This is a genomic window from Caldalkalibacillus mannanilyticus JCM 10596, assembly GCF_000615945.1.
Classification (GTDB): domain Bacteria; phylum Bacillota; class Bacilli; order Caldalkalibacillales; family JCM-10596; genus Bacillus_AT; species Bacillus_AT mannanilyticus.
The window spans coordinates 1-57,671 of record NZ_BAMO01000024.1 but is presented as its reverse complement, the minus strand read 5'-3'; the positions used below and the strand labels follow the sequence as shown (position 1 = coordinate 57,671).

Genomic DNA, 57,671 nt, shown 5'->3' with positions numbered 1-57,671 from the left:
GATGCATCAACAGGAAAGCAAGGGAAGCCACATACAACAATGAAACAAGATGTGATCCAGCTTGAAGGCTCTGACGAGGAATTTACATTTATCTTGTACGAAGATAAAGCACTCGGATTTAAAACCTATGTAGTGGAGGACTTTCTTATTGATCAGGCTAGCTCTGGCGAAGGGGATGTTTTCGTGGTGAAAGCTAACTTTGGCGGAAAAGTGAACGAAGATGCAAGGCTCAGTATCTTTTCACCACAGGAAATGAATGTTTCTTCGATAGGTGAGATGACACAATTATCCAAGGAAATTAATGAGATTAACGGCTTTACCATTAAAGAACGGAGTGCAGACGCTAAAAAAATCCTGCCCATTTCAGAAGCTGAATATCATATCGAGAAACGAAAAAAAGATGGTGTGACCATCTTAGGTACCGTGTCCGTGTTCTCCAAGAACAATCGTTATTATATGCTGACTATGCAGTACCCTGAAGAGTACGCTGAAGGATTTGTTCCACGTGTTTTGAAGCTTGTTGAAGACACTGTTTGGAATAAATAAGCTCGGACAAGGTTCCAGCTCTCATAATGTGAATTTGGTGGATTCTTCACATCATGACCATAATATGATATGATGTAGCTCAGACTTTACTATTACCAATAAAGGAGAGCACATTATGTTAGCGTATATCATTCCAATCGTCACTTTAATCCTCGGAATAGCCATTGGTTTTGCAGCAGGAGTTTATTATCTAAAGAACCAAATGACAAAAATGCAAGCCGATCCAGCTATGATCCAAAAAATGGCGAAACAAATGGGCTATAACGTCAATTCAAAGCAAATCAATCAAATGAAAAACATGATGAAAAAAATGAAATAGCCTTGTATCACTCTATAAATCAAGCTTAAATTTATATTTAGGGTGTTTATATATTAACTTAAAATGAGGGTCTTTTGATAGCACCTCTTCTAAATCCTGTGGCGCAAACCATAAGTAGTCATTATGAAACTTATAGTTTGCGCCATAATAGTAACTAAGCCACACTAGCTTCGAGCAATAAATAACCTCCCACGGTTCCTTCAACGAATTGATTTTAAAAAATGAAAAAACAGGTTTATTAATCCCCTTGCTTTTGTTTTCTTTATATTTTTCTAGATACTGTTTTGCCCATTCTGCTGCTTTCTCTCCCATTTCAGCAGATACTGGTCGATAATGGGCATAAAAGGTATGGTCCTGAAAAAATTGTTCGATGGTATCTTGATAAATACTGGGGTCAACCATCACTGATTCGATTATATTTTCTTCATCTATAACAATGGCAGAATGACCCATATACCCTGGAGGAAGACCATTTATATTATCGCTGGCGATTAAAATATCACCTGGCTTAAACGTTTCGACTGAAGGTCTTAAGCTAGAATTGGCGTCCTTCTTTATTTGAATGATATACTTCTCTATGACCTGATAATCTGTACCTGCTGCCCCATAGGCAGCAACAATACTTACTATATGCGAACCTGAAGGTAGTTCTTTTTTATTTAAACGATAGCTCGTATCTCTTAGAGCAAACTTATGAATCTCTATGTTGTCTATAAATAACCGAACACTGAAAAAAAAGATGTGCGACCTTTGTTTTACTACTACAAGCTGATCCGTTTCCGCTACATAAAAATGACTTACCATGACGTCCCTCCCCTTGCTATCTTACACAGAAGATGAGCAAGGGGTTCCTCATCATTTTCGTTTTCTTATCCTCCTCACGTATTTTTTTATTGTAGGCGAAAGGCTTTCATCTGAATGATATCTAAATAACCGATACATAGGTCTTGTATTCACTTCTAATATCCACAAATCCCCTTCTTTATCGACAGCCATGTCAAGTCCAACTTCTCTAATACCCCTATAACGATCTGCTAAGCACTGTGCTGCCATTAAACCTACCTCACTCATTTCTCTTTCCACTTTGGTGCATTCCTTGTGATTAAGATGCAACCCTTTTCTCAGTACATTTCTGACCATAATCGGAGAGCCGCCTTTGCAAAAATTAGTAATGATCTTATTTCTTGCTGCCATTTTCCCCATAGCCCCTATATACTCCCACTCATCTGCTGGACGAAGAAGGACAACACGTAAATCAATAGGCCTTCCTTTTAGCCCCAGAAGCTGGATTCCCTGTTGAATGAGATACTCTTTTGTTCTTATTAATTGCTTGATTCTAGCATACAAGTGGCTCTTTGAGCTAAATATCTTTTTTTGCGTATTGTGTTGCAGCTCAAACCTACCTTTATCTTTGCTAACCTTGATAATTCCTTTTCCACCCGTTCCTCTAACAGGCTTCAAAATAACAAAAGGATGTTTCTCTAAATACCTCCATAAAAGGGTTTCACTAAAGAGATCTGTTTCGGGTAAATATGGCTGTAAACGCTGTTCTTTCTGAAGTACGAGATGCTTTCTCCATTTATTCGCAATTGAGGTGTACATCTTCATGCTCTAGTCCCCTTCAAATTCTATACTTATAGTCTTACAATATGAATCATTTTAAGAGGGGGAACTGTGCATTTATCTATTTTTATTCATTGGAAAAAAATCATAATGTAGGGTATTTTGAGAAAACTAAAGAAAATCAAAATCAGATCAAGGTGGAGACATGGAGCATAGTGCGATAGACGATGTAGCAATAAAACTTTTGACTCTGTTATATACACATCGCCAAAAACCATATTTGCCTATATGGGGCGAGATTTTTTTCGTCTTTAGGGAAGTACAAAAACAAGCGAAAAAAAAGGGGAGGAGCATGACTGTCTATCAAATTAACCCCAGTGGTCAACTTATTTATCATCCTTGCGAGGATGTTTTTATTGCTGTGTTATCGGAGTGTAATATCAAGATCAAGATAGAAGATTTAATTGACATGATACTACAGGAACGCTTCATACCCATTCTTCCGCCGACAAAGAAAGATGAACCTATACAGAAAAATAGCTAGTCCTTCCTAGGATTAGAAAGCTCTTAGAAATGACATAAAAATGAATGAATTGTACAAATTAATGTAATGATAAGCTGACTGAGGTGCTCACAATGGATTACATACGAATTGCTGTAGAACTTTTATGTGGATTTATTGCTTTACTCTTCTTAACAAAGCTGCTTGGAAAAACACAAATTACTCAAATTACCGCCTTCGACTTTATTTCTGCGATTGTTCTTGGGGAATTAGTCGGTAACGCCTTATACGATAAGGAAACAGGAGTCGGTAAAATTTTATTCGCCGTAGGCTTCTGGGGATTACTTATCTATATTACTCAAATCATAACGATTAAGTTTAAGAGAACACGGAGTCTCTTAGAAGGGAAACCTTCTATTGTGATCCACCAAGGAAAACTGATTTACAAGGAATTGAAAAAAAATAAATTAGATATTAATCAACTCATGCATTTGTTAAGGGGAAAGGATGTTTTCTCTTTACGTGAAGTAGAATATGCCATTATTGAAACAGATGGGAAGCTGACCGTGATGAAAAAAGCAGAATATACTCAGCCGACCAAACAAGACCTTCATCTTCCCCAACAGCTTGTTTCATTATCCTATATCCTTATTAGCGACGGAGAGCTCCTGCAAGATAACCTACAGGAAAGCGGAGTAAGTGAAAGCTGGCTCCAAACACAAATTCTAGCCAATGGTTTCAAAGATTACACCGATGTTCTTGTTGCTCAGTGGGAGCCTGGAAAAGATCTGATGATACAAGGGTATTGATGATCATTAAAAGACTCTAGGAGAAAGGAGAAAGCATAGCGATGAATAATCAAGATCATTATCGGATTGTTCCTATTGAATTAAGCATCACTCTGCTCTCTTTTATCATTGGAGTGGGGATTCTCACCATTCCACGATCTCTTGCTCAGGAATTAGAATCTCCTGATGGCTGGATTTCACTAGCCTTAAGCGGAGTCATTGTGATGATATTCTGCTATCTCTATACCCGATTACAGCGGAACTTTGTGGGAATGAATATTCTTGAGTACCTGAAACAAGGCTCCATAGGAAAATGGGGAGCTAAGATTCTTGCCATTCTCTTTATTATTTATTTCATTACGCTTTGTTCTTTTGAAGCCAGAATTCTCACTGTTGTAGTTAAGATGTATCTACTTGATCAAACACCTTCTGAGGTGGTTGCCGGCTGTATCTTGCTCTTAACAACCTATGCTGTTCATAAAGGGGTCCAAGGAGTCATTCACCTTAATCTCATCTTCATGCCAATCATTATGCTAGTTATTATGGGGGTCCTTAGCTTTAACATTCCCGAGTTTGATTATGACGCCCTGCGTCCCGTTTTCTCCGAAGGCGTATCTCCTGTGTTGTTAACATTAAAAAATACACTGCTTTCTTTCTTAGGTATTGAGAGTATCTTCTTTTTTATGGCTTATATGAAAAAATCAGATTTAAGGTCCCTGCCCCTTAATATTAGCCTAGGAATTATCACGATCCTTTATATTCTTGTCACCACTTTTGCCTATTCCATCTTTTCCTTAGATGCAACTAAATTTATCACCTTTCCGACGATCGAGCTGGCGAAAGAAATCGAGGTTCCTGGAGCTTTTTTCGAACGCTTTGAGTCCTTGATGATGACGGTATGGATTATGACCATATTTAACACAATGACAATGTGCCATTTCTTCGCTTATTCTATTTTCAAAAAAGAGTTTCTTCCAGCGAAAAAAAACGAGTTCAAAAAAACCAAAGCATTTCTTCCTAGTATCATTCAGCTTTTGGTGTTTATCATTACGTTTATCCCTAATTCGCTTGTAGAGAGCTTTACCTTCAGTGATTGGATCGGATGGCTTGGAGCCTTACTTTTTGTCAGCAGCATCCTTTTTGGTTACCTGTCACTGTGGATAAGAAAACATAAATCCAAGCGAAAGAAAAGGGGATTGGAGGGTGATAAGAAGAACGAATATGAAGAGGAGAAACGATATATGAAATATCAAAGCAGGTATCAAATAAGCCCTATAGAAATGAGCATGTCGGTCCTTGCTTTTATTGTCGGAGTAGGAATCCTCACCATTCCTAGATCATTGGCTCAGGAATTAAACACCACGGATGGTTGGATTTCGATCAGCCTAAGTGGATGTATTGTCATGATCATTGTTACTCTCTACACTCGATTACAACGTCATTATCCTGGTTTAAACCTACTTCAATTTTTAGGTAAGGACCGCATAGGGACTTGGCTAGCTAAACTATTGGCTATTTTATTTTTTATTTATTTTGTGACCATTGGAGCATTTCTTGCTCGCATCCTATCTGTCGTAGTTAAGATGTATCTCCTAGATCAAACCCCTGCTGAAGTGATTGTCGGTTCGATGCTACTCATAACAACTTACGCAGTCTATCGAGGTGTGCAGGGCTTAGTCCATCTCAATCTTCTTTTCATGCCCCTCATTGTTCTCGTACTAATGGGTATCCTAACTCTTAACATTGGAAATTTCAGTATGGAAGATCTGCGTCCTGTACTGGCAGAAGGGGTTTCTCCCATTTTCATTTCCATTAAAGAAACCATCTTTGCTTTTGTCGGTTTTGAAATTATTTTTTTCTTTATGGCTTATATGAAAAAATCAGATCTGCGTGCTTTACCCCTTAATATAACAATAGGAATTATTACTTTACTTTATATATTGGTCACCATTTTTTCTTATTCTCTCTTTTCCTTGGATGCAACCAAGTTTATCACCTTTCCTACCATTGAGTTAGCGAAGGAGATTGAAGCACCCGGAGAGTTTTTTGCCCGTTTAGAGTCACTCATGATGGCAGTGTGGGTGATGACCATCTTTAATACGATGGCAATGGATCAATACCTTGCCTATTCTGTGTTGAAGGATGAATTTATCACTGGTAAAGGTCCTGTAGCAAAAAAAGTAAAACCTCTCCTCCCATTGATCGTCCAGTTTATCATGTTTATTATTGCCTTCATTCCTAACTCCCTCACAGAAAGCTTCACCTTCTCTGATTGGGTTGGCTGGTTAGGTGGAACGGTCATTATCATGGGTCTATGCTTTGGTTACTTCACTGTCTGGTACAGAAGGCTACAAAAAAGGATGTAAGTATATACAAGGAGATGTCCTATGAACAACCAGAATCATTATCAAATTATCCCCATTGAAATGAGCATTTCCATTATGTCTTTTATTATTGGAGTAGGTATTCTAACGATTCCCAGATCCTTAGCACAAGAATTAGAAACTCCTGATGGATGGATTTCCATTGCTCTGAGCGGAGTTCTTGTCATGATTATAATTAGCTTATATGTCCGTTTGCAGCGCTATTTTCCCGGTCAAACTCTTTTACAGTTCATAGGAAAAGGGTCCATTGGCAAATGGATGGAAAAGCTATTGGCTCTTATTTTTTTCATTTATTTTTTATCCATCGCTGCCTTTTTAGCACGTATTTTATCTGTGGTTGTTAAATTATACCTCTTGGATCAGACTCCTGCTGAAGTCATTGTTGCTACGATGCTGCTTCTAACTACCTATGCAGCCTATCGAGGAGTACAAGGGCTCGTTCATCTTAATTTGATCTTCATGCCCATTATTTTTCTTGTCGTTCTAGTCATCATTACAGCGAATCTAGGCCCATTCAGCTTCGCCCCCTTGCGTCCTGTCCTGTCTGAAGGAATTTCTCCTGTTCTGATTGCAGTAAAAGAAACTTTTTTCGCTTTCACAGGCTTTGAGATTCTCTACTTCCTTATGGCCTATATGAAAAAGTCTGATTTACGTGCCATTCCTCTTAACATCACAATAGGCATCATTACCCTGCTCTATATACTGGTCACGATCTTTTCTTACTCCCTTTTTTCATTAGATGCTACTAAATTCATTACTTTTCCCACCTTGGAGATTGCTAAGGAGATTGAAGTACCTGGTGGATTTGTCGAGCGTTTAGAGTCTCTTATGATGACAGTGTGGATTATGACCATTTTTAATACTATGGCGATGAACCACTTCTTGGCTTCTACTATTTTAAAAGATTATTTTACAAGATCTAAACACATGGTTTTCCAGAAGTTAAAAGCAATAATGCCAATCGTCGTACAGTTTATCATCTTTATTGTTGCGTTTATCCCTAATTCCTTACCAGAGAGTTTTACGTTTTCTGATTGGATTGGCTGGCTTGGAGGAGTTCTTATTATCAGTGGGGTGGTATTTGGTTATCTGACTGTTTGGATTAGAAAAAGGAAGAAAGTACGTTAACCACAATAAGGAAGGACGTGCATGGATGAACACTCAGGGACAGTACCGTATTCTTCCCCTAGAAATAAGTATTACTGTCATATCATTTACCATCGGTGTAGGAATATTATCTCTTCCCAGAGCCTTAGCTCAGGAGCTAGGGACGGCGGATGGCTGGATCTCCATTATTCTTGGCGGTCTTCTCTTTATGGTTCTATATACTCTTTATGTTCGTTTACAGCGTTCTTTTCCTGGACAAACTCTTCTTCAATACCTAGGTCAGGGTCCCATTGGCAAATGGGGAGTTAGAGGTTTGGCTATTCTTTTTATCCTGTATTTTATCACGATCATGTCTATTCTGGTTCGAGTCATGTCTGTGGTGATTAACATGTATTTGCTAGATCAAACTCCCGCAGAAGTAATTGTTGCCTCTATGCTTTTGCTTAGTACCTATGCTGTACACAAGGGACTACAAGGAGTGATTCATCTTAATCTCTTATTTATGCCGATCATTTTATTTGTGGTCTTTTCTATCCTGACTATCAACTTACCAGGCTTTAAGTTGGAGCCACTTAGACCCGTATTGGCTGAAGGGATTGTTCCTGTTTTGCGGGGAATAAAACTTACCTTTTTCGCATTCTTAGGTGTTGAAATATTATTTTTTCTTATGGCTTATATGAAGAAATCAGATCTTCGAGCCTTACCTTTCAACCTTACAGTAGGGCTCATTACTGTAATCTATGTGCTAGTAACTGTTTTTTCGTACTCCATTTTCTCTCTAAATGCCACCTATTTTATTACCTTTCCAATGCTTGAATTAGCCAAAGAAATGGACGTACCAGGGGGATTCATAGAACGCTTAGAAGCCCTTATGATGACCGTCTGGATTATGACCATTTTTAATACCATTTGCATTAGTCATTATCTGATTTATTCCATCATTAAAAATGAACTATTATCCAAAACCTATGCGACATCCACTAAAACAAAGGAACTTCTTCCCTCTGTTATTCTTTTTTTTGCCTTTATCGTTGCCTTCATTCCCAATTCCTTGACTGAAACCTTTACCTTTGGTGATTGGAGCGGCTGGCTTGGAGGCATTAATGTTTTTGCTGGATTGCTCTTCGGTTACCTAACTCTCTGGCTAAGAAAGAAACGTACAAAATTTTGGAATAAATCAATATGAAAGTTGAGAAACTAAAAAAACTAAGATACACCCTTAAAATAATGTTTTAGGTTGTGATGGAATGAATATCGGCGATTTAATGGATCGTGTACTTGGCTTCATGCCTCAAAGATCTGTTTTTTGGTTTGCAGTAGGGACCTTCCTTCTCTCTCTTCTCATTCAATATCTCAATCATTGGTTGAAAAAGGTGACCAAGCTCCCCTGGATGCTGGAAGAAAACCAACGAAAAAGAGAGGAAATTCTCCAAGGAAAAGTAAGCCTGAGCCATGAGCAGCAAGGAGGTAAGAAATGAAAAAGATCATTTTCAGCATTTTTCTCCTTTCCTTGTTGCTTATTCTCTCTAGCTGCTGGGATCGAAATGAAATTGAAGAGATTGGCTTTCTGTTAGCGGTAGGACTGGACCCACTGGAAGAAGAAGAACAAAAAACATATGAAGAAAGATATAGAAAAGAAACAGGGCATGTCCCCTCTCATAAGCATCATGGAGAATTCTATAAATCAACCTTTCAAATTGCTGTTCCAAGCAACATTAAAACGGAGCAAGGCGGCGGGAGCGGGCAAGCCTTTCATAATATGACCTCGATTGGCATGACCAACTTCAAAATTAATAGGAACTTCTCGGCTCGAAGCAGCAGAGTGATTAATTTCGAGCATCTCAAGGTACTAATCATTCATCAAGAACTAGCACGTAGAGGCATTATTGAACACTTGATCGACTTTTTTATTCGTGATCATGAGATGCGCAGAAAAACAAAGGTATTCATTAGTGAAGAAAAAACCACAGATATTCTAAGTGATGAGCATCCCTTGGAAAACATAGTGGCTATTTCCGTTTCAGATATTAGCGACAATCATCCAAGAGTACTCGGGATGGTTGAACCTGCTGATATAGGCAAGCTCTCTCAATATGTCATTGGTCAAACAAGCTATATTCTCCCACGAATTGTGCATCATGGCGAAGGGGGAGTAAAAATTGGAGGAGCTGCCGTCTTTCGTGGCAAAACCAATGAAATGATTGGTTGGTTAGGTGAGGAAGAAGCCAGAGCCTACAATTGGATTACCAATTCAGTCTACATGTCGGCTCTCGAAATTCCCTATGAGAACGATCAAATCTTTGTCTATGAAAATTTATCTGCAGCGACAACGATTGAGTATGAGAAAAAAAATGGGAAGGATCACTTTCAAATTGAGGTCAAAACAGAAGGAGCCTTTGTCGAGAATTGGATTCATGCCATCGAGATCAATGACCAAGCAACTCTGGAAAAGTTGGAAGAAGCAATATCTGCACAAATTGAAAAACAAATCACGAGATTGCTCGAAAAAATGCAAAAGGAATATCATGTGGATATTTTTGAATTATATAAGTATGTAAAACAAAAGGATTATAACTACTGGAAAAAAGCCAAAGGAACTTGGGATGGTGAGAACGGTGGATTTTCAAAAGCGACATTTGATGTGAAAGCTGAGGTTCAAATACGTCACTATATGTTAAATGAAAAATTAGAGGATCAGTGATACAACACCCAAAGTGAGGGAGCGTCCTATGTTAAAAAAAATACTCCGCAAATTGAATCAAGCTTCACGCAAAGACACCAAGGAGCTTAAAAACTACAAAGATGTTGCCCTGTCCTCCCGGCTGAACGAAACGACTTCAACAATCAAAAGCATCGTTGGAGAGAGCGATGATGTCATTCAAAGAGAGATTATGATTGCTCAAAATCGTCCGGCTTCTCTCTTTTATATAAAAGGGTTAAGCAAGCAGGAATTGATCAATAAGGATATCCTGAAGCCGCTTCTCGAAACACAACAAAAAATGGATCACCTCAGGGAGCAAGAATTCTTGCAAACGTTACTTCAAGAAGTGATCACAAATTCTCAATTGAGTGTGCATGATTCATTTGATGATGCGATTACCTACCTCATGAGTGGCGATTCCCTTCTTGTTATTGAAGGGATTCAGAAGCTGATTATCTTAAATACTCGGGGCTTTGATGAACGCTCTGTACAAGAACCTCAGAGTGAGGTCGTCATTCGTGGACCTAGGGATGGCTTTATTGAAAACCTACAGACAAATATAGTTTTAATACGTCGCAGATTATCCAACCCTGACTTAATCATACAAATGGGACGGCTGGGGGAACAGGGGCGTAGCCCTTTCGCTCTTGCTTACATCAAAGGCATTGCCAATGAAGATCTGATTGAAGAAGTACGTTATCGTCTGGCTTGTGTGGAAACGGATGATATTCTCGAAACAGGAGTTATTGAACAATTAATTGAGGATAATGTCCTTTCTCCCTTTCCTCAGCTTCTTCATACGGAAAGACCAGATAAAGCTGTGGGAGCCTTGTTAAATGGGCAAATTATTATTCTTGTTGAAGGGACTCCTTTTGTATTAATTGCTCCTATTACATTTCATCAGCTCTTTAAGTCCTCTGAGGATTACTATGAGCGATGGTATATAGGTACCCTAATTCGTATTCTACGCTATTTTGCTGCTTTCATCTCACTGTTTCTCCCAGCCATTTATATTGCGATGGTTTCTTATCATCAGGGGATGATTCCTACTCCTCTCGCACTCTCAACAGCGGGTGCTAGGGAAGGAGTTCCCTTCCCTGCTTTCGTCGAAGCAATTCTAATGGAGATTACCATTGAATTATTACGTGAAGCTGGAGTACGTCTACCTCGTCCTGTAGGACAAACCATTGGGATCGTTGGTGGATTAGTCATTGGCGATGCTGCTGTTCGAGCAGGCTTTGTTAGCCCAATCATGGTTATTGTCGTTGCCTTAACTGCGGTGTCGTCCTTTGCTATCCCAGCGTATAGTGTGAGCATTACCTTTCGCTTCTTGCGTTTTATGATCATGGTAGCAGCCGCGATTTTTGGATTATACGGGATTATTCTTGTCTTTATTCTGCTGAATGTTCACTTAGTTGGTTTACGAAGCTTTGGCAGTTATTACACTTCTCCTTTTGCTCCTTATCATTTTATAGATTGGTTAGATTCTGTCTTTCGAGCTCCTATGTCGATCCTCCGATATCGAACGGCTGAGCCACGCAAACGGGATAACGCAAAGCAAAAATTAAATGAGGGATAGAGATACAGAATTGAAAATGATGTTAGCCCAAAAGTCACAAATCCCACTTTTTCATAATAAGATACTATAGACGAATGTCTGGTTTTCAAAAAAATTTATGAAAAAGATGGGATTTAGAATGACATTTGAAATTGGGTTGGTTTTAACCGTTGTGTTCATGATGTTATATTGCTTAACGAAAGAAATCAGTCGCCCTGACTTTATCGTTTTTTTTGCGTTGTCTATTTTAGTGATCAGTGGGGTCTTAGCCCCATCTGATGCCCTGAGAGGTTTTTCCAATGAAGGAATGCTAACCGTAGCCTTGTTATTCATTGTAGCAGGAGCGGTTCAACAAAGCGGCTTATTAAATCATTTTCTGACCAAAGCCTTAGGCTCAGGGAAGAAGCCGCGCCAATCTCTACTTAGAATGATGATTCCTATCTCTAGTCTATCGGCTTTTCTGAACAACACCCCAATCGTTGTGATGTTCACACCCATTGTACGAAAATGGTGTAAAGAAAATCAGATTGCTCCTTCTAAATTTCTCATGGCACTCTCCTTTGCAGCCATTTTCGGAGGAACGATTACCTTAATTGGAACCTCGACGAATCTTCTCGTTCACGGCTCATGCTAGAGCATGGCTTAGCTGGATTTTCTATGTTTACCTTAGCCATTGTAAGTATCCCCGCTGGAATCATAGGGATATTATTTATGACAACTCTCGGATACCAGCTGCTCCCTTCCAGAAAAACCTCTGAAGATTCTTTTAATGAGAGCTCAAAGGAATATCTAGGAGAGGTCGTGGTAGAGGTCAACTCTCCCTTGATTGGAAAAACCATTAAAGAAGCTGGATTTAATGAATTGAACGATCTGTATCTTATTGAGATAATCAGAAGCAATGGAGAAAGAATTGCTCCTGTTTCTCCTTATAAAAAAATTCGTGAGAGTGACCGTCTGATTTTCAGCGGCATGATTTCTACCATTGTAGAACTCCAAAACATTAGGGGATTACATGTTGAAACAGGTACTCATTTACGGTTGGAGGATTTAGAAAACGGGAATGCAAGCTTAGTGGAGGCTGTGGTTTCTCATCAATCCTCTCTGATCCATCAAACCATTAAACAGAGCAAGTTTAGAGCGAAATTCGGAGCAGGAGTTGTCGCTGTCCACCGAAATCATGAACGCATCAAGAGCAAAGTGGCTGATATTGTTTTTAAACCGGGCGATACGTTACTCCTCATAGCGAATAATGATTTTCTAAATCGCTGGTCTACTTCGACTGATTTTTATTTAATTTCTCCTATTTCTCGTCCTCATGTTGTCAATACCAATAAATCCTGGATTGCCATCATCGTCTTAGTTGCTATGGTTCTGCTTGCTTCCTTCAACCTCCTTTCTATGTTCAAAGCTGCTATGTTAGCGGTTATTTGCTTGTTTTTAACCCAAACGATTACTTTTGATGGGGTGAAAAAGCATCTCCAATTTAATGTACTTCTGCTTATTGCCTGCTCTATCGGGATAGGAATTGCCATCGAACAAACAGGTACGGCGGCTTATATTGCTAATTATTTTATTTTACTAACAGAAGGAATCGGTGTGATCGGTGCGATTATCGTGGTTTATTTGCTAACAACCTTATTTACTGAAGTCATTACGAATAATGCTGCCGTTGTATTAATGTTTCCTGTTTCATTGGCTATCGCTCAACAGCTCCAGGTGGACCCTATGGCATTCTTCGTCAGTATCGCCATTGCTGCCTCAGCCAGTTTCGCTACCCCCATAGGCTACCAGACCAATTTGATCGTTTATGGTCCTGGAGGCTACCGTTTTTCAGATTACTTAAAAGTAGGGATCCCGTTAAATATTCTCTATTTACTGATTACAGTCACGATTGTTCACTTTACTTGGCTCTAGTGAAATGAGCAAACCAAGAGAGGGGTTCAGCAAGAAGGTTTCGAATCTGTTTGGCACTAGATATCTGAATACCAAAAAGAGCATTGAAAGGAAGTTCATTCGATGCTCTTTTTGGTATATGCTTTGATTTGCTAGGAAGATATCATCCTGAATCTTCTTCCCCCTTTTCAATCATACTGATTTTCCCTCCAGGTTCAAGGTAGGCTTTTTCTACTTCTTCAATGGATTTGACTCCCTTGATTCTTAGCTCCTGAATAAGGTCATTCTTGGTTAACCTAGCCTTACGCAAGCCCTTCATTAGTATTCTTCCCTGATCGATTAGTTGAATGGGCTTGCCCATGATTAGCATTTCCATGAATTTGCTCTTTAACGCTAACCAGCTCGCAATCATCTGAGCTATAACCAGTCCAATAATGGCTACAATTGCTTTCAACGGACTTAACTCATCATCTACTAAGGGAGCACCAATCAAAGCACCAATGGCGATGACAATGATCAAATCAAAGTCGGTTAATCTCCCACGGTCTGGCTGCCCATCACTCTAAAAGCCATTAATCCTACGAGAAACATTCCTAGTGCTTTGAACAAGGGCATGATATGTTCCAAGGCGCTTCCTCCTAACAACACACTTTTGTTGTATTTTCCCCATATTCCTTTCCCTTTATTAATTTTGGAAGTGAACCTAGACTATTTTCTCCTTTAAGGGGTGGTTTTTGTTTCGTTAGGGTGCTCTGCTTATTGTTCATTAGAGGTAGGATAGAGGATAGAAGGAGTGATAAGTTATGAATCAAGTGAAAAAAACCATTTTTTTTAGCGTTTTTATTTCCTATCTAGGTCTGTCCGTTATTTTACCCATACTAGCACCGATTGTGAGAGAGCTTGGTTTAAGTGAGAGTCAGGCTGGCTGGATGGTTTCTATTGGTTCTATTAGTATGGCAATCATGGGACCGTTATGGGGAAGGTGGAGCGACCAAATCGGACGTAAACCGATTATGATGATGGGGATGATCGGGATTTCAATCAGTTATCTTCTATATACTTTGGTTGTATATGTGGGTTTCCAGCGTTGGTTGGAAGTGACCACAATATTTATTTTACTGGTCCTAGCACGAACATTGGTAGGTGCCTTTATTCCTGCCGTCCCTTCCACTGCTCAACCTACATGGCTGACATCACAAGTTCCGGAGAAAGAACGTCTGGTATGGCGATGATCGGGGCAGCCAATGGATTGGGACTCGTTTTTGGTCCTGCCATTGGAGGGGCATTAGCCGTATTAGGCTTGCTCTTTCCCCTCTATCTTAGTATTTTATTGCCGTTTATTGCTTTCTTTATTATTGCGTTCATTGTTCCTCCTCAAAAATCAGTGAGTAGAGAAACAGTGCCACGTTTACATTTGTGGCATAAAAGGGCTCGTCCTTATCTATTGATAGGCTTCATCACGGTTTCTTCTATCATTACTCTACAGGTGAATGCTGGATTCTACCTACAAGACACACTGAAGCTAACAGTTGAAGGGACAGCTCGCATTCTTTCCGTGGCATTAACCTTATCGGGTCTGGCATTAGTGGGCACTCAAGTGTTACAAATGAAAGTGTTGAATTGGCAGCCAAATAAACTAATTCTCTTAGGTATTCCCATATCTATTCTTAGTTTATTATTACTTTTAGTAACCTCCTCCCTCTCGATTTATTATGTTGCCTTCTTTATATTTGGGATTGGAGTCGGGCTGATCATGCCAGGGTTCATGTCTGGTGCATCACTTGCCGTATCAGCGGAGCAGCAAGGAGCAGTAGCGGGGTTAATCGCCGCAGTACAGGGAATAGCGGCGATTATCTCTCCTATTGTAAGTACCATGCTCTACGAAGTGAATCATTCTTCACCATTTTGGTTTCTCATGAGTCTCTTTCTCTTTATTTTCATCCTCTGGGTTCCCTTAACAAGGACAAAGAAACCAGTCTTGCAAAAAGAAATCTCCTAAATTTAGCCCTATCTAACCTTTAGGTGGAGTAAAAACTCCATCTGAAGGACATCTCCTTCATTTATTGCTTCAACTAGACAAGTTCCTCATAAAATTCAGTATCGATAAAAGGCAGACCACTGGAGTGGACTAGCACTGGGAGAGGACTCTCATCTGCAAAACACAAATAGGCATAATTCCCCACATTATCAACTCTCCTTGGGATGAATCATTTCCTCTGGACGTACAAGTGTATCAAACTGCTCCTCTGTAAGGATCTTTGTTTTAAGCGCGGCTTCTTTTAATGTTAACCCTTCTTCATGAGCTAATTTAGCTATAGATGCTGCTTTCTCATAGCCGATATGTGGGTTTAGTGCCGTCACTAGCATTAACGATCTTTCTAAATTTTGTTGAATGGCTTTCTCATTGGCTTCCATGCCCACTATACAATGATCATGAAAAGACACCATCGCATCAGCTAATAATCTAGCAGATTGAAGAAAATTATAGATTATGACTGGCTTAAACACATTTAACTCAAAGTTACCTTGGCTAGCAGCAAATCCAATGCTTGCATCATTTCCAAACACTTGACAAGCCACCATGGTCATAGCCTCGCTTTGAGTTGGATTTACCTTGCCAGGCATGATGGAGCTACCTGGTTCATTTGCTGGAATGGTAATCTCTCCAATCCCACAACGCGGACCGCTCGCTAACCATCTGACATCGTTGGCAATTTTCATTAAATCAGCCGCTAGTGCTTTCAATGCCCCATGGCAATAGACGATTTCATCATGGCTCGTTAAAGCATGAAACTTGTTGAGCGCTGTGACAAATTTTTTTCCTGTTAACACACTGATTTGGTTTGCCATCAACTCTCCGTAATTTGGATGTGCATTGATCCCTGTACCTACAGCCGTTCCTCCAATCGCTAATTCTCTCATTAACTCGAGACTTTCTGTTAACATTTTTTCTGTTTTTTCAAGCATTCTATGCCAGCCACTTATTTCTTGACCTAGAGTTAAAGGAGTTGCATCTTGTAAATGGGTTCGACCAATTTTAATTATAGATTGAAAGGCTTCTATCTTAATAGCCAGCGTTGCTTTTAATTTTTGGAGAGCAGGGATGACTTGATCCTCTACAGCCATAACAGCTGCAATATGCATAGCTGTAGGGAAGGTATCATTTGAGCTTTGAGACTGATTGACGTCATCATTAGGATGAACCTTTGTCGCTCTACCCTGCTCCAACAATAATTGGTTGGCTCGATTCGCAATGACCTCATTCACATTCATATTTGATTGGGTTCCACTTCCCGTCTGCCAAACAACAAGCGGAAAATGCTCTCTGAACTCTCCCTCCAGTAGCTCTTCCGCTACCTTCACAATCACATCCGCTTTCTCAGCATCTAGCTTTCCAAGCTGGTGATTAACCAAGGCTGCACTTTTCTTTAAAATCACAAAGGCTTTAATGACTTCTTCTGGCATTTTCTCTATCCCAATTTTAAAATTTTGACTGCTTCGCTGTGTTTGAGCGCCCCAAAGCTTATCTGAAGGTACATGAACTTCTCCTAATGTATCTTTTTCAATTCTGTATCCCATTTTTTTAACCACCTTATACAGAAATTTTTCAAGCTAACTTTTTATTATTTTAATCGATAATAATTATTATTATCAATTAAAAGGTGGAGAATCAGCTATTAAATGAAAACCACGAGCTGCTATTTAGTCCGATTCCTCCATTCTTTTGGAGAGAGTCCGTACCGTTTCTTGAATGCGCTTGAAAACTTACTAGGGTTTTGATAACCTAAATTTTCAGCTATTTCAGTGACAGTCATTTCCGTCCCCTCCAACAACTGCTTTCCTCGCTGTATTTTTTCTTCTACTATAAAACTAGAGATGGTTGTTTGAAATAACTGTTTAAAGCCCTTTTTCAATTTTGTTGTATTCATACAACAAAGACGCGACAATTCCATCACACTCGGCGGTTCAGCCATTCGCTTTACTAAGATTTCTTTTGCTTGGTGTAGCAGTCGACAATCTTCTGTCGTTAAGGTGATCGCTTGCCCTTGTTGCTGAACCCACTGTAAGCTTTCAGACAAAATCTGAAAAGCCATTCCCTTCCTTTGAAAAAAGTCATTGGGATGGCTGTTCAATTCAGGAGAAGAATAATCCAGTAACCTTTGAAACAACCAATTAATTTTTTGAGGAGCCAGCATCTTTTTATAGAAATGAAGGAGGTTTGCTTCGGGTAAGCTTTCTCTTAAAAAACGGAGTAACTCCTGCTCCGATTCAAACAAAGTCAGATCAATCTTAATATTCACAGTTTCACAATTTTGAGCCCATATTTCAAAAAGAACATTGGGATTTAACTGTAATCGACTAAAGATAAGCTCTCCTTCTTTTCCTTCGTATATCTCTCCACTAGGAAAGGCAATTACTTTATAATAGCCGCTAGTGATTAAAGTTACCTCTAGTGTATCCCTAAAGTAAAAGTCTTTACTTAAGAGCTTTCCTTCGATCGAATCGTATCTAGTGATGCAGAGTTCCATTCCCCTTTCCAATTGCCAGCGATGCATACTCCCGGAGCCAAAACGTTCATGAAAATTATAAAATTGATTGTCTGGTCGTTCTTGAAGAAGACGAATACACTCTCTTTCAATAAAGAGATCATATTCGTCTAATGGTTTCGAGGGCACTATCATCACATCCTTTTCTTTTCGGTATGATGAGAATTAGTTTGTTTTTATTAATAAGTAAATAAAGTAGGGCGCTCCTAAGGCTGAAACGACCAGACCTACTGGGATTTCTGATGGAGAAAGAATGTTACGACCGATCGTGTCAGCTACTAGTAACAATAACGCTCCCATCAAGGCAGCCGTGGGAAGCATAACTTGATGCTTGGGTCCAACAATTCTTCTTGCTAAATGCGGAGCAACAAGACCTAAAAAAGAGATTCCTCCTCCTACAGCCACACAAGCTCCAGCTAAAGCAACAGCCAGCATCAATAAGATTCGTCTTTCTTTTTCAACAGCAGCCCCCAACCCAGTTGCCACATAGTCCCCTAAATGCAATATGTTTAGATAACGCGCTTTATACATCGTATAGGGGAGTAGAATCATAATCCAAGGTAAAATGGTCAAGACAAACTTCCAATTAGAGTTCCAGATGCTACCGGATAACCAAATCGTTGCTTGCATAAAGTCACGTGGGTTCATTTTAAGCTGAAAAATAATCAAAGCCGCCGCAAACGCTGCGTTCACACCAATTCCAACCAAGATCAGCCTGACCGGTGTAACTCCTTTCTTCCAAGCAAGAATATAGATAAGAAATGCCGCAAAGCCTCCACCCACTAGAGCGGCAAAAGGCAAAGCAAACATCGACCATGTTCCAAGTGAGGACGTAGATCCTTGGAAAAAAAAGATGAACAAAACAACCGCTAAGCCTGCTCCGGCATTAATTCCTAATATTCCCGGCTCCGCTAACCCGTTCTGGGATACCCCCTGTAAAATAGCTCCCGAAATAGCTAATCCTGCTCCAATTAATAAGGCAATCACCATACGCGGCAAACGGAACTGGAAAAGAACGAGCTGATCTTTTTCTGTCCCTAAGCCGATTAATGTTTTTAAGACCTCCATGGGTGCCATTCTAATATAGCCCATATTTAAACTGATAAAAAAAGAAAGTAGAATCAAAACAAAAAGTAGGGCCATGATGAGCAATGGTTTTTTTTTCTGTTTTTTTTGCCAACTCCATTACAGTCCTCTCCCTTCACGACGAGCAAGGTAGAGAAAGAAAGGAACTCCGATTAGCGCAGTGATAGCTCCCACAGGTGTTTCAAAAGGGGGATTAATCATGCGTGCTCCTAAGTCAGCTAAGACAAGCAATAATGCACCTAAAATAGCGGCACATGGAATAATCCAACGATAATCGACTCCTACAAGAAAACGAGTGATATGAGGAATCACCAATCCAATAAAACCGACAGAGCCCGCCACCGAAACAGCGGCTCCTGTTAATAAAAGGACGACAATGGTTCCAAGTACTTTTACCAGAACCGTACGTTGTCCCAATCCTTTTGCCACCTCTTCTCCTAAACTAAGCACAGTAATTGAGCGTGCTAGAATAAACGCCAAGCATAAGCCAATAACCGCAACAGGGAGCAAAATCTGAATACTAATCCACTTGGTTCCTGCTACACCCCCTGCGTACCAAAAGCTAATATCCTGTGCAACACGAAAATGAATCGCAATGGCAGAAGAAATGGAGCTTAATAAAGCACTCACGGCTGTTCCAGCAAGAGCAAGCTTGACTGGAGTTAAGCCCCCTTTAGAAAAGCTTCCTATCGCAAAAACAAGGCAAGCCGACATTCCAGCCCCCACAAAGGACCACAGCATCAATCCAATATAAGAAGTCCCTGGAAAAAAAGCGAAAGCAATAGCGATCATAAAAGCTGATCCAGCCGTAATTCCCATAATAGATGGTGAAGCAAGTGGATTTCTTGTCATCCCTTGCATGATTGCCCCAGATACAGCTAAAAAAGCGCCTACTAAGGCAGCTGCTATGGCTCGCGGCATTCTTAGCTCCTGAATAATTTGATGAGCGGTTAGATCTGGGTTAAATTGAAACACTCCTTCCCAGACGGTTCTAAAATCAATGTCAGCTGCGCCTAAAGAAATAGAAGCAGCTATTCCAAAGAAAAGGGCAATCATTCCTGAGAATATGATGAGGGTAGCGACTAGAGGTCGCGAGATAAGCTTTGAGGATTCCTCTTGTACCGTTTGGTATTGTACACGATCTACTTCATTCCTTGCCATAGATGTTCAATCCTTTACTCTTTCTAGTTATTGTGTTAATGATAATCATTATCATTAACACAATAACCTACCTTACTAATTAAATCAAGGGAAATTTTGTATTACACCCTATATTCCAAGAATGATCCTACCAAATTAAGCATGTAAAAGGGCATTATGAAGAAATTTTCCAGCTAGCTGCCTCCTGCTGTAAGGACCACAACCTTTCGTAAAGTCCCTTTTGCTTGAGCAAATCATCATGTCCCCCCTTTTCAATCACTTGTCCCTTTTCAAACACTAGGATCTGATCCGCATAGCGAATGGTTTTCAGACGATGGGCAACCACGAGGACAGTACGTCCTTCTATGAGCTTATTTATGGCTTTCTGAATATAAAACTCATTCTCAGAATCAAGTGAGGCCGTGACCTCATCTAACATTACTATGGGAGCATCTTTTAAAAAAGCACGAGCAAGGCTAATCCGCTGCTTTTCACCTCCAGAAAGTGTGCTTCCTCCTTCGCCCACAAGAGTTTCATACCCCTTTGGCAGCTTCATAATAAAGTCATGACAATTTGCTTGACGGGCAGCTCGTTCCACTTCTTCCTGTGAAGCATCGAGCTTACCAAAGCGAATGTTTCCTGCAATGGTGTCTTGGAACAAATAGACGTCTTGAAAAACAATAGATATATTTTTTAGCAGTTTCTCTGGATCCATTTGCTTCATATCTGTTCCATCCATTAACACTCTTCCTTCTTGCGGATCATAAAAACGAGCAAGTAACCGTAATACCGTACTTTTTCCACTTCCTGATGGACCAACAAGAGCGGTTAACGAGCCCTGTGGGATCTTAAAAGAAAGCCCTTCAATAAAAGGATCTTCTCCGTAACAAAACGAAACGTTTTCCAATGCCAAAGAATACCCTTTTGGAGGCTCATCTTGTCCAGTCATGATCGCTTCATTTTTCAATTCAACAATTTGACTGCCTGCCACCTCAGAATAGCGAAACTCAGCATAATTGGCTAATGCTGATATAAGAGGGTCATAAATACGTGTACCTATTAGCAGAAAGAGAACAAAGGTAATGACATCAAGTTTCCCCCCTATCAATAAAAACGTTCCTAAAATAATCATTATTGTTAAACCCGATCGTATTAAAGCAATACCTAGTAGAATAATCGGGCCAAGGAGAGCTTCAAGACGAATGCTTTTCTGCATTAGCTCTTTAAATGCACCATGAAGACGGGAAAAGCGTTCACCAGCTAGACCGTAAGCTTTAATGACACGTATCCCATTCAGATATTCTTGAAAGCGGTTCATCGCATCTATTTTTGCTTTCATATGGCTCAATCCAAGCTTCTGCTGAAATTTTGTGGATGCTAGTACAACCGAAAAGGCTACAGGCAATACAGCAAACAAAGAAAGAGCAAGCCGCCAATCAATGAAAGCCAGTCCAATAACAGCAATCAAAGGCATTATGATCCCAGCAATCATTTGCGGTACAATATGGGAAATGCTATTTTCCACCGTAAAAAAATTCCCCATCATCAAATTAGCTAAATCGCCTGGATCACGTCGAGTAATGTAACCTAGGGGGAGCTTACGGAGATGCTCAGCAAGCTCTGTCCGTCCCTCTGCAGCTGAATCATAAGCACCACGAAAGCAAGCTGTGTAGGCTGGAATCTCACCGATATAGAGAATCAGCATACTCAAGGCAAGAGCCAGACATACCCACCAAAGCCGAGTCATATCGAGTATCCCCTCAGGTGAAGAATGAAAAATGAAAATAAGCCTCACAGCTTCAATTGCCAGTGCAAATGGAAGAATGCCAATAAGATTAGAGACAGTCGTCCACAAGACTGGCTTGAACAATTTTTTAGGTTTTCCAGCTGTAATATTCTGAAAGATGTTCATACTCGTGCCCCCCTCTTGCTTAATGCCCAACTACTTGTATCAACATACAGATCCCACAACTTACGATACAAGCCATCTTGGTGCATTAAGATCTCATGCGTACCTTGTTCCAACAGTTTGCCTTCATTGATTACGACAATCAGATCAGCTGTCCGAATGGAAGGCATTCGATGTGCAATCACAAGAACTGTCTTTCCTTTCATCAGCTCACTAAGTGCTTGGTGCATAGCATGCTCATTTTCAGGGTCAGCATAGGCTGTTGCTTCATCTAGAATAAGGATTGGTGCATCCTTTAAAATCGCCCGCGCAACTGCCAAACGCTGCTCTTCCCCACCAGACAAATGAATTCCCCCCTCACCAATGAGCGTATCATAGCCATTAGGCAGCTTTTCAATGAAGGTATGGCATTGAGCAGCCTTTGCTGCCATCACTATCTCTTCCTTCGTTGCCTTAGGATTGCCGATCCAAATATTCTCATAAATAGAATCATAAAACAAAACTGTATCCTGAAAAACAAAAGAAACCAAGTTCATTAAATCATCCTGCTGTATATGACGAATATCTACTCCTCCAATTAGAATCCTTCCTGAACTCACATCATAGAAGCGTGGAATGAGCGTTGCTATTGTAGACTTACCTGATCCTGATGGTCCCACTAACGCTGTTATTTGACCCTTTTCTGCTCGAAATGAGACATCTTGTAGAGCAGACTGTTTGTCGCTTCCATATGAAAAGGTAACATTCTCAAATGTAATTTCATAAGAGTTTGGGAGTGTTCTTGCCCTTGCCTCTGGTAGCGGCTTCGTTAATAATATTTCATCAATACGCTTCACTCCCTCAATAATATCAGTTAAGGATCTGCTTAAGCTCAGCAGTTTCGTCATAGGTGTTGCCATAGCTGGAGCCATAAGAAGAAAAAATAGAAGTGTCTGAGCAAATAATAGATTTCCTGAATCTATACTCAGAAAATAGATACCTACTGGCAAGCTAAAGATAATGATTGATGCAAGCATTGTCTTGAAGAGAATAAACCTTGTTTGAAATTGAGCAGTTATATAAAGACAATATTCACGGTAATCCAATAGCGTTTGCTGAAATTGACGGAAGGAATGCACGGTCTGATTAAAAGCTTTAATTGCTGGCATTCCACGTATATACTGAACGGTTGATGCATTCATAGCCTCAAGCGCATCATGATACCTTTTCATGTATCCATTAGTTTTCTGCTTGCTCATAAACGTAAATTGAGCGATAAGTCCAATTATCAGGGGCAAAATACTAGCGATAGCCAACCATACATTTAACGACAACATGACTATAAACATCACTAGTCCTGTTACCATAGCTCCAATTAAATCTGGAAATTGATGAGCTACGAAATTCTCAATTTTCTCCACATTTTGATCCACTGTTTTCTTTACCGCTCCTGTTGATGTTTTTGTTAGAAAACCAAGTGGTAAATGACTAATATGTTCAGCTAGTTTCACACGAAGATCAAACAAGATACGAAACGCTGCAACATGAGAACACATTAAGCTGATATAGAGAGCAATAAGTCCGCTCACGAAACCTCCTAAAGCCATAAAGGACCAACGAAGCATACTAGCTCCATCTGCCTCAAGAGGTGATTTTGCGTGTTGCAGAAGCTCTGCTAATATAAAATAGATGGATAGGTAGGGAACAAGCAGAAACAATGAACTAACAATCGAAGAAATGGCTGCCCATAATAGCAGTTTCTTTTTTTCTCCTGCCAACTGAATCAAGCGCAACAACCCGGTTCTAGAGGGATTCATAGGAGTCTACCCTTCTTTCCCAGACTCAAGAATAAGTGTACTGATTCGATCTAGCAGCATCATCCGTCCCATCGCTGTAAAAGAATAGTTATAATTCTCAACACTTGTTATTTTATAGACATTCCCTTTCTGAACTGCCGTAAGCGTGCTCCATACTGTGCTCTCATCTATTTTATTTTCACTGTTCTCCATTAAAATAATATGGTCGGGATTCAGAAAAGACAGAGATTCAAGATTGATCTCTATTCCCCCCCATGTTTCAGGGCTTGGAATCCCCTCTGTTCGTTCTAAATCTAAATCCTCATAAATAAGCTCAGCCATTCCTGATGAGGAATACACAACAAAACTTTTTGGGTAGGTTTCCACAATAACAAACGTTTCATCCCCAATGACGGGCTTGAGTTTCTCTTTCCAATCTGTCACTTTTCTTTCATACTGAGCGACCCATTCATCATGCTCTTTGTTTTTATCAAAAAGGTTCGCTAAAAATTCCAAACGTTGGGCTGGTTCATAATATACGTAGGGTTGTATGACCGTTGGTGCGATTTGTGACAATTGCTCATATAAGTCTTCATGATAAGTACCCACAATAATTAAGTCAGGCTCAGCTATTAACACTGCTTCAAGATTAATTGGCTGTGCATACCACCCCACATTCACTGTTTCTGCACTCAAGCGATCTCGAATAGTGGGAGAAAACTCTGTTTGATTACCAAAATCAACATTACCAGAAGCAACAGGTTCAATACCAAGTATTAGAAGTTCCTCTGTCGAACCTGAAAGATCAGCGACACGCTGCGGATTTGTAGGAATTCTCACCTCTTCTCCATTAGGATTTTGAACAACTTTTTGTTTCTGTTTTTGCTCCACACTTTCCGCTGAATGAGCGCATGCCACTAATCCCCACATCAAACTCAATATGATCATGATTTTTGTACGATTTGTTCTTTGCAATCTATTCATCCTCCTCGAATCATCCTTATAGTTACTGCTCCATCATACAAATGAATGTCAGCCTCAACTACCTCAAGACGGATTTTTTTACGCTGAGAAGGATTCTTTTCATGTTGCCAGATAGTAAAAAAACAGAAGCGTCAGCCTCTGTTTTTTCAATAATATCGCCTAACTAATGATGGAGATACTCCAAATTTTTCACGAAACCCTTTTGAGAATGCACTCAAATTATTATAGCCTACCTCGGAGGCAACTTGAGTTACATTCCCCTGTTCTTTACGCAATAAATCTAGGGCATACTCAAAGCGCTTTTCCCGCAAAAAACCAAAGACCGTTGTGCCGTATAGCTCCTTAAATCCTCTTTTTAACTTATAATCATTTAATCTAACTAAGTGTGCCAACTCTAATAAGGACGGTGGGTTACTCATTCGTGCCACCATGAGTTCAGCCGCTTGATGCACTTTCATTATGTCATTTCTTGATAAAATTCTTGTAGAGTCATTATGACCTGAATCGAACATCAGTAAACGAATATACCGACTTAGTAATTCTAGCGCTTTAGATTCAATCGTTAAAGAACAGTGATCCGAACCAGATATTTCTTCAATGATACGTTGTACTAAATGTTCGCTCATTGCATCAAGTTTTATATCAAGCTTTCTAAATCTACCTCTTTTCAAAAACGATTGAAAGCTAATTCGATTTTGCCCCGTTTCTTGTTCCAAATAGTACTGAAAGAGCGGAACTGGAATCCCAAGAGCTAAGGTACGCGTCCGATCCAATGCAGAAAATTGAAAAACGGCTTCAAAGTCCTTCATAAAAAGAAAGGAGCTTATCCCCTTCTTCATCTCATAGGTAGATCCAGATACCCAAACCTCACGCTCCCCATCAAAGATAAATTGTAGCTCTACCATCTCTTCATGCGTAGAAAATCTCTTGGTCTGCTTCTGCTTAAAATAAAAATCGGAAAAGACAATCTCAAGCCCTGAAAAAGAGGTCACTCGTTTAAAACCACCTCTTCCGATCGAATCAGGCAACACATACGATTGTTTACTAGTTTGTTCAATTAATAAAGTAGAAAAAAAACGTTGATAAATGGAATCTAGGCTTGGTGTATTCATCAATAAACACCTTCCCTTACTATTTTGCTATCGATTTGAAATCATTTGTTCAACTATAAAATCCAACTGATTGTCTATGGCAATCGGATCTTGAAAGTAGAATGTCTGGACTTGATATTCATGAACATTTCCAGCTTTCACGGCAGGTAGATCCTTCCACACGCTAAGGGATGTTACCTCACCTTTTCTTTCCTGACTACCCTCAGTACCTACAGCAGAGTCTCTTACTCCTAAAAAAATATGATCCGCTTCACCAAGAAATTCTGGAAGTGATTCTAGCGCTATAGAAGCCCAACCCTCCTTAAATGCAACCTCTTCTACCTTAGCTGGTGCACGAAAACCTAAATCATTATAGATAATTTGTCCGCCACGTCCATAGGACTTCCCCATTAAATAGATTTCTTTCTGTGCCAATTCAAGGATGACCACTTTTTCGCTCTGATCTACATGTTTAAATAGCTCTTCTTTTTTTGTTTCTATTTTTTGATCTAGTTTGGCTAACCAAGCCTCGGCTTCGGCTTCCCTATTCAATATTTTAGCAAATTCTCTTAGGCGTTCTCGGTAATCCTGTTGTCCATAAGGCACAACAACCGTCGGCGCAATTTGAACTAGCTGATCATACTGTTCTTCAGAATAAGTAATGATAATATCTGGATTGAGGCTCATGATTTTTTCAACCGAAAACGATGTCTTATCTCCAACACTCTCAACCCCTTTTAATTGTTCTTCATAATAGGGAGTTCGAACACCCAGCCTGCTGCTCCAACAGGAGTCACACCCAAAGCGAGTATATCTCCCACGTAATCTTGAACGGCTACAACAACTCGTTCTGGGTGTAGCGGAAGTTCGATGTTACCTAGTGTACTCTCATAGACTCTTGTTTCAGATCCTTCACTCGCTTGCTCTTCCTTTTGTTCTCCTATAGCATCGGAGTTGTTCAAGTCAGTAACGGTACTTGTACTGCAAGCACTTAATATAAAGACCACGAAGAATACTAAACATAATAGATAGCTTTTTTTATTTTTCATTATGTATCTCTCCTATTTTTAAAATGTATAGCTTAACTCTTATTTTTGCTGATTCAGCTACTCTATCTCTTATTGATTAATTAATTGTTTAATCAACTCACGATTTCGGTTCTTAAATATCTCGTTATGTGAGGAAACCATGCCATCTCTATTGGCTTCTGGTTCAATAAAGAGTTTCGCTTGATTGACAGCATTAGCGGCATCTTGAAATGCTCCAGCTATTAAATGTACTTTGCCTTCATGCTTAAGAATATCTCCAGCAGCATAGATTCCTTCTATTGAAGAGGCGCTCACAGCATTACCGGCAATAAAATATTCATCGATCAAATCTATCTTTACTTCACTATTCTCTAGCAAAGCCTTATCACGTTCATAGCCATGACTAATAATCACTTCATCAACGGATAAATCCGTTATATCCCCTGATTGATGATTGGTTAACTCCACACGTTCGATCATTTCTTGATTCTCGCTTGCGATAAGTTTCGTAATGGATGTATGAAAGATGCATGTGGCAGAGCTGTTCATCAGTTGAGTAATCTGTGCTTCGTGTCCTGATAAGGCTTCTTTGCGATAAATAACATATACTTTCTTGGCAATCGGCTCTAATTCATTCGCCCAATCAATAGCGGAGTTGCCTCCTCCGGAAATGACTACCGTCTTGTTTCTAAAGCGCATCAAAGATTTCACAGTATAATGCAAATTAGTAACCTCAAATCTTTCGGCTCCCTCTACATCTATTTTTTGAGGGTTTAATATCCCTCCTCCAACCGCAATAATGACAGTCTTGGTATAATGCTTGTTTCCCGAAGCTGCATGGAGGGCAAAGATCCCTGTTTCATCTCTAGCAATGGACTCTACTTTTTCATTTAAGAAAACGGTTGGTTGAAACGTTAGACCTTGCTCCACAAGCTGTTCAATTAATTTCTCTCCTAGAATAGGTGGCTGTCCCCCAACATCCCAAATCATTTTTTCCGGGTAAACATGCACTTTTCCTCCCAGCATAGGCTGATACTCAATGATTTTTGTCTTCATTTCCCTAAGACCACTGTAAAAAGCGGAGAATAATCCAGCTGGTCCTCCTCCAATAATCGTTACATCGAACACTTCTTTTTCCACGTTTTCCACTCCTTTATGACTATCACTTTAAATGATATTGATTATTATTATCAATTGATTATACAATAAGATCTATATAATGCAAAGTTGTAAGCATACAGATAATCACCCTAAAATTTGTGAAAGAATCATTTCTACATAGTGAAGGAGTAAATTCCAATGGATCATAGTGCAATTCAGACTTTCCATCATTCTCTGTTCGAATTACTGACGATTGAACTTTCAACAATTGAAGATAACTGTGAAACTCATATCGTTTCATCTCACATCCTTCTCTTCGTCAGGCAAGGTAACGGAAAACTAACCATAGATGGCATCATGTACTCTCTAGCACAAAACAAATGCTTCATATTACATCCTGGCATGCTAATTGAGATCAAAAAAACAAGTAAAGAACCCATTCAGCTTTATAGAACCGAATTTATCTTGATAAATCAAAACGAACTGAAACAAACCGATGTGGAGCATAGGAAACATAAGAACAAAACTTTATTTTTAAAAGGAGCGCTTCACATTTCTCCTATATCTAAACTAAAAAGACTGATCGATCAACTCTATCAATCCGAACAAGAAGAATCAGATTACCTACTAAGGAAGCTCAAACAGCAAATGTATTTTTATGAACTTCTCTATTTCCTACATAAAGAAAAGCTGTTTTCCACTGAAGAAAAAGATACAAAAGGGCGAATTCAATTAAGTATTGAGTATATCCACTCCCATTTTCACGAAGAAATTACGCGAGAAAAATTAGCTTATATCGCTGACTTAAGCCAAGGCTATTTCTCACATGCCTTCAAAAAAGAAATGGGTTTAAGTCCAATTGACTACTTGAATGACGTAAGAATCAAGAAAGCGAAAGAGCTCCTTATTACGACCCACGATACGTTAAGAGAAGTTGCCCACAATGTCGGCTACAAGGATGAGTTTTATTTTAGCCGTGTGTTCAAAAAAACTATAGGAATCGCACCAAGAGTTTATGTTAATAAGAACAGGAGCAAGATAGCGAACTTTGTTTGTGCTTTTAATGGTCATTTTCACGTTTTGGAGTCAGAGCTCTACGCTTCAATAAACTACACCGAAAAAAGGGGCTATCAATTTCAAATAGATGGAACATATTTGCCTTTCTATTCTTATCAAGGAACTTCTTCTATTATTAAAGCTACTATGCAACTGTTCAATAATAGTAAGCCTGATGTCATTATTTGTGCAGATGAGAATGAAGAAGAGGCAATGTTATTAAATAAACTAGCCCCAACGGTTACCATTCCTTGGATGGGTAACGATTGGAGGCAGCACCTTCTACATATTGCCGATATTGTTGGAAAAACCAAAGAAGCCAACAGGTGGCTTGCCCAATATGAAGAGAAAGTAGCTCAGACAGCTCAAAAAATAAAAGGAAATGTTCATTCCTATGAAAAGATTATGATTGTGAGAATTTACGCTGGACACTATCGTTTATATGGAACTCGTAATATCGGCAATGTCCTGTACAATGACTTGAAATTAACCCCTGTTGATGCGGTATACCGTATTCCTCCTGAAAAAAATCAGGTATTGATCACTTCTTCTCAAATAGCTGCTTGTGAAGCGGATCACTTATTTATCATGACAGCTGTTGATCAGCAATCGCAGAAGATGCTGTATGCTCTAACCAATAATCCAGACTGGAGTAAGATACCGGCAGTAAAGAAAAGACAAGTACATCCTATAAATCAAGACCTTTGGTTAGAATATTCTTCCTTTTCTCATGAAATATTACTTGAGAAGGTAGTAGATCTTCTTTGCAAAAATAATAATAGTGCAAAATAGAAAAGACAATTGTCCATGGACGAGCTATTCTTTGCCCATTATAATGTAACCAGCATTGATAATCATTTTCATTAAGGAGAGGCAACTATTATGAAGGTAAAGCACTTATTATTTAACATGTTGATTGTAGCTCTACTCTTTTTTCTCGTAGGCTGTGGAAACGAGGAAACGGATTCAAAGCAAGTAGAAAATACTGATCATCTCAAGGAGGCTCTCGCTACAAGGACATTTATCGATGTGACTGGAAGAGAAATCGAGATTCCAGTGGAACCGAAACGAATAGTAACTACTCAATATTTAGATGCATTGCTTGCTCTTGGGGTTAAACCAGTGGGTGTCCCTTCTCACGTATTAGATAACAAATATTTAGGGACATTACAAGAAAATGTAGCTGATCTTGGTCATCCATTCAGTCTGGAGAAAATCATAGAATTAGAACCTGATTTAATCATTGCCGCTAATCAAGAAGAAGTTGAACAACTAAGTAAGGTAGCCCCGACTGTTGTTGTTCCTTGGATGCATGGTGATGTTTTTACCCAATTATTTGAGATTGCACGTGTCATTGACAAAGAAAAAGAAGCAAAAGAATGGATCGCAACTCAGGATGCTAAAGCCAGTGAAGGAAGAGAAAAAATACGAGGAAAAATCGGAGAAGACGAAGTGGTTTCGATTTTCATGGTCTGGGGAAAAGATACCCTTAGAATATACGGTGGTCGCAACATTGGGCATATGTTTTATCGAGCATTACAATTAACTCCTCCCCCATTTATACAAGAACGCTTGAATAATGACCCCGATTTCAAGGAGTTTGTTTTTGAAAATATCTCAATGGAGATGCTACCAGAATTTGCAGGGGACCGAATAATCATGTTAGTCTACGGTCAAGAAGCACGAGATGAGGGTGGAATGCTCTATCAGCTGGAGCATAGCTCTCTATGGAAAAACCTTGATGCTGTGAAAAATAATAAGGTCTATTACGTAGAAGAAGATCCTTGGTTCATCTATTCTCCCATTGCAATAGACAAATCCTTAGATGAGGCAATCAAGTTATTTGCCCAGTGAATGTATTCACGGTCTGAGTAAAGCTCTCCAAGTTTGGCTGGAACAAATTATGGTCGGAATCCTCAAAACAGATAGTTTTCACATTGGTAAGTGATTCTTTGTACTTTTGGCACAGCTCATCAGATAGAATGGCTCCTTGTTTTCCACCTCGTATTACTAGAACAGGACATTCTAAGGTAGAGAGTTCGTGCCAAAACTCTTTTTCACTTGATTCTTTTTGGATTCTCTCAATGGCATATCTTTTCATTCTTTTTAGCGCCGTTTTTCCTTTCCAAGGAGGGAGATTAATAAACCACTCTACCCACTGATCCGCTAATTTTGTGTGAACAGCTGGATAATCTCCTAGTATCAACCCTCGAACTTTACTTGAGTTCTTTAAAGCAAATCCCAATGCATAGGACACTCCCCTAGAGAATCCAAAGATAATAAACTCCTCTAGTTTCTCTTGGCGTACAACACTTCCAATATCCTGGATATGATGCTCCAATGTATATCCTGCTAGAGGAGCATCACTCTTTCACCCTACTCATGTCCTAAATCTTGTTTTAGTTCTTTCAGACGTTTCTCTCCCCATTCGTACATCATTTCAACGATAGGTAGTAAGGTCATACCAAGTTCCGTCATGGAGTATTCAACTTTCGGAGGTACTTCAGGGAACACTTCTCTACGAACAATTCCATCTTCCATCAGTTCGCGTAGCTGATTGGTTAAAATCTTGTGAGAAATTTTTGGAAAAAGCCTTTGGAGTTCGCTAAAGCGATGAGGACCTTCTACACCGAGATGCCATAGAATCACGACCTTCCACTTCCCGCTAATAATGGATAGAGTTAATTCTTTGGCACAGTGATAGTCCCCATTATTAATCTTATTTTTGATTTCTTCTCTTAACTTATCGGACATTGATTTATCTCCTTCTGCTCTTCTTTAGTTACTTTTCTGTAACCAACGCACAAAAAAGTGCATTCTTCCAAGGAACCATTTGCACCATTATAATAGGCTTTGTTGAAGTAGCCAACTTTTTCAAGTGATAAGGAGAGTGTTTTATGTTGAAAAAAAGAGCATTATTTATTTTACCACCTGATCGGTTTAATGAAGAGGAACTCTTTAAGCCGCAAAAAGAATTAGAAAACACCGGAGTAGAAGTAACTGTAGCAAGTACCAAAACAGGTGAAATCATAGGTGATTATAAAGGAAAGGTACAAGCAGAGGTCGTCTTCTCTGAAGTTGCAGCTACGAATTATGATCTTGTCGTTGTGATTGGAGGATCTGGGACTATTGATCACCTCTGGAGAAACGAAGACATATCAAACTATTTAGTTCAAGCTCATGAGCAGAAGATTCTTATCGCTGGAATCTGTGCAGGGGCTGTTTCAATCGTAAAAACAGGTTTACTGGTTGGTAGAAAAGCAACCTGCTATCCAGTCGATGTGATGATTAACGAATTGAAAGCTCATAACGTTGAATATTTGGTTCAAAATGTTGTTGCTTACGAAGACATTATAACAAGTGATGGTCCAGATGGAGCGACAGCATTTGGACAGAGCTTAGCAAAGGCATTAAGTTAATATGGATTAGGTTTTAAGGGCAACGTCTCCAAAATGTAGCTTTGGAGACGTTGCTGATGCTTTATATTTCTTTTTCTCTAGTAATCTAATCCTATTCTATTTGATAAACGGCGGCTGTTTCCCTGATAACAGATCTATGAATTCAATTTTTTGTGGTGGGTAGATATTTTCGGGCAGATCATCTACTGAAAAGAATTCTAGTTTCAGAGATTCCTCATTCTCTTTGTCCAATGTTCCATGATAGTCTTGGCAGGTAAAGATGATTTTCACAAGAGCCACTTGATCACCATTGGCTAATGTGCTTTCATAATTTGGACCCGAATATATACCGAAAAAATCTAATTTTCCCAGAGTTAATCCCGTTTCTTCATACACCTCTCTTCGGGCTGTTTCTTCAATGGTTTCACCCATCTCCATAAATCCTCCGGGACGTCCCCATTTTCCGTTATCACTACGAAGTTGTAAGAGAACTCGATTCTCTTTTTCTAAAATTAAGACACCAGCTGCGACCATAATAACCTTATTGTTGCCCACAAGATTTCGTAAGTAATGAATATAATCTGACATATTTCACCTGCTTTTTTGTATTTATCTTTTTTGCATGTTGTCATAGTTTCGAACTAATCTCAATAGTTTTATCATATTATTTCTCTCCTAGCAGTGAAAAACCAACCAAACAAAAATAGAAAACCGATAACAATACAAGTCAATAGAGTGCTAAAGATAAGGGATGGGTTGAAAAATAGAAAACCAAGTACTTGAAAAACGCTATCCCTCAACGTACTAATGGACATACTCATTGAAACAAAGGCAACTAGTATAATATAAAGCGGTATGGCCAATTTATCTCTAACTCCAGAAAAAAGCAAGTTGAATAGGGCCACAACAAACAAATAGGCAAAAAATTGATAGAAAAACATCTCCAAAATTCCATAACGGTCCCAACCAAAGGCCTCGATAATATTGATATATCTTTTAAATTCAAAAATATGTTTTTCTAGCAAAAACCAAATGATATTAAAGACTGAAAAAATAGCAACCCAGAATACATAAGCAATCATTGTACCATAATAATAATCTTTTCGTGATGCTCCTAGATTCATGATTCTCTTAAAAAAATATAGTGGTAGAACCCCAGCCATAAAAAGCAGAAATATTGTGGCAATGTTAGAGGAAGAAATTTCAGGATGCGCGCTTATACCTGTGATACCAAGTATAAAATTAGTCAAAAACACAACTCCGACTAATCCTGTGATTATAAACAAGTACATTTTTAGTGCTGCATAACTCCCTATGAAAACCTTCTTTACTCTACTCACTTTCATTCCTCCCAGTAACTACATAAGTAAAAAGCTTTTGGAGTGACATCCCTTCAATGGAAAGCTCTAAACGAGCCGCTTCCATCTTCCCCTTTGGATCTATTTTTTCAAAAATAGCAGCAATGGCCATGTTATGATAAACATCTAGGTGGATAACGTTTCTATCTTTTATAAACATCTTAACCTTCTCGGTCATTCCAGAAATCACATAAGATTGATTTCTAATGCTATCCATATCACCTTCTAGAATCATTCTTCCTGCATCAATCATGTACACTTTCTCGATAATCTTGGAGATTTCATTGATTAAGTGCGTTGAGATTAGGATGGTACGAGGGTGAGTAGCATAATCTTCGAGGAGAACAGTATAGAACTTCTCTCTCATAATCACGTCTAATCCGAGTACAGGCTCATCAAAAATCGTTAATGGAGCTCGACTTGCAAGCCCAATAATGATACCAACAAGTGATTCCATCCCTCTGGACAACTGCTTATATTTCTTTTCTGGATTTAACCTAAAAATCTTCAACAACTCATGAGCAAATTTCCAATCCCAATTCTTATGAAACACAGAAGCAATTTCTAGCAGCTCGCGCACCCTAGCTTCTCTAAAAAAGAAACTCTTCTCCTTTACATAACAAAGTTCTTCGGATTTAATAGTGGATTTGATTTCTTTTCCAAAAATTTTTACATCCCCATAATCGGAAAATAAGTTCCCTGTAATCATATTCAGTAACGTCGTTTTTCCAGCACCATTCTGACCAAGTAATCCATAGATTGTCTCTTCCTCAAGAACAAGATCAATATGGTTAACAGCTTGAACCTTCCCATAACTTTTCGATAGATTGCTACATTCCAAAATGGTATTCAAATCCCTCAGCCTTCTTTCCTCTTAATCATGTTTAAAATATCTTCTTCTGTTAGATGAATCTTCTTCGCTTCTTCTAATAACGTTTCCACATATTTTCGATAAAAATCCTGTCTTCTTCTCTTCAATATGTTTTCTTTTGCTCCAGAAGATACAAACATCCCTATCCCGCTTTTTTTATATAGAATCCCTTGTTTGACAAGAAGGTTAATTCCCTTCACTACCGTAGCTGGGTTGATCTGTAGCATTTTTGTAAGCTGTGTGGTTGATAAGATCTGCTCATCTGTTCTATACATGTCATTGATTATTTGATCTTCTATGATATCAGCTATTTGTTTGAAGATGGGCTGATTTTCATCAATTGAAATTTTCAAAGATACCCTCCTTTATGGTTAGTTACTATAGCAATTAACCATAAAGGTAAAATATAAATTTGTCAAGTAATTTTTGGAAAAAATGACTTATTAAATTTTACAGCTCTTAGTAATTTTCTATGTGAATTGCACATTTCTGCCTTTTCATAAGCTAGTCTTCTCCCTTCTTTACTTAACTACCAATCAAATGGTACCACGTAAGGACCAAGCAGTTTGGGCTTAAAGCTTACGCTGCATCACCTAAAATGTGAGGAAGTGAAAAAGCATCTTCATAGTTGAGCTAATGATATAAATCATAACACCATTCCTTAAGATAGTAGGCATACGATGATGATGGTAATAGTTGCATCAGGGAACCTTGAACGACATGCTTTGAAAAAGGGCTTCCACATATCGATAACCTCTACGGATGGCGTTTTTCTTTGACTTTTGGGAACCATTTGATGAGCCATACCTGTCTAGATATCTGTAACCACACTTTCATAGCTATGACCTTTTCTTACAGCTACTTCATCAATTTTATGTCATAATAAAATCTCTCATGCGTTTTACAATTTACCCCCAATTAACGGCTAACGTAACTAATCGTTGTTCCAAAATACATATTAAACGCTTTCTTACGAAACCGATAGTCCTGGTGTTTACCAGTTGGAACTGATATAAATTGGTTCAGAAAATACTTCATTCCACTTATGACAACGCCAGCGTTTGATTTTGTTTTAAAATCATAAACTTTGGCAATCCTATGTAAACAAATATTTGTTGTCACTCACTATTCCTCCTATTTTTGTATTCACCTACAAAAAGAATTGCCTGGAAATTAGACTAACCTAAATTATTGAGACACTATAAAACACCTTCGAAATGGTACACTTAAACAAAATACTAATTCGGAGGTATTTTTTGCATGGGCAAAAACGTATATTCAAATGAGGTTAAGTGGGCAGTCGTGAAAGATAAGATGAGTGGGCAGTTTACGAACCGTAGATCATGAACAAATATGGGATTAAAAATGTGTCTCAAATTAAAACGTGGATGAAATGGTATCGTGAAAATCAGGTTCATCGGTTCGATCAACCAATAGGGAAATAATATTCATATGGTCATGGGCCTGATAGTTCAAGTGATGAAGAGAAAAAAACGTCAAATAAATCACTTAAAGCAGGAAAATAAAATCTTAAAAGAGTATTTGGAGATCGAAAAAGAGTTGAGAAAGAAATCGTCCTCCAACTAGTCCAAACTTCACGAAAAAAATATACAGTATCAGCTATTTTATCAGCTTTATTCCCATCTTAAAATCAAGGAGCTATTAAAACGGGACTATCAGATCAAATTAAACCGCAATACTGTTTAACGGATCATGCAGAAATACCACCTTCAATGTAGAGTAAAGCAAAAAAGAAGGTGGAAATCTCAAGGGGAATCTGTCGTTGTCGCGCCAAACCTATTACAGCGAGAGTTTCACGCAAGCAAACCTAACCAAAAATGTGTAACGGATATTACCTACATTCAATATGGTCCAGACACGTTATATTTATCAACGATTATAGACTTGTTTAATAATCAAATAGTTGCTTATAAGCTTTATACTCATCAACAAATCCCTTTGGTGATTGATATGATACCTTGGATAAAGCACTAGAAAAGCGAGGAAACCCTAAAGGAGTCATCATCCATTCAGATCAAGGAAGTGTCTATTCTTCTTATGCTTATCAAAATCGGATTAAAGAAAAGAATTTAGTCAGTAGTATGTCACGCCGGGGAACCTGTTGGGACAACGCAGTCATTGAGTCTTTTCATTCGAAACTGAAATCAGAAGAATTTCAGTATGTTAAATTCAATTCGTTGTCTTTAGAATAAGTAAAGGAACGTGTAGATCAATATATGAGGTATTATAACGATGAGCGTATCCAAGAAAAATTAGGCTACCATACACCAATAGAGTTTGGTGATATGGCAGCCTAGGAAGGTGTTGTATTACTGTCTCATATGACTAGGTCAGTCTAAATAGAAAGTTTTTTCTTTTTTACAAACAATTTACGATAAATCACTATTGTTTTCTATGTCTACTATTATCTACTTAAATGATCAGTTCACTCTGTAGATTTTTCATATAGTTTAATAGAACCACCACTTACTCCATAGGCTTCTCCAATGTGAGTCCAGCCATACCTTTCGTAGTAGCCATCCAGATCAGTAGTTAAGTATAGTTTTTTATAGCCTTTCACCTTTGCTTGAAATATTGCATGCTGTAATAGTTTAGAGCCAATTTCTTGTCCTCTGTACTGTGGATCAACGTATACGCAAGCAACCCAGGGGTATAAGTCTTGACGACTATTCAGATCGTTCCGTATTAAAGCATATGTACCGATCAATGTTTGATCAAACAAGGCAATATAGAACCTTGGAATCTCATCCGTTGTTGTACAAGAATGAAGCATGCAATCTCGGTAAAACTCGTAATTGTGTTCATTTCCCCATTGCTTCCAAAACAATGTAACAGCTTCTTCAAATAATTCTGGTTTCTGATTCAATTCATATATTTCAAACATGCTTCTTCCTTCTTTCTCCCCTTGGTTGTTTTTGGTTTTTATAACCTTTTAAAATAACTGACTTGTCATAATACTCATGATAGATAAGAAATCTAATAATTAACCTTACAGACTATATCTAGCTTTGTCAAGAAACATTTGGTATAAAAACCAAAAATTAATAATAGCTTCCAACACCCATTGTCCAGCTGATTAAAATCAGCAGGTATGGAAAGTACAAGCAAAATTTTTCTAGTAATAGGGAAATTTGTTTTATTTTTTGAAAATTACACCTAAGGCACTATTTGAAATTTATCGAATTATCGGATAATTTGTCGTTAAATCAGGATGCTAGACCCATTTAAGTAAGCGCTTACAATATATATAATGGAACAGCGTAATACTATATTCATAGATTTCATAAAAGGGAGATGAGGTAATGAAAGAAAGATTTTTTTCTAAAATTTTCATATTTTTGCTAACATTCGCACTTGTATTTTCTTCTTTTGGAATGGGTGTATTTGCTTCAAATGAAAGTCAAAATACAGGTGATCTCGCACAACTGTTTGGTGATTACGATCTTTCCTCTACTCAATCAGAAAAAGTGATTGTTGAATTGCACACAGAATCTATTATTCAAGCAAAGCATAATGGAAAGAATAAAAGCTCTGCATCTCTTACAAAAGAGCGTAGCCAAGTCATTCACCAAATAAATAAGAATGTTGATCATGCTAAAGTGGGAAAGGAATATGAGTATCTTTTCTCTGGCTTTGCGTTAGAGCTGCCAAGCAATCAAATTCCAGCTTTATTAGCGGTGCCAGGAGTAAAAGCAGTCTATCCTAATGTTAGCTATACGGTAACTTCAACAGACAATTATATTGATGGTGAAGTATTCACACCTCATATGGCAGAGAGTGCTCCATTTATAGGAGCTGATCATGCTTGGGCGAATGGAATTACGGGAGAAGGGATTGTCGTCGCTATTCTAGATACAGGGGTCGATTATACTCATCCAGATTTAGTACATGCCTTTGGCGAGTACAAAGGATGGGACTTTATCGACCATGACAATGACCCTCAGGAAACTCCTCCTGGTGATCCACGTGGAGGTTCAACCACACATGGATCACACGTTGCCGGAACAGTAGCTGCCAATGGAGTGATTAAAGGAGTTGCTCCAGATGCGACTTTACTCGCCTATCGTGTCTTAGGACCTGGTGGAACAGGTTCGACTGAGGGAGTCGTGGCGGGGATTGAAAGAGCCGTACAAGATGGTGCTCATGTCATGAATCTATCATTGGGTAATACCTTAAATACTCCAGATTGGGCGACAAGTATTGCCTTAGACTGGGCAATGGCTGAAGGAGTTGTTGCTGTAACTTCCAATGGGAATGCAGGACCAAATAACTGGACAGTAGGCTCCCCTGGAACCTCTCGTCAAGCCATATCTGTAGGTGCTACTCAATTGCCTTATAATGAGTTTAAAGCTTCCATTTCCACTTCGGAAGGTGTAGCTTATCCAAGTGCTGAAGTTATGGGACATCCTTCTGAAGAAGAGCTGTTATCCTTAAATGAAGGAACATATGAGTTTGTTCACGTTGGTTTAGGCTATAAAGAGGATTTTGTAGGAAAAGACGTAGAAGGAAAAATTGCTTTAGTGAGTCGTGGGGAATTTGCTTTTATTGATAAAGCGAAAAATGCCAAAGAAGCAGGAGCAATAGGAGTGGTGATGTACAATCAGCTTTCTGGTCCCATCCCAGTTAATGTACCTGGCTTAGCTGTCCCAACGATCAAGCTAAGTGATACGGATGGTCAAAAGATGATCAATGAACTTGCAGCCGGTAATAACGAAGTATCATTTAACATCCAGTTTGATCGTGCTGTTGGCGAAACAGTTGCAGCATTCTCATCTCGTGGTCCTGTAGTAGGGACATGGATGATTAAGCCTGATGTGGCTGCTCCAGGTGTCAACATCACCAGTACGGTTCCGACTCATAACCCTGAAAATCCTCATGGTTATTCAGCATCACAAGGAACGAGCATGTCTTCTCCTCACGTAGCGGGGGCTGCTGCATTATTGTTACAAGCAAATCCAAGCTGGGGAGTCTATGATGTTAAGTCTGCCCTAATGAATACCTCTGAGAGACTTATTGATCCCGCAACAGGTCAGGAATATCCTCATAATACCCAAGGGGCTGGAAGCATTCGTATACCAGCAGCACTTGACGTATCTACTTTAGTGGATCCAGGGAGTCATTCCTTCGGGGTTTTCGATAAAAAACGTGGAAAAGAAGTTAAAAATACGAAACTAACGATCAAAAATTTATCTGATACTAGAAAGAGATATTCAGTACAAGTTGAGTTTAAGGGTAATCCTGTAGGAATTCATGTGTCTACAAGTAATAACCTGCAAGTGAAAGGAAAATCATCTACTCAATTGAATCTAAAAGTTCAAGTAGATGCTTCTCGATTAGAGGCTGGCTACTATGAAGGAAGTGTTGTGGTGAGCGATGGAGAAGAAACAATCCATGTACCTACCATCCTATTTGTACAAGAACCAGATTACAGTCGTGTTACTCATTTTAGCTTTACTGAGAATGCTGCTGGTGAATTAAATCTGAGTGCCTTTTTCCCTAATGGAGCGGAGAATGCAGGATTATGGATTTACACTGCTGATGGGACGACTCTTGTAGGGGATGTGCATTTAGGAACTAATCTTCCTCCTCGATACAATAACTTCACATGGAACAAAACAATAGAAGGTGAAGCATTAGCTCCAGGTGAATATCGACTTTATGTCCATGCCTCGAAAGCAGGACAAACCAATTATGTTTATGGAGGAACTTTTAAAGTAACTGAGTAAGCATGATAGATAAAGTAGACGAAAGAGAAAACGGTTAGGCTATTGCCCTAACCGTTTTTTCGTTGCTTTATCGTATATTCTAATTCATTGGAAAGCAAGCTTTCTAGTGTGAGAGATTTGACATACAATTTCACATAATACCCCTTCGATTTCCTTGGAACAATCATGTCTATTTCTATCGTTTCTCTTTCTTTTCCCTCTATTTGTACTTCCATGCTTTGCTCGGTATGCAGTGTGCCATCAGGAGCATAAAGTTCAGCAATAAGAGAAGCATGTACTTCCATATGACCCCTATTTTCAATATCTAGCATTCCACGCATCAGACCTAATCTTGAATCTGCCCTAGCATCTTTTCCCCTATAATCATGAAATGAAACATTAGAAAGCAAGAGAGGCGGTTCGATAGCTTGCACTTTCTCAAGAAGTAAGGCTGGTCTTCTTCCTGCATTGCTTTCTTCCTTAGAGTAAAGATTAATATTTCCGTTTTGCCCAAGCCTATCTATGACCATTAAAGTAACATAACCATTCGTCTGTTGCTGAACAAAGTCTGTAATATCCACTTGATAAGGGGTTTCTGTGGGATGTTCTACAGTGAATGTACCAAGGAAAAAAGCCGTTTCCCCAATTCCCGTTACATCCACTGAATCGGGCAGATGATTCATCGATTGGTTCCAAGTGATCGTATTCTCATCCCAGTCATCATGGGTCAGTCCATAGACTTCTAACTCTACTCTCTGAGTATTGCTACCAAGCTTTCCTGTCAACTCGAAAACCGCTCGTTGCAGTCCGGATATTTGTTCAACGGGAAACTTATAGTAGGCAATCCTTCCTTTGCTTCCAATAGCATTTCTCTTGATATTAAAAAATTTATAATAGTTTTGATCTGGTGCTCCCGAATCAATTAACTCCTGATTAAGTGATCCATAATTTGCATTTGGCTTTTCAATATCTATTAGAGCATCATCTGTAGGAGAAAGGGTTTCTATGATTACTGGAGTCTCTGGGTCTGGGTCTTCTGTTTCCTCTATTAAATTGATATAATCCTCTTCTATATTTCCACTTATTTCATTCTGCTCCACTCTAATTCTTTTTCCAGCTTCGATCAAGATCCCGTTCGTATTGCCTTGAATTCGATTCCCTGTTATGAGAATATCTTCGGGAAGACCAGCTCCATTGTTGTGATTGTTTCGATCACCCAAATCCTCGGCAAGATGAATGCCCCAGAATCCTTGAGCTGTATTATTCTGAATCACATTCTCTCGAACCACTGTTCTTGGAGCATTCAGCAGATAGATTCCTTTAGAATGAGCAGGAGTCATTGTATTCACAATGGTATTTTTTTCAATCACGGTGTCTGGTGAGCCCATGATGACCGTAATTCCATCCCTTGTGTTGGTTAATGTATTTAGATGAATATAATTTCCTGCCCCTGACGCAGAATGATTGTGAGGAGGAGTCCCTCCTGTATTCCCTACCCCAATGCCACCTCTTGTGATGTTTTCCAATGTGTTTCCTGTGATCTCGTTGAGGTACTCTCTTTGACCATGTAAATCAATCGCGTCATGAATGACTCTTCGAAATGTATTATTGGCAATTAAATTATTGTGGGAATAGTACTGAACAAGAACCCCATGACGTAAATAAGGACCTTCAAATCTATTATTTTGTACTACGTTAAAATGAGAGTCATTCGCATGCCCCAGCCGATTGATTCCTACAACCCCTTGGATAGCGACTCCATACCCTGCACCACCTCCACCTACATCTGTCGCCTTCTGAAATGTGGAATTCTGAACTACAATATCATGACTGCGATCGATACGAACTCCCATTCGTTGAAACTTCTCGATCGTCACATGTTCCATCGTAATATGATGAGAGGGTGATCCTGCCATATCGGACAAATAAATCACATAAGCAGGTCCACCACGGTCTGGGTTATTCTGGTCAGGATTACTTGAAAAATCCCCTTCATAAGTAGAAGTGATCGTTATGTTAGAGATAACAATATGATGCCTCGCATATCCTGTAAGAACCTTGCTATTTGGGGCATCCTGAGCATCAAAATAGGATTTAAGTATGGTTCCTGTCTGGCTTTCTCCGCGTAAGTTCACCCCGGATTTTAAGTGGAGATGGGAGGTTCCATCGGTTGGCATTTGACTGATTAGGTTGTAGACTCCATTAGGAAAATATACTTCATCGCCAAATCTCGCCTCTTCTAATGCTGCGGCAATCGCAGGTAAATCGTCTGTATTATTGTCAGCAGGATTGGCTCCAAAATCAAGGACATTTAACGTTCTCCCTGTTACTTGATTAGGTTCATGAATGGGATGTGGAGAACCATCAGGATTATAAAGCCCTGGTTTGGTAAAAGGTTCAGCACCTGGAACAGGTCCGGGATCGATCGCTTCGAGATGAGCAACAATCGGTCCATCAGGATTGGGTGGGTAGATATGAACCGCGGTTATACTGTTCCACGTATTCACTGAGTTTCCATAACCAATAATCTTCACGTAACGAGCAGTAATATCATTAAAATCATAGGGCTCTAAATTAAACGTTGAACCGCTATTGGTTGCATGGTCCACTACTTTTATCCATTCCACTCCGTCCGCAGATACTTCAATATCCACAGTCGTCAAGCGCAGCGTCCCATTATGAAAAGCAATCCCTAGATACCCCACTTGCTGGAGCGAGCCTAGATCATATTGAATCCATTCCCCTACTCCTTGCGCTGACCAACGAGTATTTAGATCATTATCTAATGTATTTTCCGGGAAATTCCCATCATGATTACTGGCATGTACTCCAATGACAGGTAGGTTTTCTGGCGCTTGCTGCGCATGAATCACCATGCCTGCGGATTTAGAGAACGGCGTTACAATAAACATCAGACAAATGATCAAAATGATGCTACGCATCCATCGTTTCGACATCTCATACCCTCCCATTCATTTCATTAATCACTTCCATTAACCACTTGCACTAATCACTTGCATTAATCACTTGCATTAATCACTTGCATTAATAAGCTTTGCTCACCTCCACTCGAAATGTCTGACCGTTTTCCGTAAAGTATAAACTGATCCCATGATCTTGGTCATCCATAAAATAAGAAACATATTTATGATTGTTTTTCTTTGCTGGTACTAATAAAGTAACAAGACGATGACTCTTGGCTTTCGGCGTTTTGGCTTCGAGTCGCCAATGATGGGGGAGCCCTTCGATTTCTGCGATATCAACCCCAGGATAATCATTTTTCTGAATCAAGGATAGATCACCGGCAGAAGAATAGAGGAACCGCCCTTCAAGATCGGCTTTCTCTCCTTGCACCCTAAATGTTTGCCCTTTCACTTTCATTTCATTTAGGGTATGGAATAACCAGTCTACCTCCGCAGGTTGATCCAAATCAACATAATCAATCAAGACAAAATAGGAATGATGGACAAAATACGTTTCTCTCATGTACCTTCTTAAATAAGGAACCTCGTGCTGATAGGCTTGAGTCGCATCGGCACAGACAAAACTATGTGAAGCCGTTGTTTCGATTCTTTCAATCTTTCCTTTGGCTGCTATTCCAAGTACCTTATCCTTTCCAGCATACTGCCCTTTCCCGTCGATCAGGATTCCATTTTTGGAAATGGTCTGTCTTCGCCAATTCATATGCATTGTGCTATTAAAGGCAACATAATACCCACTGTGTATTGCTAGAGGCTCACCAAAGGCATGTAAGACAAAGCAATTTTGATCCCCATGACTATGACTTATTGATCCATAGGGGCTGCTTTTCGTTAAAAACATGATATGTTCCTCGGGATCATCCATTCGATGATGCATAGCTACCCAGCCAACGTCTTGGAACCATTTCACTTCTTCTATCTCTCTTGGGGCTTGTGCTTCAACTTGTGGATAATCATGGAGATACATGAGCTGATCGAAATTAAAATCCCACCAGCCTTTGTTATAAAATTTATCATCTGCATCAATATCCCATTTTCTCGTTTGCTCGTAATACCATTGATAATAAGGATTTCCGGTCACACCTGCATATTGTCTACTATTAAATCCCACTTTTAGCCCCGGACGCTCCCCTAGATTAGCATGATCCCCAAAACTGGCTCTTCGGGTATCTGGACTATAGACATAAAGGGGAAAATCACCTGTTTTTTGAAAGAACGGACGCTGGTAATAATCGATTCCAGTAAATTTCTTTACTAGATTCATAGCATCAATAACATAAGCCATCCCTGTCATCCAATAATGAGGCCCTTCAGCCCAGCCTCCATCTGCTCCACCCCATGGGGTGTACAGAGTAGCATAATATTCTAACGTGTAATCTAACCACTCCTTGACTTGTGGCTCTTCCTCTAGTAAGGCAATACAACAAGGAACTAAGACCGAGGATAAGGAACGAACTGCATGACTATCGTAAGGAACATGATGAATTTTGGAGCGCTCGATCACATGCTGAGCCACTTGCTCTGTTCGCCGAAACAAGGCTTTTCGTACACACTCTTTCTCTACAGCCGAGAGTTCCTGATGGAGCCAGTCATATCCCCAAGCCAAAGCACCTGCCACACGAAATGCCGCTTCATCATTGTAATCTCTTGAGGTTGTGCCTTCTGTATCCCATGCAGTAATATGGAGTAACCATTCCTTCGCCCTTGCTAGAAGCTGCCTGTCTTCCAGAATAACACCCGCTACACTAAGATGCCTTACCGCATGTAACACCTCTTGACAGTCCATATACATCTTTCTCCACAAAGGCGCTACTCTTTGATGATTAGGGTACGGCAACGGCTCGGCAACGAGGGGGTGATTCAGCCAAGGAAGAACTGATTTATGATAAAAATTCTCCCATTCACAAGTATTATTGTCATCTTGAAGCCGTTCTCGAAACGTCCTAACTTCCTGCTCATTTAACCATAATCTTGGGTGAGAGAGTAACGTGTCTTGATAGCGATGTTGGCGGCTTGTGAGAGGCGTTTCTGGTAGGTTCTCTGCTATCGTAAAGGAGCGGACCTGACTCCATTCCGATTCTCTAACAGAAGCATCTTCTTCATTAAGTAAGGCATACCTCCAAAAGTACACTCCCGCAGGTAAAGAAGTATCAGGCGTATACATATTATAATAAATAGGGTGGCTGGTTCTTGTTTCCTCAGGAGTAAATTCAGGTGATGCGGATATTTGGAGTATGTACTGATCGTCCTCCAGCTTAGCCGGCATCCAAGTAAACCGAGGCGGATTTTCTAAGATTTCTGTCTGTTCATCTGGTTGGTACTGTACATTTAGTTCTCCTGCCACTGGTTGATACAGTGTTTTTAGTGTGTCTGGCATTAACCTATCTCCTCCATCTATACATCTATAATCTAAACGATACATCTACTCTAAGTACTTTTGTTTGGCTCCATTTGAGCATTATGCTCGCTTCCCACTATGCCACTGTTATTTCATGAATAAACCCCCATTGATTTCCGTTGTTTCACCAGTAACATACTCTCCTAAGGCGGACACAAAATAGAGAACGGCTCCACATACATCTCTTGGCTTTCCTTCTCTTCCTAATGGAATTCCCTTCACTGTACTTAAGCGACCTTCTTTCGTGGAAAAGGTATCATGGAAAGGGGTATCTCCTATTAAGCCTGGTGAAACTGCATTGACAGTGATGTTATAAGGGGCTAATTCCTTAGCGAGTCCCTTCGTAAAGGTAAGGACAGCTCCCTTAGAAGCAGCATAAGCAGCCGCCCCTGGTCCTCCTCCGTTATGAGCCGCCAAAGAAGTCATATTCACGATTCTCCCGCCTGTTTCTTTCATCAATGGGATGGCAGCTTGTGAAACCAGAAAAGTACTTGTCACATTGACATCCATAATGTGATGCCAGAGCTCTTCACTCATTTCTTCTACAGATGAACGTTGAACCAAATGTCCCGCATTATTCACTAGAATATCTAGCCTACCGTTAAAAAATTGCTTTGTTTCCTGTACTAGAGCCATAATTTGCTCTTTCTTCATCACATCTGCCTGTACAGACAGCGCTTTTCTTCCCATGTTTTGAATCTCTTTCACCACTTCTTCTGCTCCTTGAGCGTTACTCCCATAATGAACCACTACATTGGCTCCTGCTTCTGCTAACCCTAGCGCGATTCCACGTCCAATTCCTGTTCCGCCTCCTGTGACCAGTGCATTCTTACCATCTAAATGAATCATATAACACCCTACCTTTCTATTGTGATCTCTCGATTTTTATAAGCTTGATATTCAGCCAAGGTGGGTAATCCTTGATAATCTCCTTGATGCTCCACCACTTTTGCTCCCACCCAGTTTCCCAGACGCAAACACTCTTGAAAGCATAATCCTTCTAGCTCTCCGAATAAGTATCCGGCATTAAATCCATCTCCTGCTCCTACGGTATCGATTACTTCAATTCCTTTGACAGCTGATTGATAGACTTGTTGTTCTCTTCGAATTCCTAAAACCCCTTTGTCCCCCTGCTTAATGACAACCGTACTGCTCTCGTCTAACCCACACTGTTTATAGTAATCTAGTGCTTTGTCAATCGTTGGTTCTCCTGAGCATAAGATCGCCTCTTCTTCACTCATAAAAAGGGTTTCAATATAGGGATAGATCTTCTGATACTCCTGCTTCGCCTCCTCAATCGACCAGAGCTTCTGTCTTAGATTAAGGTCAAAGCTAGCAGGGATATTGTACTCTTTACTTACTTGTAAAATCTTATGGACTGCCAGCCTAGGACCCTCCCCCAAAGCTAACGTAATCCCTGTTAGATGAACTCTTCTGGCTTGTATAAGAGCTTCGATATCGATATCGGCTTCAGTGAGAGCGGAAGCGGCTGAGTTCTGTCGATAGTAATAGACATGAATCTTATTAGGAGCTCTCACCTCCTTGATCATGAGCCTGTGCGATTAGTTTGATCCATAGTAACCTTAGAAACATCGACCCCTTCACCACGAATGGTTTTGATAATCTGGTGACCAAAGGGATCATCCCCTAGCTTACTGGACCAAGCTACTTTTTTTCCTAGGCGAGCTAAACCAATGGCTGTATTAGATTCCGCTCCACCTATCGACTTGCTTAACGTACTCACATACTCTAAGCTCCCTGTTTCTGAAGCTGAAATACAAACCATCGTTTCTCCTAACGTAAATAAATCCACTAGGCAAGCTCCTCTCTAGCTTGTTGGATTCTGGTTACATATTGCTTGGCTTTCTCTTGTATCGATGAATAATCTTCCTTTTCGATTGCCTGATGACTGAGTAAGTTGCTGCCAATACCAACGCCAACCACTCCCGCTTTAATAAAATCTGCCACGTTATCTAAATTGATTCCACCTGTTGGAAGGATCGGAATATGAGCAAGAGGTCCTCTCACATCTTTGATAAATTGCACCCCTAACCCCGTTGCCGGAAAGAGCTTCACAAGATCCGCCCCACCCTCATAGGCTCGAAGCATTTCTGTCGGGGTCATCACTCCTGGAGCTGCAATCTTTCCATACCGTAAAACCGTTTGAACCACTCTCGGTGAATAGGTAGGACTAAAAACAAACTCTGCTCCTCGTTGAATCGCCATTTTCGCTGTTTCACTATCAAGCACGGTTCCAGCTCCAATCATAGCTTGATCCCCCACTCGTATCGCCAACCGTTCCAGTGCTTGAAACGCAGATGGCTCTTCAACGGTTATTTCAATCGCTGTGATTCCCCCCCTTATTAAGCATTCTGCAACTGGCTCTATCTTTTCTAAAGGAACCCTACGAAGAACAGCAATAACACCACTTTCCAATAGTTTAGAAAGCATTCCTATTTTGGAACCGATGGCTGTCACAATGTTCACCCCGTTTCTTAAGCGCTTACATGAAAGGGTATAGCCTTTCTCCTTCGCTATTTTCACCCATTCTAGCATCTGCCTCCCTGCTACTCTACGGACATTTTTTGTATTGACCTTTGTTTTTTTTAGATACAAAAAAAGAGAGGATACCTTGCAGCTTATCAGCCGGATAAGGTTCCTACCCCTTTAGTTTGAGCCATTGACAATATGGCGTTCTCCCAGCAGATTTCTTCTGGGCATTTTCATTGTAATGATTGTTCCTTCTTTCACCTCACTCTGAAGCTCTAACCCATACTCATCTCCGAAAATAAGCTGAATGCGACGATGGACATTACACACTCCTATTCCCATATCTGCTTTTAACTCTTTTGTCGTCCCTGTCTTTAAACGTTGTTTAATCTGGTCAAGTCTTTCTGGTGTCATTCCAAAACCATTATCTGTAAGACGAACAATCAAATGCCCTTCTTCAACGATAGCCTCTAAAGAAATGCTTCCCTCACAGGAACATTTTCTAAATCCATGCTGAATCGCATTTTCAATCAGCGGTTGAAGAGTCAGCTTCACCATCTCTTCCGCTAAAAGTTCAGGAGCTACTCTTACTTCAAAAGCGATCTTTTTTTGGAAGCGGTGTTCCTGAACAATGAGATAGCTCTGCACATGCTGAAGCTCATCTGCCATGGTCACCACTTCAAAATTCCTCACGGAGTACCTAAACATTGTAGACAACGCCTCCGCCATATCCGATATCTCATCCGCCTCATTGAGAATCGCATAGGCATTCATCGTTTCAAGGGTATTGTGTAAAAAATGAGGGTTAATTTGCGATTGGAGGGCTTGCAGCTCTATTTTTTGCTTTTCAATCTGGACTTGCTTTGTTTCCAGCTCTGATTTATTGACAATACTTCTGGTGAAGAGAAATGCTAGAAGAAAAGCTAGAGATAAAGCAAGAGTCCCTACCGCTATCACCGTTCTTTTAATCCCAGAAATCGGCTCGAAGGCTTCCGCTTTTGGCGTCATTGCAATAATCTTCCACCCTGAATAATCGGAGGTTGTAAAACGATAAAGCATGGCTTCCCCATTCCATTCGCTGATAAATGTACCTTGTTTCACGCTCATTAAGCTTTCTTCTAAATTCTTTTCTATTTTTTGCCCGAGCATTTCTTTGTTAGGATGATACACAACCTTTCCCTCTTCATCCATGATCCAAAAATATGTATTGTTACTTAAATTAGCGAGCTTCCACAGCTCTTCTAAAGAGGAGGCTCGTACATCAATGCCCAATACTCCTTTAGGCTGAAAACTAGATAAGCCTCGCACCCTACGCGTAATAGTAATGACGTATTGATTCGCGTTATAGAGGCTAGTATCAGCATGCAGAACCATTTCCCCATTTTCCGGCGTCCTCTGAGAAAGTTTCTGGTAAACCTTGACCGTAGGAAAATGATCCTCAGGGCGATAATACCGATCTTCCGATAGAATATACTGCCCTTCATCCCCAATGATATAAATTAATTCAATCTCGTCATACTGAATTGAAATCTGATTCATCAGTTTTTTTATTTCTCGATAATGCGTATACTTCTCAAATTCTTGCCCCTTATTTAATTCAAGAAATTGCTTTACCTTGCTATCCCCAATAAGGGAAAGGGAAGCGAGCTCGTAATCTCGAATAAAGCGCTCCGTCTGATAATTGGTGTTCTTGACAATATGATCTAAATAGCTTTCGACCTGATCTAAAATCTGATTAGCAGCTTGATCATAGACGATCCAAGCAACTAAAGCTAAAGGAAGCACAATGACTACTGTAAAATAGAACAACAATCTCTGAAACAAATTAAGTTGTTTCCACTTTTTCCCCATTACTCTACTCCCATTTTTGCCCGATATTCCGAGGGGGAGCAGCCCGTGTACTTTTTAAAGGTTTTGGTAAAATGGGGATGATCATTAGACCCGATTCGACTGGGAATATCAATGATACGAATATCGCTTTGTAATAATAATTCCTTTGCTCTTTCCATTCTCGCTCTCATTCTAAAGCGCACGAATGTTTCGCTTGTTTCTTGTTTAAATAATTGGCTAAAATAAGACGGATTCAAGCCTAATTTCTTAGCTACTTTTTCTAAGCTCACATCACTTTCAAGATTCTCTAAGATGAATTTTTTTGCCACTTCTATAGGGTCTTTTTCATTACCCTTTCGTTTATTTTCAATAATTTTTATGAGCTCTACACAGTTGGAGAGAAAAGCAGAATTGGGATCATTAACCCCATGGATATCCATTCGTTTCAGTGGCCACTCAGAGAGCTGACTTCCCTTTTCATTTAATCGATGAAGAAGCATATCAAGCATGTGATTTAATAGATTGCAGTAATATTTTAAATCCAGATTTCGCTCTGCAATATCATGGAACCATTGATTTAAAAATCGTTGAACCGCCTCTCTATCAATCAGCCAAACTCTTTCCTCTAGACCTTGTAGCACCTTCTCTACCTCATCGGCTCCAATAAATTGATTCTTCTTTTGACTGGCTAGAAGACGGATCATTGTTTCTTCCATCTTTTTTTTGGTCACTGGTTTCAATAAATATTCTTTCACTCCAAATGAAATGGCTCGTTGGGCATAATGAAACTCATCATAGCCTGAAATAATGACCCAATTTGTATAAGGACTATGGTTCACCCAGCGTTCAATTAACGCTAAGCCATCCAAATCAGGCATTTCTATATCTGTGAATACAAGATCAAAAATATGATGCTTCAGAAGTTCTTCTGCTTCCCTGCCATTTTGTGCCTCTAGTATTTCTTTTTCTTCTTCCCCCTCCAGCTCTATTTTTTGAAGTAACGCACATAACCCCCGACGAATCATAGGTTCATCTTCAACAAGTAAAATTTTCAAGCTTATTCCCCCTCTTCCTCATTCGAGTAAGCGCTTACAATATATATTTTTAGAAAATTTACTATTTTTTTATCACTTATTATATATGATACCACTATTTCTTTACATCCTCTTTTTCTCGAATCTAAAAAAAACACAATGAGTACAGAACTAATTCTATTGCTGTAAGCCCTTACAGCGTTTACGATAAACCTACTAATTTTAAGAAGGAAATGGAGGAAAGAAGGAATGCGAATGAACTCTCTACTAGGTTCCTTGTGGAAGTATAAGACCCTTTATCTTATTTCTCTGCCGGGAATCTTATATTTTCTAGTTTTTAAGTATGTACCTCTTTTAGGATCGGTTATTGCTTTTCAAAATTACAATATTTTTCTGGGGATTACGGGAAGCCCTTGGGTAGGGTTGGACCACTTTCGCAAGATGTTTTCTTATCCTGAGTTTACTCGAATCCTGACAAATACGTTATTGATCAATCTGTATGATCTTCTCTTTGCTTTTACAGCTCCTATCGTTCTGGCACTCATGCTTAATGAAGTCCGCAAAATATTGGCGAAACGGCTGATTCAGACCGTTATTTATATGCCACACTTTTTGTCCTGGGTAATTATTAGCGGAATTTTTATTGGGATATTGTCACCTTCAACAGGAATTATCAATTACGTTGTTCAGCTACTCGGCTATGATCCAATCTATTTCTTGGGGGATGAAAGCTATATTCGAGCCATTATTGTAGGTTCTGGCATGTGGCGTGATACGGGATGGGGAACGATTATTTATTTGGCAGCCTTAGCAGGAATAAGCCCTAGTCTATACGAAGCGGCTGAAGTCGATGGAGCCAATCGCTGGCAACAAACATTCCATATTACACTCCCAGCTCTATTGCCAACGATCACTATTTTGTTTTTGCTTCAAATCGGGAACTTCTTAGATTTTGGGTTTGAACGAGTCTATGTTTTTCTAAATCCTATGAACCGTATGAATGGGGAGATTTTTGATACCTATATTTATCAAGTGGGGCTTCTTCAAGCACAATTTAGCTATACCACAGCTATCGGTATCTTTAAATCAGTGGTTGGACTGGTTTTATTAGTCGGAGCCAATACGCTCAGTAAAAGAGCTACTGGAAATAGTTTATACTAGAAAGGAGAAGGAGTTGTATGTCTAAACGAATAAGTAAATCACGCAAGTTTTTTTTGATCATCAACCTTACTCTATTAATCATCATTTGTCTTGTGATGATTCTACCATTTCTTCATGTTCTCGCCCAATCTTTTAGTAGTTCTGGTGCTATTGATCGAGGAGAGGTCATCCTCTGGCCCGTTGAATTTACTCTAGATCATTATCAATATGTCTTCCAGGATATTACGATTTGGCGTGCCTTCATGGTAACAATATTTATCACCGTAGTGGGAACTATATTTAACCTGATTGCAACAGCATCCTTAGCCTATCCACTTTCTCGCCGAGAATTTATCGGCAGAAAAATCATTCTCTTTCTAGTTTTGTTTACCATGATCTTCTCTGCCCCCTTGATTCCAACGTATCTTTTGGTTCAAAAGCTGGGGATGTTAAACACACTATGGGCTCTGATTATTCCGACTGCGATTAGTGCCTTTAATTTTTTTGTGATGAGGTCCTTCTTCCTACAGATCCCCTCAGAGCTGATAGACTCAAGTCGAATTGATGGCTGTGGGGAGTTGCGTATTCTCTTTCAGATCGTACTCCCTCTTTCTAAGCCAGCCTTAGCTACACTGGCTATCTTTTATGCCGTCTTTCATTGGAATACTTACTTTAACGCTCTTATGTATATCGAGGATCGCAAGCTGTATCCCCTACAGGTTAAGCTTCGAGAGTTAATTGTGGATGAAAATATAACGGCTGATCCTGCATCAGCGGTATTCAGTTCGATGCTTGCCAGCTCTCCAGAGGGAATGAAGATGGCTGTTATTATTGTTGCTACCGTCCCTATTCTGCTGATCTACCCCTTTCTACAGCGTTTCTTCGTTAAGGGGTTACTCTTAGGCGGCATTAAAGAATAAGAGCCTAAAATTAGCACAACAAGACATAAAATCAGCACATTTAATAAATCCATTTTCCTTGTTACTTTATACATGTAAGGGCTTACTAAAAAATATGTAGAAAAGAGGGTGTCGTTATTGAATAAAAAGTGGATGATTCTAGCACTTGTCTTCGTTCTTATTTCTGCCTTATTTGTTGGCTGTACAAGTAGTTCACCACAATCGGCTGATCCGATTCCAAATGCTGAAGACGCAGCAGGAGAGGCTTCACAAGCTCCGCTAACCTTTTCCATCTCCATGCGCACGCTAGGGACTCCTTATGTTGAGAGTCACCCAGATATTAACGAGGATAAATGGGTCAAAGAACTAGAAAGCTTAACCAATACAGACATCGATATTAGATTGGTGCCTCATAAAGAGTACGTGGAGAAAATGACACTGATGCTTGCCTCAGGAGATATTCCAGATGTCGTTCAAGCCTCTGGAGGAGTATGGGGACCTGAATTGGCTGGTTCCGTACAAGCAGGTGTTTTTCTGCCTCTTGATGATTTACTACAAGAACATGGGCAAAATCTATTACGAGTCATTCCACAAGAAGCATGGGATCAAGTGACGCACGATGGAAAAATCTATGCCATTCCAGATTACTTATCCAATCGCTCTAGACGAGGAACCTGGATACGCCTCGACCTTCTAGAACAAACAGGGCTGGATATTCCTAGAACCACAGATGAATACTTGGAAGTGTTACGCGCTTTCAAAAAATTAGGTGTGGAAAATCCCTACCAAGGACGTGAAAACTTCAAATACGCTGATACCTTTTTTGCTGCCTTTGACGCTCTTCCTTTCAGTGGGAGTATTACAATGGGCAGGTAGTTCCGAAATTTATGGCTGGAGACAAGATAAAAGATGCTCTATCCTTTTACCGAACCATGTATCAAGAAGGATTGATTCATCCTGAGTTTCTAACCACTCCACAACCACAATTTAGAAGCAATATTATTTCAGGTCAGGCTGGAATGTGGTCGATGAATGCAGAGGAAATCCTTTCTTGGGAGCAAGAACTACAACAAAATGTACCTGAAGCAAGAATTGCCGTGATCCCCTCTCCTATAGGTCCTGATGGCAAGGGAGGGCATTACCTTTACGATAGTGTGGTTCGTGCTTTCATGATTCATAGCAAAACAAAGGTAGATCCTGCTCGCTTGATTCAATTCTTCGATTGGCAGGTTTCCGATGAAGCAGAAAGGTTCTTCACTTACGGAATTGAGGGGCAAACCTATACACTTGAAAATGGACAAATTAACTATGAGATTCCAACAGATGCAGCTAAACTTAATGAACAGCGTTACCGTACAAATTGGCTGTGGCTCATTAAGGATGCTACTTTCACCAGAGGAATCCTTGAATTATCTGAAGAAGGACAGCAATTAATCAGAATCTTTGATGACATTCTAGCTCAGGAAGGGAGAGATACGATTAAGTTCGACCCGCCACTTGAATCTCTCTTAAGCAATCCAGATGTCCGCCCTGGTACAGATACTCCTCCCGATGTCTGGATGACAGGAGCTATTCGGATTATCCTTGGACGGGAGCCTCTCGAATACCATGATCAAATCATTGAAGAATGGTTAGCGAAGGGTGGCAAACAAGCCATTGAAGAAGCTACAAAGCACTATCTTGATTGATCATATCCAGATACCTAAATAGAGAGTAGACTTCCATAAAGTATAAATTTTGGTTAAAAATTATACAAAAATTTATACTTTCTTATTCAGTAAGAAAAAAACCTCTCTTCTGTGATTAGGGCATTTCACCCCAAGCACGGAGAGAGGCTTTTCTCGATTTATGTTAGATAAATTCTCCTTGAAGTTCTAGAATGTTATTGATTTTAGCAGATAGGAGCTCTACTCCTACGATGATGTCACTCTTTTCTTGATATGGCTGAAGCATATCCTAATGGAATGGTTGGCTTCTTCGCCCGTTAAACCAATCGTTGTCAGTACATATGAAGGCTCTAGACTAGCTGAGTTGCATGCCGAACCCGAGGCAATAGCTAATCGACCTAATCCAGAAACTAAGGCTTCAGAGCTTACCCCATTGATTCTGAGATTTAAGATATGAGGAACGCTTACGGCAGGATCATTATTGACTTGTATCGCAGGCACTTTCATGCGCATCTCCTGTAAAAAAAGATCTCTTAATTCCTGCACCTTTGCATAATGTTCATTGATATTTTCTTGGGCTAAATAACAGGCATGCCCCAATCCTACTATTTGGGCTGTTGGTAGGGTACCACTCCTAAGACTATTCTGCCCACCTCCAAACGTTAACGGTCTAACGATGTGTCGTATCTTTTTGTTCACATATAAAGCCCCAATTCCCTTAGGACCATAAATCTTGTGTCCAGACAAAGATAAGGAAGCTATATTCATTGCTCTACAATTGATGTCTATTTTTCCTATAGATTGAACAGCGTCAACATGTAGAAGAATCCCACGATTGGAACAAAGAATGGATAACGCTTCTATATCTTGAATGACTCCAAGCTCTGAGTTAATATGAGCACAGCTAATCAGCTTCGTGTTATGATCGATCATTCTCTCTAAATCTGGGATATGGATACGTCCTTGATGATTAACCTTAGCATATCTGACCTCTATTCCTCTTCTGGCTAATTCGTTCCCCACTTCAAGGGTTGACTTATGGTCAATAGGGCTCAGGATGATATTGCCGCTCGTTTCTTTTAACCATTCGTAGAGTCCTAGTAGAAATAAGTTATTGCTTTCTGTCGCCCCAGAGGTAAATATAATTTCCTCGGGTTCAGCATGAATAAGCTCAGCCACTTGCTTCGTTGCTTGGTTAATGGCATGGAGGGCTCTTTTTCCTAAAATATGTTGAGAGGAAGGATTCCCAAATTCTAAGGAATGGTATTTACTCATCAGCTGTATTACTTCCTCATGACAGGGGGTGGTGGCACAATGGTCGAGATAGATCACCTTCATATCATTTCATCCTTTGTCTGAGGCTAGCTTTGGAATACAGAAAAGTTAACCATCTTGGAATATATTTCGTCTATACTCATTTCCCCACTTCCACCTGGATCAGCAATGATGATCTTCATCCCCGTTAAGCTGTATAAATCAAGGGCAATTTCCACTCCTGTCTTTACAGGCTGATAACACTCGCCCGGAGCAAACATCAGCAATAATCGTTTTCCGCTTTTATAGACCTCTGAGATCATTTCTGTGATTTCCCCAGCACAGCCGGTTACACCACAGCTAATTAAGGTTTTATAATTACCATCCTGGTCTAAGAAGCTTACTTCTGTTTCATTGGTTTGTTCATTAAGTACTTTCTTTTCTAATTTGTTTTCTTTTACTAATTTTGTCGCGCTTTTTTGGAATCTGTACTTAAGCCACGTTTCAGGAAAGGCTAACTCCTGCTTTCTACTAGATAAAATATGACTCTCATCAAAAATACCAGACTCTTTTAAAACCTTTAAATAGGATTTGGGAAAGGTAAAGTGGTCATAGTATTGTTGTCTTAGTTCAGAAGCTGATACGTTCGAGGTTGGGACATATTGCCAATCATTAATTAATAGTAAGAAATGTGTGTGATCAAATTTCACATGAAATTCCTCTGCGATTTTTACACCTTGGGTCCAGGTATAATGAGGAAAAATTCCTACCCTTTGTTTTATTCTGTTTTTAATGATTTCATTCTCTTGTTCTTCCATAACTCCTGGCGTAAGGCTGCCATTTACTTCATCCATAAATAACATATAATGACCAGCCATAATGACAACTTCCTTGTGATCACAATTCTCTAGTTCTTGGCGAATAAGATTTAGTAATACTTCTTCGGAGTCTAATAACTGGTGAGAGGATTTCATATTGGATTGCTTCGCAATATGCATGAAAGTTCCAACCTTTCTATTTGTTATTTATTGATGGAGGCGGTGCTAGGATTTGAACCTAGAATAAGAGATTTGCCGTCTCTTGCCTTCCCGTTTGGCTACACCGCCCTATATAATATGTAAACTTCTATTAGAGGGAAGTTTTACTCCACCTGTATTGATTCTACTAATACTCAAAATAATAGGTTTCCATGAATAAGGAGTGTATTTATAGGTAAAAAATGGAAGTGAGGGGTAAAAAAAACAAGATAGTGACTTGTAAAGTAAGCATCTTCTTGTAGAATAAGTATCTTTAAGTTGGAAAGGAAGCTCTATGTAGGACGAGAGTAATATTATACTTTTTTTCTTTATTTTGTAAGAATTTTAACTACTACAATTTTACACTCGCCCTTTTTTTATGTCAATACTTTTTCAAAAAAATGGAGAAAAAACAGAGCTAAAAACCCAAATTTCTTAATTTTTTTTATTTTCCTTAAAACCGTACGGTTCCATTATCCCTTCTATAATAAGAAAAAATAAAGCGATTAGACAAGCCTGTAATATGTTATC

The 57,671-nt window shown here is 39.5% G+C and carries 52 protein-coding genes, 1 tRNA gene and 2 pseudogenes (1 of these 55 running past the window's edge); 22 read left to right on the top strand and 33 right to left on the bottom strand.

Annotation, left to right across the window (positions count from 1 at the left end):
• Together JCM10596_RS13635 and JCM10596_RS13630 are read left to right on the top strand one after the other, a co-directional pair.
• Positions 1 to 546: the 3' portion of a hypothetical protein gene (locus tag JCM10596_RS13635; protein WP_148302604.1), read on the top strand. 60 nt of this gene lie to the left of the window's left edge; 546 of the gene's 606 nt are visible here — the last part of the coding sequence; its start codon lies beyond the left edge, outside the window; the stop codon is at positions 544 to 546.
• Between the two features lie 115 nt (positions 547 to 661).
• On the top strand, positions 662 to 865 hold the full coding sequence (locus JCM10596_RS13630) for a YneF family protein (RefSeq protein WP_025027604.1): 204 nt from the start codon (positions 662 to 664) through the stop codon (positions 863 to 865).
• 12 nt (positions 866 to 877) lie between these two features.
• Here JCM10596_RS13630 and JCM10596_RS27985 read toward each other — a convergent pair whose 3' ends face one another.
• The gene (locus JCM10596_RS27985) at positions 878 to 1,669 is read right to left on the bottom strand and encodes a C40 family peptidase (RefSeq protein WP_025027603.1); all 792 of its coding nucleotides are present in this window, start codon (positions 1,667 to 1,669) and stop codon (positions 878 to 880) included.
• A gap of 51 nt (positions 1,670 to 1,720) precedes the next feature.
• Positions 1,721 to 2,473 (bottom strand): YheC/YheD family protein, encoded by a 753-nt coding sequence (locus JCM10596_RS13620; protein ID WP_025027602.1) that lies wholly within the window; start codon positions 2,471 to 2,473, stop codon positions 1,721 to 1,723.
• 307 nt (positions 2,474 to 2,780) lie between these two features.
• On the opposite strand from JCM10596_RS13620, the gene JCM10596_RS29225 reads away from it, so the two are divergent.
• The 10 genes from JCM10596_RS29225 to JCM10596_RS25550 all read left to right on the top strand — a co-directional run bounded on the left by JCM10596_RS29225 (position 2,781) and on the right by JCM10596_RS25550 (position 13,382).
• Positions 2,781 to 2,972: a hypothetical protein gene (locus tag JCM10596_RS29225; RefSeq protein WP_148302603.1), complete on the top strand. Its 192-nt coding sequence runs from the start codon at positions 2,781 to 2,783 to the stop codon at positions 2,970 to 2,972.
• 92 nt (positions 2,973 to 3,064) lie between these two features.
• A complete protein-coding gene (locus JCM10596_RS13610) occupies positions 3,065 to 3,739 on the top strand; it encodes a DUF421 domain-containing protein (RefSeq protein WP_025027600.1) in 675 nt (224 codons plus the stop codon).
• 41 nt (positions 3,740 to 3,780) lie between these two features.
• Complete coding sequence (locus JCM10596_RS27980; RefSeq protein ID WP_025027599.1) at positions 3,781 to 6,084, top strand: GerAB/ArcD/ProY family transporter; 2,304 nt, start codon at positions 3,781 to 3,783, stop codon at positions 6,082 to 6,084.
• 21 nt (positions 6,085 to 6,105) lie between these two features.
• On the top strand, positions 6,106 to 7,230 hold the full coding sequence (locus JCM10596_RS13600) for a GerAB/ArcD/ProY family transporter (RefSeq protein WP_025027598.1): 1,125 nt from the start codon (positions 6,106 to 6,108) through the stop codon (positions 7,228 to 7,230).
• Between the two features lie 25 nt (positions 7,231 to 7,255).
• A complete protein-coding gene (locus tag JCM10596_RS13595; RefSeq protein WP_025027597.1) occupies positions 7,256 to 8,395 on the top strand; it encodes a GerAB/ArcD/ProY family transporter in 1,140 nt (379 codons plus the stop codon).
• A 61-nt stretch (positions 8,396 to 8,456) separates the two neighbouring features.
• On the top strand, positions 8,457 to 8,687 hold the full coding sequence (locus JCM10596_RS13590; RefSeq protein ID WP_025027596.1) for a hypothetical protein: 231 nt from the start codon (positions 8,457 to 8,459) through the stop codon (positions 8,685 to 8,687).
• On the top strand, positions 8,684 to 9,910 hold the full coding sequence (locus JCM10596_RS13585) for a Ger(x)C family spore germination protein (RefSeq protein WP_025027595.1): 1,227 nt from the start codon (positions 8,684 to 8,686) through the stop codon (positions 9,908 to 9,910). Before JCM10596_RS13590 ends, JCM10596_RS13585 begins: the two co-directional genes overlap by 4 nt.
• Positions 9,911 to 9,938: 28 nt before the next feature.
• Complete coding sequence (locus JCM10596_RS13580) at positions 9,939 to 11,489, top strand: spore germination protein (protein ID WP_034681337.1); 1,551 nt, start codon at positions 9,939 to 9,941, stop codon at positions 11,487 to 11,489.
• A gap of 118 nt (positions 11,490 to 11,607) precedes the next feature.
• Positions 11,608 to 12,102: a sodium:proton antiporter gene (locus tag JCM10596_RS31395; RefSeq protein ID WP_369345639.1), complete on the top strand. Its 495-nt coding sequence runs from the start codon at positions 11,608 to 11,610 to the stop codon at positions 12,100 to 12,102.
• 23 nt (positions 12,103 to 12,125) lie between these two features.
• On the top strand, positions 12,126 to 13,382 hold the full coding sequence (locus JCM10596_RS25550) for an SLC13 family permease (protein ID WP_369345638.1): 1,257 nt from the start codon (positions 12,126 to 12,128) through the stop codon (positions 13,380 to 13,382).
• A 142-nt stretch (positions 13,383 to 13,524) separates the two neighbouring features.
• Here JCM10596_RS25550 and JCM10596_RS13570 read toward each other — a convergent pair whose 3' ends face one another.
• Positions 13,525 to 13,881 carry a DUF421 domain-containing protein gene (locus tag JCM10596_RS13570; RefSeq protein ID WP_025027593.1) on the bottom strand — a complete coding sequence of 119 codons (357 nt, stop codon included), beginning with the start codon at positions 13,879 to 13,881 and terminating at the stop codon, positions 13,525 to 13,527.
• A gap of 283 nt (positions 13,882 to 14,164) precedes the next feature.
• On the opposite strand from JCM10596_RS13570, the pseudogene JCM10596_RS31390 reads away from it, so the two are divergent.
• Positions 14,165 to 15,360 (top strand): annotated as a pseudogene (locus tag JCM10596_RS31390) (MFS transporter).
• A 188-nt stretch (positions 15,361 to 15,548) separates the two neighbouring features.
• On the opposite strand, the gene fumC reads toward JCM10596_RS31390, so the two are convergent.
• From fumC to JCM10596_RS13500, 11 genes are all read right to left on the bottom strand, one after another.
• Complete coding sequence (fumC, locus tag JCM10596_RS13550) at positions 15,549 to 16,940, bottom strand: class II fumarate hydratase (protein ID WP_025027592.1); 1,392 nt, start codon at positions 16,938 to 16,940, stop codon at positions 15,549 to 15,551.
• Positions 16,941 to 17,059: 119 nt separating this feature from the next.
• Positions 17,060 to 18,037, bottom strand: coding sequence for a helix-turn-helix transcriptional regulator (locus JCM10596_RS27975; RefSeq protein WP_025027591.1), 978 nt, complete (start codon positions 18,035 to 18,037; stop codon positions 17,060 to 17,062).
• Positions 18,038 to 18,073: 36 nt separating this feature from the next.
• Entirely contained in the window at positions 18,074 to 19,051 is a 978-nt protein-coding gene (locus tag JCM10596_RS13540) for a FecCD family ABC transporter permease (RefSeq protein ID WP_034681350.1), read from the bottom strand.
• A 42-nt stretch (positions 19,052 to 19,093) separates the two neighbouring features.
• Entirely contained in the window at positions 19,094 to 20,050 is a 957-nt protein-coding gene (locus JCM10596_RS13530; protein ID WP_439644841.1) for a FecCD family ABC transporter permease, read from the bottom strand.
• Between the two features lie 259 nt (positions 20,051 to 20,309).
• Positions 20,310 to 22,046, bottom strand: a complete 1,737-nt coding sequence (locus tag JCM10596_RS13525) for an ABC transporter ATP-binding protein (RefSeq protein WP_025027588.1) — start codon at positions 22,044 to 22,046, stop codon at positions 20,310 to 20,312.
• Positions 22,043 to 23,839 carry an ABC transporter ATP-binding protein gene (locus tag JCM10596_RS13520; RefSeq protein WP_025027587.1) on the bottom strand — a complete coding sequence of 599 codons (1,797 nt, stop codon included), beginning with the start codon at positions 23,837 to 23,839 and terminating at the stop codon, positions 22,043 to 22,045. The genes JCM10596_RS13525 and JCM10596_RS13520 overlap by 4 nt, the downstream gene beginning before the upstream one ends.
• 6 nt (positions 23,840 to 23,845) lie before the next feature.
• Positions 23,846 to 24,793, bottom strand: coding sequence for an ABC transporter substrate-binding protein (locus JCM10596_RS13515; protein WP_025027586.1), 948 nt, complete (start codon positions 24,791 to 24,793; stop codon positions 23,846 to 23,848).
• A gap of 155 nt (positions 24,794 to 24,948) precedes the next feature.
• On the bottom strand, positions 24,949 to 25,914 hold the full coding sequence (locus JCM10596_RS13510) for a helix-turn-helix transcriptional regulator (protein WP_025027585.1): 966 nt from the start codon (positions 25,912 to 25,914) through the stop codon (positions 24,949 to 24,951).
• A gap of 27 nt (positions 25,915 to 25,941) precedes the next feature.
• A complete protein-coding gene (locus tag JCM10596_RS28775) occupies positions 25,942 to 26,667 on the bottom strand; it encodes an ABC transporter substrate-binding protein (RefSeq protein ID WP_234410513.1) in 726 nt (241 codons plus the stop codon).
• Positions 26,631 to 26,942: an ABC transporter substrate-binding protein gene (locus JCM10596_RS30305; protein ID WP_051541317.1), complete on the bottom strand. Its 312-nt coding sequence runs from the start codon at positions 26,940 to 26,942 to the stop codon at positions 26,631 to 26,633. Before JCM10596_RS30305 ends, JCM10596_RS28775 begins: the two co-directional genes overlap by 37 nt.
• Before the next feature lie 69 nt (positions 26,943 to 27,011).
• On the bottom strand, positions 27,012 to 28,061 hold the full coding sequence (locus JCM10596_RS13500) for an NAD(P)/FAD-dependent oxidoreductase (protein ID WP_034681335.1): 1,050 nt from the start codon (positions 28,059 to 28,061) through the stop codon (positions 27,012 to 27,014).
• A gap of 159 nt (positions 28,062 to 28,220) precedes the next feature.
• On the opposite strand from JCM10596_RS13500, the gene JCM10596_RS13495 reads away from it, so the two are divergent.
• Positions 28,221 to 29,870 carry a helix-turn-helix domain-containing protein gene (locus JCM10596_RS13495; RefSeq protein ID WP_025027583.1) on the top strand — a complete coding sequence of 550 codons (1,650 nt, stop codon included), beginning with the start codon at positions 28,221 to 28,223 and terminating at the stop codon, positions 29,868 to 29,870.
• Positions 29,871 to 29,960: 90 nt separating this feature from the next.
• Positions 29,961 to 30,932 (top strand): ABC transporter substrate-binding protein, encoded by a 972-nt coding sequence (locus tag JCM10596_RS13490; protein WP_025027582.1) that lies wholly within the window; start codon positions 29,961 to 29,963, stop codon positions 30,930 to 30,932.
• Here the strand turns inward: JCM10596_RS13490 and JCM10596_RS13485 are convergent.
• Together JCM10596_RS13485 and JCM10596_RS13480 are read right to left on the bottom strand one after the other, a co-directional pair.
• A complete protein-coding gene (locus JCM10596_RS13485) occupies positions 30,913 to 31,419 on the bottom strand; it encodes an alpha/beta fold hydrolase (protein ID WP_025027581.1) in 507 nt (168 codons plus the stop codon). The two genes, JCM10596_RS13490 and JCM10596_RS13485, sit on opposite strands and share 20 nt — an antisense overlap.
• A 35-nt stretch (positions 31,420 to 31,454) precedes the next feature.
• The gene (locus JCM10596_RS13480) at positions 31,455 to 31,832 is read right to left on the bottom strand and encodes a winged helix-turn-helix transcriptional regulator (RefSeq protein WP_025027580.1); all 378 of its coding nucleotides are present in this window, start codon (positions 31,830 to 31,832) and stop codon (positions 31,455 to 31,457) included.
• 146 nt (positions 31,833 to 31,978) lie between these two features.
• Between JCM10596_RS13480 and JCM10596_RS13475 the strand changes: the two genes are divergently transcribed.
• On the top strand, positions 31,979 to 32,497 hold the full coding sequence (locus tag JCM10596_RS13475; protein ID WP_025027579.1) for a DJ-1/PfpI family protein: 519 nt from the start codon (positions 31,979 to 31,981) through the stop codon (positions 32,495 to 32,497).
• Between the two features lie 96 nt (positions 32,498 to 32,593).
• On the opposite strand, the gene JCM10596_RS13470 is transcribed toward JCM10596_RS13475, so the two are convergent.
• From JCM10596_RS13470 to JCM10596_RS13450, 5 genes are all read right to left on the bottom strand, one after another.
• Positions 32,594 to 33,064 carry an NUDIX hydrolase gene (locus tag JCM10596_RS13470; protein ID WP_025027578.1) on the bottom strand — a complete coding sequence of 157 codons (471 nt, stop codon included), beginning with the start codon at positions 33,062 to 33,064 and terminating at the stop codon, positions 32,594 to 32,596.
• A 71-nt stretch (positions 33,065 to 33,135) separates the two neighbouring features.
• The gene (locus tag JCM10596_RS13465; protein ID WP_025027577.1) at positions 33,136 to 33,816 is read right to left on the bottom strand and encodes a hypothetical protein; all 681 of its coding nucleotides are present in this window, start codon (positions 33,814 to 33,816) and stop codon (positions 33,136 to 33,138) included.
• Positions 33,809 to 34,687 carry an ABC transporter ATP-binding protein gene (locus JCM10596_RS13460; protein WP_025027576.1) on the bottom strand — a complete coding sequence of 293 codons (879 nt, stop codon included), beginning with the start codon at positions 34,685 to 34,687 and terminating at the stop codon, positions 33,809 to 33,811. Before JCM10596_RS13460 ends, JCM10596_RS13465 begins: the two co-directional genes overlap by 8 nt.
• Positions 34,688 to 34,692: 5 nt before the next feature.
• Positions 34,693 to 35,058, bottom strand: coding sequence for a GntR family transcriptional regulator (locus tag JCM10596_RS13455; RefSeq protein ID WP_025027575.1), 366 nt, complete (start codon positions 35,056 to 35,058; stop codon positions 34,693 to 34,695).
• Positions 35,059 to 35,623: 565 nt separating this feature from the next.
• Positions 35,624 to 35,827 (bottom strand): hypothetical protein, encoded by a 204-nt coding sequence (locus JCM10596_RS13450; RefSeq protein ID WP_025027574.1) that lies wholly within the window; start codon positions 35,825 to 35,827, stop codon positions 35,624 to 35,626.
• A gap of 138 nt (positions 35,828 to 35,965) precedes the next feature.
• Between JCM10596_RS13450 and JCM10596_RS25525 the strand changes: the two are divergent.
• A pseudogene (locus JCM10596_RS25525) lies at positions 35,966 to 37,023 on the top strand (IS3 family transposase).
• 128 nt (positions 37,024 to 37,151) lie between these two features.
• Here the strand turns inward: JCM10596_RS25525 and JCM10596_RS13435 are convergent.
• The gene (locus JCM10596_RS13435) at positions 37,152 to 37,610 is read right to left on the bottom strand and encodes a GNAT family N-acetyltransferase (protein WP_025027573.1); all 459 of its coding nucleotides are present in this window, start codon (positions 37,608 to 37,610) and stop codon (positions 37,152 to 37,154) included.
• 418 nt (positions 37,611 to 38,028) lie between these two features.
• Here JCM10596_RS13435 and JCM10596_RS13430 point away from each other — a divergent pair, with 418 nt between their 5' ends.
• Complete coding sequence (locus JCM10596_RS13430; RefSeq protein ID WP_025027572.1) at positions 38,029 to 40,452, top strand: S8 family serine peptidase; 2,424 nt, start codon at positions 38,029 to 38,031, stop codon at positions 40,450 to 40,452.
• A 47-nt stretch (positions 40,453 to 40,499) separates the two neighbouring features.
• Here the strand turns inward: JCM10596_RS13430 and JCM10596_RS27960 are convergent, their stop codons facing one another.
• The 8 genes from JCM10596_RS27960 to JCM10596_RS13395 form a co-directional block, all read right to left on the bottom strand.
• Positions 40,500 to 43,388 carry a DNRLRE domain-containing protein gene (locus tag JCM10596_RS27960; RefSeq protein ID WP_025027571.1) on the bottom strand — a complete coding sequence of 963 codons (2,889 nt, stop codon included), beginning with the start codon at positions 43,386 to 43,388 and terminating at the stop codon, positions 40,500 to 40,502.
• 88 nt (positions 43,389 to 43,476) lie between these two features.
• Positions 43,477 to 45,789: a DUF4962 domain-containing protein gene (locus JCM10596_RS13420; RefSeq protein ID WP_025027570.1), complete on the bottom strand. Its 2,313-nt coding sequence runs from the start codon at positions 45,787 to 45,789 to the stop codon at positions 43,477 to 43,479.
• A 108-nt stretch (positions 45,790 to 45,897) separates the two neighbouring features.
• Positions 45,898 to 46,659: an SDR family NAD(P)-dependent oxidoreductase gene (locus JCM10596_RS13415; protein WP_025027569.1), complete on the bottom strand. Its 762-nt coding sequence runs from the start codon at positions 46,657 to 46,659 to the stop codon at positions 45,898 to 45,900.
• 8 nt (positions 46,660 to 46,667) lie between these two features.
• Complete coding sequence (locus JCM10596_RS25515; protein WP_159102359.1) at positions 46,668 to 47,348, bottom strand: sugar kinase; 681 nt, start codon at positions 47,346 to 47,348, stop codon at positions 46,668 to 46,670.
• Between the two features lie 8 nt (positions 47,349 to 47,356).
• Positions 47,357 to 47,623 carry a PfkB family carbohydrate kinase gene (locus JCM10596_RS30875; protein ID WP_051541315.1) on the bottom strand — a complete coding sequence of 89 codons (267 nt, stop codon included), beginning with the start codon at positions 47,621 to 47,623 and terminating at the stop codon, positions 47,357 to 47,359.
• A complete protein-coding gene (locus JCM10596_RS13405) occupies positions 47,623 to 48,366 on the bottom strand; it encodes a bifunctional 4-hydroxy-2-oxoglutarate aldolase/2-dehydro-3-deoxy-phosphogluconate aldolase (protein ID WP_234410508.1) in 744 nt (247 codons plus the stop codon). Before JCM10596_RS13405 ends, JCM10596_RS30875 begins: the two co-directional genes overlap by 1 nt.
• A 111-nt stretch (positions 48,367 to 48,477) precedes the next feature.
• Positions 48,478 to 50,151 carry a sensor histidine kinase gene (locus tag JCM10596_RS27950; protein WP_025027567.1) on the bottom strand — a complete coding sequence of 558 codons (1,674 nt, stop codon included), beginning with the start codon at positions 50,149 to 50,151 and terminating at the stop codon, positions 48,478 to 48,480.
• Positions 50,151 to 51,185 (bottom strand): response regulator transcription factor, encoded by a 1,035-nt coding sequence (locus tag JCM10596_RS13395; RefSeq protein WP_025027566.1) that lies wholly within the window; start codon positions 51,183 to 51,185, stop codon positions 50,151 to 50,153. The genes JCM10596_RS27950 and JCM10596_RS13395 overlap by 1 nt, the downstream gene beginning before the upstream one ends.
• A 228-nt stretch (positions 51,186 to 51,413) precedes the next feature.
• On the opposite strand from JCM10596_RS13395, the gene JCM10596_RS13390 reads away from it, so the two are divergent.
• From JCM10596_RS13390 to JCM10596_RS29210, 4 genes are all read left to right on the top strand, one after another.
• Complete coding sequence (locus JCM10596_RS13390; protein WP_025027565.1) at positions 51,414 to 52,325, top strand: ABC transporter permease; 912 nt, start codon at positions 51,414 to 51,416, stop codon at positions 52,323 to 52,325.
• Positions 52,326 to 52,342: 17 nt separating this feature from the next.
• Complete coding sequence (locus tag JCM10596_RS13385; protein ID WP_025027564.1) at positions 52,343 to 53,224, top strand: carbohydrate ABC transporter permease; 882 nt, start codon at positions 52,343 to 52,345, stop codon at positions 53,222 to 53,224.
• A 117-nt stretch (positions 53,225 to 53,341) separates the two neighbouring features.
• Positions 53,342 to 54,079, top strand: coding sequence for an extracellular solute-binding protein (locus tag JCM10596_RS29215; protein ID WP_148302600.1), 738 nt, complete (start codon positions 53,342 to 53,344; stop codon positions 54,077 to 54,079).
• Positions 54,080 to 54,090: 11 nt separating this feature from the next.
• Positions 54,091 to 54,891: a type 2 periplasmic-binding domain-containing protein gene (locus JCM10596_RS29210; protein ID WP_148302599.1), complete on the top strand. Its 801-nt coding sequence runs from the start codon at positions 54,091 to 54,093 to the stop codon at positions 54,889 to 54,891.
• Between the two features lie 225 nt (positions 54,892 to 55,116).
• On the opposite strand, the gene JCM10596_RS25500 is transcribed toward JCM10596_RS29210, so the two are convergent.
• The 3 genes from JCM10596_RS25500 to JCM10596_RS13365 form a co-directional block, all read right to left on the bottom strand.
• The gene (locus JCM10596_RS25500; RefSeq protein WP_234410507.1) at positions 55,117 to 56,208 is read right to left on the bottom strand and encodes a cysteine desulfurase family protein; all 1,092 of its coding nucleotides are present in this window, start codon (positions 56,206 to 56,208) and stop codon (positions 55,117 to 55,119) included.
• 23 nt (positions 56,209 to 56,231) lie between these two features.
• The gene (locus JCM10596_RS13370) at positions 56,232 to 57,122 is read right to left on the bottom strand and encodes an LPD16 domain-containing protein (RefSeq protein WP_025027563.1); all 891 of its coding nucleotides are present in this window, start codon (positions 57,120 to 57,122) and stop codon (positions 56,232 to 56,234) included.
• A gap of 34 nt (positions 57,123 to 57,156) precedes the next feature.
• Positions 57,157 to 57,230: transfer RNA gene (locus tag JCM10596_RS13365), tRNA-Cys, on the bottom strand.
• Positions 57,231 to 57,671: the final 441 nt, after the last annotated feature.

What these genes read in the sequence shown, in the direction of transcription:
- JCM10596_RS13630 (WP_025027604.1), top strand. Translation starts at nt 662, where the DNA reads ATGTTAGCGTATATCATTCCAATCGTCACTTTAATCCTCGGAATAGCC.
- JCM10596_RS27985 (WP_025027603.1), bottom strand. Translation starts at nt 1,669, where the DNA reads ATGGTAAGTCATTTTTATGTAGCGGAAACGGATCAGCTTGTAGTAGTA.
- JCM10596_RS13620 (WP_025027602.1), bottom strand. Translation starts at nt 2,473, where the DNA reads ATGAAGATGTACACCTCAATTGCGAATAAATGGAGAAAGCATCTCGTA.
- JCM10596_RS29225 (WP_148302603.1), top strand. Translation starts at nt 2,781, where the DNA reads ATGACTGTCTATCAAATTAACCCCAGTGGTCAACTTATTTATCATCCT.
- JCM10596_RS13610 (WP_025027600.1), top strand. Translation starts at nt 3,065, where the DNA reads ATGGATTACATACGAATTGCTGTAGAACTTTTATGTGGATTTATTGCT.
- JCM10596_RS27980 (WP_025027599.1), top strand. Translation starts at nt 3,781, where the DNA reads ATGAATAATCAAGATCATTATCGGATTGTTCCTATTGAATTAAGCATC.
- JCM10596_RS13600 (WP_025027598.1), top strand. Translation starts at nt 6,106, where the DNA reads ATGAACAACCAGAATCATTATCAAATTATCCCCATTGAAATGAGCATT.
- JCM10596_RS13595 (WP_025027597.1), top strand. Translation starts at nt 7,256, where the DNA reads ATGAACACTCAGGGACAGTACCGTATTCTTCCCCTAGAAATAAGTATT.
- JCM10596_RS13590 (WP_025027596.1), top strand. Translation starts at nt 8,457, where the DNA reads ATGAATATCGGCGATTTAATGGATCGTGTACTTGGCTTCATGCCTCAA.
- JCM10596_RS13585 (WP_025027595.1), top strand. Translation starts at nt 8,684, where the DNA reads ATGAAAAAGATCATTTTCAGCATTTTTCTCCTTTCCTTGTTGCTTATT.
- JCM10596_RS13580 (WP_034681337.1), top strand. Translation starts at nt 9,939, where the DNA reads ATGTTAAAAAAAATACTCCGCAAATTGAATCAAGCTTCACGCAAAGAC.
- JCM10596_RS31395 (WP_369345639.1), top strand. Translation starts at nt 11,608, where the DNA reads ATGACATTTGAAATTGGGTTGGTTTTAACCGTTGTGTTCATGATGTTA.
- JCM10596_RS25550 (WP_369345638.1), top strand. Translation starts at nt 12,126, where the DNA reads ATGTTTACCTTAGCCATTGTAAGTATCCCCGCTGGAATCATAGGGATA.
- fumC (WP_025027592.1), bottom strand. Translation starts at nt 16,940, where the DNA reads ATGGGATACAGAATTGAAAAAGATACATTAGGAGAAGTTCATGTACCT.
- JCM10596_RS13540 (WP_034681350.1), bottom strand. Translation starts at nt 19,051, where the DNA reads ATGGCCCTACTTTTTGTTTTGATTCTACTTTCTTTTTTTATCAGTTTA.
- JCM10596_RS13530 (WP_439644841.1), bottom strand. Translation starts at nt 20,050, where the DNA reads ATGATTGCCCTTTTCTTTGGAATAGCTGCTTCTATTTCTTTAGGCGCA.
- JCM10596_RS13525 (WP_025027588.1), bottom strand. Translation starts at nt 22,046, where the DNA reads ATGAACATCTTTCAGAATATTACAGCTGGAAAACCTAAAAAATTGTTC.
- JCM10596_RS13520 (WP_025027587.1), bottom strand. Translation starts at nt 23,839, where the DNA reads ATGAATCCCTCTAGAACCGGGTTGTTGCGCTTGATTCAGTTGGCAGGA.
- JCM10596_RS13510 (WP_025027585.1), bottom strand. Translation starts at nt 25,914, where the DNA reads ATGAATACACCAAGCCTAGATTCCATTTATCAACGTTTTTTTTCTACT.
- JCM10596_RS30305 (WP_051541317.1), bottom strand. Translation starts at nt 26,942, where the DNA reads ATGAAAAATAAAAAAAGCTATCTATTATGTTTAGTATTCTTCGTGGTC.
- JCM10596_RS13495 (WP_025027583.1), top strand. Translation starts at nt 28,221, where the DNA reads ATGGATCATAGTGCAATTCAGACTTTCCATCATTCTCTGTTCGAATTA.
- JCM10596_RS13490 (WP_025027582.1), top strand. Translation starts at nt 29,961, where the DNA reads ATGAAGGTAAAGCACTTATTATTTAACATGTTGATTGTAGCTCTACTC.
- JCM10596_RS13480 (WP_025027580.1), bottom strand. Translation starts at nt 31,832, where the DNA reads ATGTCCGATAAGTTAAGAGAAGAAATCAAAAATAAGATTAATAATGGG.
- JCM10596_RS13470 (WP_025027578.1), bottom strand. Translation starts at nt 33,064, where the DNA reads ATGTCAGATTATATTCATTACTTACGAAATCTTGTGGGCAACAATAAG.
- JCM10596_RS13435 (WP_025027573.1), bottom strand. Translation starts at nt 37,610, where the DNA reads ATGTTTGAAATATATGAATTGAATCAGAAACCAGAATTATTTGAAGAA.
- JCM10596_RS13430 (WP_025027572.1), top strand. Translation starts at nt 38,029, where the DNA reads ATGAAAGAAAGATTTTTTTCTAAAATTTTCATATTTTTGCTAACATTC.
- JCM10596_RS27960 (WP_025027571.1), bottom strand. Translation starts at nt 43,388, where the DNA reads ATGTCGAAACGATGGATGCGTAGCATCATTTTGATCATTTGTCTGATG.
- JCM10596_RS13420 (WP_025027570.1), bottom strand. Translation starts at nt 45,789, where the DNA reads ATGCCAGACACACTAAAAACACTGTATCAACCAGTGGCAGGAGAACTA.
- JCM10596_RS13415 (WP_025027569.1), bottom strand. Translation starts at nt 46,659, where the DNA reads ATGATTCATTTAGATGGTAAGAATGCACTGGTCACAGGAGGCGGAACA.
- JCM10596_RS13405 (WP_234410508.1), bottom strand. Translation starts at nt 48,366, where the DNA reads ATGCTAGAATGGGTGAAAATAGCGAAGGAGAAAGGCTATACCCTTTCA.
- JCM10596_RS27950 (WP_025027567.1), bottom strand. Translation starts at nt 50,151, where the DNA reads ATGGGGAAAAAGTGGAAACAACTTAATTTGTTTCAGAGATTGTTGTTC.
- JCM10596_RS13390 (WP_025027565.1), top strand. Translation starts at nt 51,414, where the DNA reads ATGCGAATGAACTCTCTACTAGGTTCCTTGTGGAAGTATAAGACCCTT.
- JCM10596_RS13385 (WP_025027564.1), top strand. Translation starts at nt 52,343, where the DNA reads ATGTCTAAACGAATAAGTAAATCACGCAAGTTTTTTTTGATCATCAAC.
- JCM10596_RS29210 (WP_148302599.1), top strand. Translation starts at nt 54,091, where the DNA reads ATGGCTGGAGACAAGATAAAAGATGCTCTATCCTTTTACCGAACCATG.
- JCM10596_RS25500 (WP_234410507.1), bottom strand. Translation starts at nt 56,208, where the DNA reads ATGAAGGTGATCTATCTCGACCATTGTGCCACCACCCCCTGTCATGAG.
- JCM10596_RS13370 (WP_025027563.1), bottom strand. Translation starts at nt 57,122, where the DNA reads ATGCATATTGCGAAGCAATCCAATATGAAATCCTCTCACCAGTTATTA.